Origin of the sequence: Hydrogenophaga sp., from assembly GCF_030373225.1 — a bacterium.
Classification (GTDB): Bacteria; Pseudomonadota; Gammaproteobacteria; order Burkholderiales; family Burkholderiaceae_C; genus Hydrogenophaga.
On sequence record NZ_JAUCZG010000033.1, the window covers coordinates 1 to 49,759 of the forward strand.

General features: G+C 69.2%; 51 protein-coding genes. 26 read left to right on the forward strand and 25 right to left on the reverse strand.

The genetic code is table 11. The features are described 5' to 3' along the window. Positions 1-115 precede the first annotated feature (115 nt). The 7 genes from QUV35_RS15785 to QUV35_RS15815 form a co-directional block, all read right to left on the reverse strand. Complete coding sequence (locus QUV35_RS15785; protein ID WP_300876170.1) at positions 116-712, reverse strand: AraC family transcriptional regulator; 597 nt, start codon at positions 710-712, stop codon at positions 116-118. Between the two features lie 80 nt (positions 713-792). After that, the gene (gene denD, locus QUV35_RS15790) at positions 793-1,839 is read right to left on the reverse strand and encodes a D-erythronate dehydrogenase (protein ID WP_300876172.1); all 1,047 of its coding nucleotides are present in this window, start codon (positions 1,837-1,839) and stop codon (positions 793-795) included. Further along, complete coding sequence (otnI, locus tag QUV35_RS15795) at positions 1,836-2,633, reverse strand: 2-oxo-tetronate isomerase (RefSeq protein ID WP_300876174.1); 798 nt, start codon at positions 2,631-2,633, stop codon at positions 1,836-1,838. Before otnI ends, denD begins: the two co-directional genes overlap by 4 nt. A 19-nt stretch (positions 2,634-2,652) precedes the next feature. Continuing rightward, positions 2,653-3,330, reverse strand: coding sequence for an aldolase (locus QUV35_RS15800; RefSeq protein ID WP_300876177.1), 678 nt, complete (start codon positions 3,328-3,330; stop codon positions 2,653-2,655). Continuing rightward, positions 3,327-4,604: a 3-oxo-tetronate kinase gene (otnK, locus tag QUV35_RS15805; RefSeq protein WP_300876180.1), complete on the reverse strand. Its 1,278-nt coding sequence runs from the start codon at positions 4,602-4,604 to the stop codon at positions 3,327-3,329. The genes QUV35_RS15800 and otnK overlap by 4 nt, the downstream gene beginning before the upstream one ends. Continuing rightward, on the reverse strand, positions 4,601-5,533 hold the full coding sequence (gene ltnD / locus QUV35_RS15810) for an L-threonate dehydrogenase (protein WP_300876182.1): 933 nt from the start codon (positions 5,531-5,533) through the stop codon (positions 4,601-4,603). The genes otnK and ltnD overlap by 4 nt, the downstream gene beginning before the upstream one ends. Continuing rightward, the gene (locus QUV35_RS15815; RefSeq protein ID WP_300876184.1) at positions 5,530-6,291 is read right to left on the reverse strand and encodes a FadR/GntR family transcriptional regulator; all 762 of its coding nucleotides are present in this window, start codon (positions 6,289-6,291) and stop codon (positions 5,530-5,532) included. Before QUV35_RS15815 ends, ltnD begins: the two co-directional genes overlap by 4 nt. Before the next feature lie 257 nt (positions 6,292-6,548). Between QUV35_RS15815 and QUV35_RS15820 the strand changes: the two genes are divergently transcribed. Continuing rightward, positions 6,549-7,058: a DUF1993 family protein gene (locus QUV35_RS15820; protein WP_300876187.1), complete on the forward strand. Its 510-nt coding sequence runs from the start codon at positions 6,549-6,551 to the stop codon at positions 7,056-7,058. Between the two features lie 399 nt (positions 7,059-7,457). Here the strand turns inward: QUV35_RS15820 and QUV35_RS15825 are convergent, their stop codons facing one another. Beyond that, positions 7,458-7,883: a c-type cytochrome gene (locus QUV35_RS15825; protein WP_300876190.1), complete on the reverse strand. Its 426-nt coding sequence runs from the start codon at positions 7,881-7,883 to the stop codon at positions 7,458-7,460. A gap of 246 nt (positions 7,884-8,129) precedes the next feature. On the opposite strand from QUV35_RS15825, the gene QUV35_RS15830 reads away from it, so the two are divergent. Beyond that, a complete protein-coding gene (locus QUV35_RS15830; protein ID WP_300876193.1) occupies positions 8,130-8,951 on the forward strand; it encodes a universal stress protein in 822 nt (273 codons plus the stop codon). A gap of 103 nt (positions 8,952-9,054) precedes the next feature. Further along, positions 9,055-10,056 (forward strand): hypothetical protein, encoded by a 1,002-nt coding sequence (locus QUV35_RS15835; RefSeq protein ID WP_300876195.1) that lies wholly within the window; start codon positions 9,055-9,057, stop codon positions 10,054-10,056. A 180-nt stretch (positions 10,057-10,236) separates the two neighbouring features. On the opposite strand, the gene QUV35_RS15840 is transcribed toward QUV35_RS15835, so the two are convergent. The 5 genes from QUV35_RS15840 to QUV35_RS15860 form a co-directional block, all read right to left on the reverse strand. After that, the gene (locus QUV35_RS15840) at positions 10,237-10,716 is read right to left on the reverse strand and encodes an Hsp20/alpha crystallin family protein (RefSeq protein WP_300876198.1); all 480 of its coding nucleotides are present in this window, start codon (positions 10,714-10,716) and stop codon (positions 10,237-10,239) included. Positions 10,717-10,720: 4 nt separating this feature from the next. Continuing rightward, on the reverse strand, positions 10,721-11,149 hold the full coding sequence (locus tag QUV35_RS15845) for an Hsp20/alpha crystallin family protein (RefSeq protein ID WP_300876201.1): 429 nt from the start codon (positions 11,147-11,149) through the stop codon (positions 10,721-10,723). 161 nt (positions 11,150-11,310) lie between these two features. Continuing rightward, complete coding sequence (locus tag QUV35_RS15850; RefSeq protein ID WP_300876204.1) at positions 11,311-11,964, reverse strand: BON domain-containing protein; 654 nt, start codon at positions 11,962-11,964, stop codon at positions 11,311-11,313. A gap of 317 nt (positions 11,965-12,281) precedes the next feature. After that, positions 12,282-12,518, reverse strand: a complete 237-nt coding sequence (locus tag QUV35_RS15855) for a hypothetical protein (protein ID WP_300876206.1) — start codon at positions 12,516-12,518, stop codon at positions 12,282-12,284. Positions 12,519-12,548: 30 nt separating this feature from the next. Next, entirely contained in the window at positions 12,549-12,812 is a 264-nt protein-coding gene (locus tag QUV35_RS15860) for a hypothetical protein (RefSeq protein WP_300876209.1), read from the reverse strand. Between the two features lie 238 nt (positions 12,813-13,050). Here QUV35_RS15860 and QUV35_RS15865 point away from each other — a divergent pair, with 238 nt between their 5' ends. Continuing rightward, positions 13,051-13,704, forward strand: coding sequence for a BON domain-containing protein (locus QUV35_RS15865; protein WP_300876212.1), 654 nt, complete (start codon positions 13,051-13,053; stop codon positions 13,702-13,704). A gap of 107 nt (positions 13,705-13,811) precedes the next feature. Then, the gene (locus tag QUV35_RS15870; protein WP_300876215.1) at positions 13,812-14,270 is read left to right on the forward strand and encodes a pyridoxamine 5'-phosphate oxidase family protein; all 459 of its coding nucleotides are present in this window, start codon (positions 13,812-13,814) and stop codon (positions 14,268-14,270) included. Positions 14,271-14,282: 12 nt separating this feature from the next. Here QUV35_RS15870 and QUV35_RS15875 read toward each other — a convergent pair whose 3' ends face one another. The 4 genes from QUV35_RS15875 to QUV35_RS15890 are packed head-to-tail and all read right to left on the reverse strand — an operon-like array spanning position 14,283 to position 17,361. Beyond that, positions 14,283-15,236, reverse strand: a complete 954-nt coding sequence (locus QUV35_RS15875; RefSeq protein ID WP_300876217.1) for an alpha/beta hydrolase — start codon at positions 15,234-15,236, stop codon at positions 14,283-14,285. Further along, positions 15,233-16,378 (reverse strand): polymer-forming cytoskeletal protein, encoded by a 1,146-nt coding sequence (locus QUV35_RS15880; protein ID WP_300876220.1) that lies wholly within the window; start codon positions 16,376-16,378, stop codon positions 15,233-15,235. The genes QUV35_RS15875 and QUV35_RS15880 overlap by 4 nt, the downstream gene beginning before the upstream one ends. A gap of 6 nt (positions 16,379-16,384) precedes the next feature. Beyond that, the gene (locus tag QUV35_RS15885; RefSeq protein WP_300876223.1) at positions 16,385-16,909 is read right to left on the reverse strand and encodes a flavodoxin; all 525 of its coding nucleotides are present in this window, start codon (positions 16,907-16,909) and stop codon (positions 16,385-16,387) included. 26 nt (positions 16,910-16,935) lie between these two features. After that, complete coding sequence (locus QUV35_RS15890) at positions 16,936-17,361, reverse strand: universal stress protein (RefSeq protein WP_300876226.1); 426 nt, start codon at positions 17,359-17,361, stop codon at positions 16,936-16,938. A 283-nt stretch (positions 17,362-17,644) separates the two neighbouring features. On the opposite strand from QUV35_RS15890, the gene QUV35_RS15895 reads away from it, so the two are divergent. Genes QUV35_RS15895 through QUV35_RS15920 form a run of 6 tightly spaced genes read left to right on the forward strand, consistent with a single transcriptional unit; the run spans position 17,645 to position 23,230 of the window. Beyond that, a complete protein-coding gene (locus QUV35_RS15895; RefSeq protein ID WP_300876229.1) occupies positions 17,645-18,112 on the forward strand; it encodes a host attachment protein in 468 nt (155 codons plus the stop codon). A 4-nt stretch (positions 18,113-18,116) separates the two neighbouring features. Beyond that, positions 18,117-19,880 (forward strand): acetate--CoA ligase, encoded by a 1,764-nt coding sequence (acsA, locus tag QUV35_RS15900; RefSeq protein WP_300876232.1) that lies wholly within the window; start codon positions 18,117-18,119, stop codon positions 19,878-19,880. Then, the gene (pdhA, locus tag QUV35_RS15905; protein ID WP_300876235.1) at positions 19,877-20,857 is read left to right on the forward strand and encodes a pyruvate dehydrogenase (acetyl-transferring) E1 component subunit alpha; all 981 of its coding nucleotides are present in this window, start codon (positions 19,877-19,879) and stop codon (positions 20,855-20,857) included. The genes acsA and pdhA overlap by 4 nt, the downstream gene beginning before the upstream one ends. Continuing rightward, positions 20,851-21,825 (forward strand): alpha-ketoacid dehydrogenase subunit beta, encoded by a 975-nt coding sequence (locus QUV35_RS15910; protein WP_300876238.1) that lies wholly within the window; start codon positions 20,851-20,853, stop codon positions 21,823-21,825. The genes pdhA and QUV35_RS15910 overlap by 7 nt, the downstream gene beginning before the upstream one ends. Before the next feature lie 11 nt (positions 21,826-21,836). Next, positions 21,837-22,991 (forward strand): dihydrolipoamide acetyltransferase family protein, encoded by a 1,155-nt coding sequence (locus tag QUV35_RS15915; RefSeq protein WP_300876240.1) that lies wholly within the window; start codon positions 21,837-21,839, stop codon positions 22,989-22,991. Next, a complete protein-coding gene (locus QUV35_RS15920) occupies positions 22,988-23,230 on the forward strand; it encodes an acyl carrier protein (RefSeq protein ID WP_300876242.1) in 243 nt (80 codons plus the stop codon). The genes QUV35_RS15915 and QUV35_RS15920 overlap by 4 nt, the downstream gene beginning before the upstream one ends. Before the next feature lie 35 nt (positions 23,231-23,265). On the opposite strand, the gene QUV35_RS15925 is transcribed toward QUV35_RS15920, so the two are convergent. Together QUV35_RS15925 and QUV35_RS15930 are read right to left on the reverse strand one after the other, a co-directional pair. Further along, positions 23,266-23,754 carry a hypothetical protein gene (locus QUV35_RS15925; protein WP_300876245.1) on the reverse strand — a complete coding sequence of 163 codons (489 nt, stop codon included), beginning with the start codon at positions 23,752-23,754 and terminating at the stop codon, positions 23,266-23,268. A gap of 10 nt (positions 23,755-23,764) precedes the next feature. After that, complete coding sequence (locus tag QUV35_RS15930) at positions 23,765-24,562, reverse strand: SDR family oxidoreductase (RefSeq protein WP_300876247.1); 798 nt, start codon at positions 24,560-24,562, stop codon at positions 23,765-23,767. Positions 24,563-24,747: 185 nt separating this feature from the next. Between QUV35_RS15930 and QUV35_RS15935 the strand changes: the two genes are divergently transcribed. From QUV35_RS15935 to QUV35_RS15945, 3 genes are all read left to right on the forward strand, one after another. After that, on the forward strand, positions 24,748-25,209 hold the full coding sequence (locus QUV35_RS15935; RefSeq protein ID WP_300876250.1) for a MerR family transcriptional regulator: 462 nt from the start codon (positions 24,748-24,750) through the stop codon (positions 25,207-25,209). A 174-nt stretch (positions 25,210-25,383) separates the two neighbouring features. Then, on the forward strand, positions 25,384-28,260 hold the full coding sequence (locus QUV35_RS15940) for a cation-translocating P-type ATPase (protein ID WP_300876253.1): 2,877 nt from the start codon (positions 25,384-25,386) through the stop codon (positions 28,258-28,260). Positions 28,261-28,286: 26 nt separating this feature from the next. Further along, the gene (locus QUV35_RS15945; protein WP_300876256.1) at positions 28,287-29,357 is read left to right on the forward strand and encodes an acyltransferase family protein; all 1,071 of its coding nucleotides are present in this window, start codon (positions 28,287-28,289) and stop codon (positions 29,355-29,357) included. A 10-nt stretch (positions 29,358-29,367) separates the two neighbouring features. Here QUV35_RS15945 and cphA read toward each other — a convergent pair whose 3' ends face one another. Both cphA and QUV35_RS15955 read right to left on the reverse strand, forming a co-directional pair. Beyond that, positions 29,368-31,968, reverse strand: coding sequence for a cyanophycin synthetase (cphA, locus tag QUV35_RS15950; RefSeq protein ID WP_300876259.1), 2,601 nt, complete (start codon positions 31,966-31,968; stop codon positions 29,368-29,370). Between the two features lie 53 nt (positions 31,969-32,021). Beyond that, positions 32,022-34,172, reverse strand: coding sequence for an ATP-grasp domain-containing protein (locus QUV35_RS15955; protein ID WP_300876262.1), 2,151 nt, complete (start codon positions 34,170-34,172; stop codon positions 32,022-32,024). A 296-nt stretch (positions 34,173-34,468) separates the two neighbouring features. On the opposite strand from QUV35_RS15955, the gene QUV35_RS15960 reads away from it, so the two are divergent. From QUV35_RS15960 to QUV35_RS16010, 11 genes are all read left to right on the forward strand, one after another. Then, positions 34,469-36,682 (forward strand): ABC transporter ATP-binding protein, encoded by a 2,214-nt coding sequence (locus QUV35_RS15960; RefSeq protein ID WP_300876305.1) that lies wholly within the window; start codon positions 34,469-34,471, stop codon positions 36,680-36,682. Then, positions 36,679-37,167 carry a DUF1854 domain-containing protein gene (locus QUV35_RS15965; protein WP_300876265.1) on the forward strand — a complete coding sequence of 163 codons (489 nt, stop codon included), beginning with the start codon at positions 36,679-36,681 and terminating at the stop codon, positions 37,165-37,167. The genes QUV35_RS15960 and QUV35_RS15965 overlap by 4 nt, the downstream gene beginning before the upstream one ends. Before the next feature lie 72 nt (positions 37,168-37,239). Beyond that, positions 37,240-37,824, forward strand: coding sequence for a TetR/AcrR family transcriptional regulator (locus tag QUV35_RS15970; protein WP_300876268.1), 585 nt, complete (start codon positions 37,240-37,242; stop codon positions 37,822-37,824). Further along, positions 37,821-39,179, forward strand: a complete 1,359-nt coding sequence (locus tag QUV35_RS15975) for an MATE family efflux transporter (protein ID WP_300876271.1) — start codon at positions 37,821-37,823, stop codon at positions 39,177-39,179. The genes QUV35_RS15970 and QUV35_RS15975 overlap by 4 nt, the downstream gene beginning before the upstream one ends. Positions 39,180-39,202: 23 nt before the next feature. Then, a complete protein-coding gene (locus QUV35_RS15980) occupies positions 39,203-39,619 on the forward strand; it encodes a PaaI family thioesterase (protein WP_300876274.1) in 417 nt (138 codons plus the stop codon). 3 nt (positions 39,620-39,622) lie between these two features. Next, positions 39,623-40,033: an HPF/RaiA family ribosome-associated protein gene (locus tag QUV35_RS15985; RefSeq protein ID WP_366945446.1), complete on the forward strand. Its 411-nt coding sequence runs from the start codon at positions 39,623-39,625 to the stop codon at positions 40,031-40,033. 125 nt (positions 40,034-40,158) lie between these two features. Next, positions 40,159-41,319, forward strand: a complete 1,161-nt coding sequence (locus tag QUV35_RS15990; protein ID WP_300876277.1) for an ABC transporter permease — start codon at positions 40,159-40,161, stop codon at positions 41,317-41,319. A gap of 4 nt (positions 41,320-41,323) precedes the next feature. Continuing rightward, positions 41,324-42,091, forward strand: a complete 768-nt coding sequence (locus tag QUV35_RS15995; protein WP_300876280.1) for an ATP-binding cassette domain-containing protein — start codon at positions 41,324-41,326, stop codon at positions 42,089-42,091. Beyond that, positions 42,088-43,095 carry an MlaD family protein gene (locus QUV35_RS16000; RefSeq protein ID WP_300876283.1) on the forward strand — a complete coding sequence of 336 codons (1,008 nt, stop codon included), beginning with the start codon at positions 42,088-42,090 and terminating at the stop codon, positions 43,093-43,095. Before QUV35_RS15995 ends, QUV35_RS16000 begins: the two co-directional genes overlap by 4 nt. Beyond that, positions 43,092-43,682 (forward strand): PqiC family protein, encoded by a 591-nt coding sequence (locus QUV35_RS16005; protein WP_300876285.1) that lies wholly within the window; start codon positions 43,092-43,094, stop codon positions 43,680-43,682. Before QUV35_RS16000 ends, QUV35_RS16005 begins: the two co-directional genes overlap by 4 nt. Positions 43,683-43,745: 63 nt before the next feature. Beyond that, positions 43,746-45,164 carry a phosphatidylserine/phosphatidylglycerophosphate/cardiolipin synthase family protein gene (locus QUV35_RS16010; protein WP_300876288.1) on the forward strand — a complete coding sequence of 473 codons (1,419 nt, stop codon included), beginning with the start codon at positions 43,746-43,748 and terminating at the stop codon, positions 45,162-45,164. A gap of 49 nt (positions 45,165-45,213) precedes the next feature. On the opposite strand, the gene QUV35_RS16015 is transcribed toward QUV35_RS16010, so the two are convergent. Beyond that, complete coding sequence (locus QUV35_RS16015) at positions 45,214-45,711, reverse strand: hypothetical protein (protein WP_300876291.1); 498 nt, start codon at positions 45,709-45,711, stop codon at positions 45,214-45,216. A gap of 155 nt (positions 45,712-45,866) precedes the next feature. On the opposite strand from QUV35_RS16015, the gene QUV35_RS16020 reads away from it, so the two are divergent. Then, the gene (locus QUV35_RS16020) at positions 45,867-46,970 is read left to right on the forward strand and encodes a 3-deoxy-7-phosphoheptulonate synthase (protein WP_300876294.1); all 1,104 of its coding nucleotides are present in this window, start codon (positions 45,867-45,869) and stop codon (positions 46,968-46,970) included. A 39-nt stretch (positions 46,971-47,009) separates the two neighbouring features. Here QUV35_RS16020 and infA read toward each other — a convergent pair whose 3' ends face one another. The 3 genes from infA to QUV35_RS16035 form a co-directional block, all read right to left on the reverse strand. After that, positions 47,010-47,264 (reverse strand): translation initiation factor IF-1, encoded by a 255-nt coding sequence (infA, locus tag QUV35_RS16025; RefSeq protein WP_300876297.1) that lies wholly within the window; start codon positions 47,262-47,264, stop codon positions 47,010-47,012. Between the two features lie 28 nt (positions 47,265-47,292). Further along, the gene (locus QUV35_RS16030; protein ID WP_300876299.1) at positions 47,293-47,562 is read right to left on the reverse strand and encodes a hypothetical protein; all 270 of its coding nucleotides are present in this window, start codon (positions 47,560-47,562) and stop codon (positions 47,293-47,295) included. A 353-nt stretch (positions 47,563-47,915) separates the two neighbouring features. After that, on the reverse strand, positions 47,916-49,619 hold the full coding sequence (locus tag QUV35_RS16035; RefSeq protein ID WP_300876302.1) for an AarF/UbiB family protein: 1,704 nt from the start codon (positions 49,617-49,619) through the stop codon (positions 47,916-47,918). Positions 49,620-49,759 lie beyond the last annotated feature (140 nt).

Below are 49,759 nucleotides of genomic sequence, written 5' to 3' on the forward strand. Positions count from 1 at the left end.
AAATTCATGCGCTCAGCAGGCTTCGCTGCGCCGGTTTTGAACACCATCCCTAGACCGCCTCAACTGCCGAGACAATGCAGGAATACTCAGCGATAGGTTTAGTTTTTCTATATTGTCAACTATCAAGGAACGCCGATTTCCCCCCCGAGGTCGCCGAGTGCGCCGCGGCCAGCCGCAAGGCCTCCGGCGTGGTGCCTGTCCAGTCGTGAAAAGCTCTGAAAAACGAGTTCGAATTTTCGATTCCGAGCAGAAACGAGATCTCGCTGTTTGAAAGTTTGGTTTGCGACAGGTAGTGGCGCGCCAATTCTTCGCGCGTCTGGTTGACCAGCGACTGGAACGTCAACCCTTCGTTGCCAAGCCGGCGCTGCAGGGTGCGCTTGCTCATTGCCAGCCTACCGACCATGGCGTTCATTGAAGCTTGGCCGCCGGGTAGCGACTCCAGCAGCAAGGCCCGCACCCGCTCGCTTACAGTGGCGGTTTCTTCCAGCTCGGCCAAGCGGCGGCGCAGGTCGCACGCGAAGACCTGCCAAATCGAGTCGTTGGCGGTCAGGAAGGGCAGCGCGGCGTTGGCGGCAGAGAACGTGATGCTGGGCGATTTTCCCTTCACCACTGACGCGCCGAAGAACTGCTCATAGGCGGGCAATGGATCTGGAAGGCCCGGCATGATCACCCGGGTCGCATGAACGATCTCACGGGTGCCCAGCTGAGCCAAGCGTACGAGGAATGAACCGCCCCGTATTTGAACTGACCCCCAGAAGTTGGACGAACTTCAAGGGGTTTCATGAAGAAGTATTAAACAGAATTCAAGCTGGAAGTCGTCAGGCCCAGCCGCTTGCGGGCCTGGGGGTGGCTCACCGCGTCGGGCTGATCGTGCGCGTACTGCCGCAGCACGTCGGTGAAGCTGGCGTCGGCGCTGAGCCCCAGGCGCGGGGCGCGGGCACTCTCGAAGTGCGAGGGCCAGGCCGAAACAATGCCGGCCACCGTGGCGTCGGGCTTGTGCGTGATCAGGGTCATCACCTCGGGTCCCGCCAGAGACTCGAACGCGGCCAGCATCTCGCGCACGCTCACGGTGAGCGCCGGCAGGTTGAGCGCCGTGCGGCCGCCGAAGGCCTCGCGGCTGGCTTCGGCCACGGCCACGATCCCGGCGACGGTGTTCGCAGGCGACGACAGCGCCACGCGTGTCTCCAGGTCCACCGGGCACGCGCTGGGTAGACCGGCCAGTGGTTCGCGAAAAAGGCCGGAGAGAAAGCCCGAGGCTGCGCCGTTGGGGCGTCCCGGACGCACCGAGACAGTCATGAGGCGTGCGGCGCGGCCATCGATGAAGCCCTTGCGGGTGTAGTCGGCCACCAGCTGCTCACACACGAACTTGTGGATGCCATAGCTCGACTGCGGCGTGGGCAAGGTGTCGTCGCGCACCACGGCCGGCAGGGGCACGTCGGCGTCGCCGCCAAACACCGCGACCGAGCTCGAGAAAAAGAACAAGGTCGGTGGATGACCCGCCAGCGTTTGCGCGCGGCAGGCGTCGAGCAGGCTGCGCGTGGTGTCAAGGTTGGCGTGCAGACCCAGGTCAAAGTTGGCTTCGCATTCGCCAGACACGGCGGACGCAAGGTGGAACACCGCGTCCCAACGCTGCGTCATGAGTGCAGGAATCTGCGCCAGCAAGTCACCCGTGGTGTGTCGCACCCGCGGGTCGGCCAGCAGGGTGGCGTCGCGCGGGGCCACCAGGTCGGCCAGCATCAGTTGTTCGATGGGCCGATGGCGCAGCGTGCCTTGCTTCAGCAGGGTGCGGGCAAGTCGGTCGCCGAGGAAGCCGGCACCGCCGGTGATGAGGATGTTCATGGTTGTGTTTTCCGGGCTGCCTTGTAGCTGCGCAGCCAGTCGAGGCCTTCGCTGGTGCCCGCCTTGGGGCGGTATTCGCAGCCCACGAACCCGCTGTAGCCGAGGGTGTCCAGCAGGTCGAGCAGGTGGGAAAAGTTCACTTCGCCCAGGTCGGGCTCGTGGCGGTCGGGCACACCCGCGATCTGGATGTGGCCCACGCCGGCAAAGTGCTTCTGCAAGCGCTTGCTGAGGTCCCCTTCCATGATCTGGCAGTGGTAGAAGTCCATCTGTACCTTGAGGTTGGGCGCGCCCACCTCGGCCAGCACGTCGTGGGCTTGCTGTTGCAGGTTCAGGAAATAGCCCGGCATGTCGCGGCTGTTGATCGGTTCGATCAGCAGGTTCACGCCCAGCGGTGCCAGGCGTGCGCCGGCCTGGCGCAGGTTGTTCACATACGCGTTCCGGCACGCAGAGGCTTCGCTGCCGGCCGGCACCAGGCCCGCCATCGCATGCACCCGCCGGCAACGGGTGGCTTCGATGTAGGGCAGGGCCTGCTCCAGTGCAGCAGCAAACTCGGCCTCTCGACCGGGGTGGCAGGCCATGCCGCGCTCACCGGCGGCCCAGTCCCCGGGTGGCAAGTTGAACAGGGCTTGTGTGAGGCCGTTGTCCTTCAGGCACGAGGCGATGTCGTGCGGTGAGTGGTCGTATGGAAAGAGGTACTCCACTGCATCGAAGCCATCGCGTGCAGCGGCGGCAAAGCGATCAAGGAACGGTACCTCGGTGTACATCATCGAAAGATTGGCGGCAAATCGGGGCATGTTGGAGGCGGTGGGTCGGTTACCAGGGTGCATCGAAGCGCGTGCGCAGGTCCTCTATCTGCGAGTCCTGCAGGGGTGCAGCGCGGCCATCGGTCAGGAGCCACACGCGTGCGGTTTCTTCCAGCTCTTCGAGCAGAGCCATGGCGCTAGCCAGGCTGTCGTGCCACACGGTGGGGCCGAGGCGTTCCAGCATCACCGCGCGCAAGGGGTGCCGGGCGCTGGCAATGAGGGCAGCCACGTCGTCGGCCACGCCCGCATCGCCCGGCGCCCGGTAGGGCACCAACGGCACATGGCCCACCTTCATCACCTGGTAAGGCGTGAGCGGCGGCAGGATGTCGTCGCTGCGCCAGACACCTTGCAGTGTGAGCGCGACGAGGTGGGTGGAATGCGTGTGCAGCACGCAACGGGCAGAGGGTGCGCCGGCATAGATGCGACGGTGCAGGGCGAGCGTCTTGCTGGCTCGGGCGCCGCCCAGTGCGCTCCCGTCTTCGCCCACCCAGGCCAGTTGTGCAGGGTCAAGAAACCCGAGGCAGGCGTCGGTGGGGGTGATGAGAAAACCGCCGCCCTGTTCCAGCGAGAGTCGCACGCTGATGTTGCCAGCGGTGGAGTGCACCAGACCCCGCTGGAACAGACTCGCACCCACCCGCACGATCTCGGCCCGCACGGCGTTCTGGGCGGCGTTTGCGTGCAGGCTCACAGCGCCACTACCGCTCGCTCGAGCGCTTGCGCGAAGAAATCCGCGCCGCCGAAGTTGCCCGACTTGAGGGCCAGCTGCACGGCCTCTCCACTGCCAGCCAGGGTGGACTGTGTCCAGGGAACACCCGGGCAGATGGCCGCGCCGATGCGCAGTTGCTGCACACCCAGGGCCTGCACCACCGCACCCGACGTTTCTCCACCGGCCACCACCAATCGGCGCACGCCGGCTTGCACCAGGCCCTGTGCGATGTGGGCCAGCGCGTGTTCCACCTGCTCGCCGGCGGCCTGCACGCCGATCGCCTGCTGCACGGCGCGCACGCTCATGGGCGTGGCGGTTGCGTAGACAAGAACGGGGCCTTGGGCCAGTGCCTGCGTCGCCTGAGCCAGCACCGTGTCAGCGGTTTGCTGGCCGGAGTGCAGCGCCAGCGGATCGACCTGCAGAGCCATGCGGCCGGCGGCCAGCCACTGCGCGACCTGCGCATTGGTGGCTTCGGAACAAGAGCCCGACACCACAGCGGCGGGGCCTTGCAGCGTGTCCAGATCGCAAGCGTTTGCGTTCGGGGTGAACCAACCTCGCCGGGCATAGGCGGACGGCAGGCCCAGGGCCACGCCCGATCCGGCGGTGAGCAGGGGCAACTCGGCGCAAGCTTCTGCCAGCGTCATCAGATGCTCGTTGCTCAAAGCGTCGGCCACGGCGATCTTCAAGCCTTCAGCGCGCAGTTGCGCCATGCGGGCCTGCGTGATGGTCGCGCCGCCATCGATCGTGTCGTGGCGCAGCAGGCCCACCGGGTGGCTTGTCTGCGCTTGCAGCACACGCACCAGGTTCGAATCGGTCATGGGCGTGAGCGGGTGGTGGCGCATGCCCGAATCGCTCAACAGCACATCGCCCACGAACAGGTGGCCGCGGAACACCGTACGGCCGTTCTCTGGAAATGCGGGGCAGGCGATCGTGAAGTCGGTGCCAAGCGCAGCCATGAGCGCATCGGTCACCGGGCCGATGTTTCCCTGCGCCGTGGAGTCGAAGGTGGAGCAGTACTTGAAGTAGATCTGCCGCGCACCCGCTGCTCGCAAGGAGGCCAGCGCCCTCAGGCTTTGCGCCACGGCGTCGCCCGGGGCTGAGGTGCGCGTCTTGAGCGCGATCACCACCGCATCGGCCTGCGGCAGGCCGCTTTCGGGCACGCCCAGCACCTGCACCGTGTGCATGCCCGCGCGCACCAGCATGCTGGCCACGTCGGTGGCGCCGGTGAAGTCGTCTGCAATGACGCCGAGGATCATGCTGGGGCCTGTGCTGCTGGTGTGGCGGAGGGCAGCTCGATGCCGGCCAGTTGTGCATAAAACTTCACCACCGCCGAGTCGTCTTCAGCGCCCAGCCCCATGGCGGCGGTGGCCAGGTACAGCTGGTGCGCCGCGGCGGCCAGGGGCAAGGGAAACTTGAGCTGGCGTGCAGCGTCGAGCACGATGCCGAGATCCTTGATGAAGATGTTCACCGCCGACAAAGGCGTGTAGTCGCCATCCAGGATGTGGGGAACGCGGTTCTCGAACATCCAGCTCATGCCGGCAGAATTGCAGATCACCTCGTAGAGCTGGCGCGGCTCGGCGCCGGCGCGCATGCCCAGGGCCATCGCCTCGCATGCGGTGGCAATGTGAACACCGGCCAGGTGCTGGTTGACCATTTTCACGGTGGATCCGATGCCAGCCCGGTCGCCCAGGTGGTAGACCTTGCCGGCAAAGGCTTCGAGCACACGGCCGGCTGCGGCGAAGGCCTCGGGTTGGCCCGAAGCCATCACCGTCATCTGCCCCGCCGCGGCCTTCTTCGCTCCGCCGGACACCGGGCCGTCGATCAGCCACAGGCCACTGGTGGCCAGTCGCTGCTCCCACACAGGGGGCAGGGCAGGGTCGACGGTGGCCGAGCACACCACCACGCTGCCGCGCTTCAAGCTGGATGCCAGACCCTCTGCGCCGAACAACACGTCCTCCGTTTGCTGGGCGTTGACCACCAGCACCAGCACCACATCGCAGTGGCGGGCCAGTTCGGCCACGCCGGCAGTCGCGCGACCACCCGCCTGCTCGAAGGCAGCGCGGGCTTCGGCCCGTGGATCGCAGCCCCAGGTGGTCACGCCCTGACGCAAGGCCGAGAGCGCAGCACCCATGCCCATGGAGCCCAGGCCGACGACGCCGAGTGTGTGAGGGGAATCGTTGTTCATGTGGAGGATCCGGGTGAGGTGGGGGAAAGCAGCGCCCCCAGGGCGCGGCGGATGGGGGGCGCAACATGGTGCAGGCGGTGGGCCGCGTTGTTCATGTGGCACATGGCTGCCTCGCGTGCGGCCGCGGCGTCTGCGCTCATCACGGCAGCAGCGATGGCGCGGTGTTCCTCGCGCACCTCCACCATGTAGCCGTTGTCGAGCGCTTCATTGGTGCGCGTCACGCTCATGGCCTCGCGTTGGTACTGCTCCAGGAAGCCCAGCAGACGCTCGTAGTGCGGGTTGTCGGTGGCGCGCGCGATGCTGCGGTGAAACGCGAGGTCGGCCTCCACCCCTTGTGCGCCCTGGGGCGGACAGGCCTCCAGCTGGGCCAGCGCCTGGGAAATGGTCCGCGCCTTTTCCGGGGTCATGCGCTGCGCGGCGAGTGCGGCCACGTCGGCTTCGAGCCCGCGGCGGACCTCCACCACCTGAAGCACGCTTTCCATCGAGGTGACCACCATGGGGTCGAAGGCCAGCGCGCGGGCCTGGTGGCGGGGCGCCACGAAGACGCCGGAGCCCTGACGCGAGGTGAGCAGGCCGATGGACTTGAGCCGGCTTACAGCCTCGCGCACCACCGTGCGCGACACCCCGAACAGCTCCGACAGGCGCTGTTCGGTGGGCAGGCGTTCGTCGGGCGCCAGCTCGCCCGATTCGATGCGCTGCAAGAGCAAGCCGGCGAGTTTGTCGGTGAGACGTTCGGGCGCTTGAAGGACGTCGCTCATGGTGGGGCGTTGATCCGGATGTGTCTGGTTATAAGGTCATCATACAAATCTCGAGGCCGCACTTCCCTCGTGGTTTTCCCTGCGTCGGCAAGGCGAATCGGGGCCGAACGCCTGCCGTTGGCCTTTCTGCACACGGGGTACAGTGCGGTGCAGTCACCCAAGCCATCTGAATGCCGTAAAGACGACGTCCGCCTGAACCATCCAGGCGCCGTGCGGTTTGCGCGTTCGGCCCCAACCCCACACCGACCCGGATCCAAATGACCAGTCCCATGTATAGCCACTCTGTTCCGGTCTTGAAGCAAATGCTGACCGCATTGCAGAGCATCCTTGCGCAGACCGCCGAGCATGCGTCAGCGAAAGCCATCGAACCCGACGCCTTCCTGCAGGCGCGCCTGTTCCCGGACATGTTTCCACTGATCAAGCAGGTACAAATTGCGGCTGACTTCTCGCGCGGCATTGCCGCCCGGCTCGCAGGTGTGGACATTCCAAGCATCGAAGGCAGCCAGACGACCTTTGCGGATCTTGATGCACTGCTGACGGAGACATTGGCTTTTCTGGACAGCCTGAACCCGGCGCAGTTTGAAGGCAAGGAGGGCAGCGAGATCGTCCTCCGTCCAGGGACGCCCAAGGAAAAGAAGCTGAGCGGCCAAGCCTATCTGGCCAACTATGGATTGCCTCAGTTCTTCTTTCACGTTGGCACCGCCTACGCGATCCTGCGCCACAACGGCATGCCCATCGGCAAACGCGACTACATGGGCGCGTACTGAGACCGTGAACATTGGCCTCGGCCGTGCCTTGTCGTCGGCTGTCGGCGGCCTTTGGTGAGACATGGTCCTTCGCCGGGGCGGATCTCCACCTGACCTGCCCCGGGTGTCGTGGATGCCGGTTGGTTTCGCCAGGCAGCGGTCGGGGTCAGTGGCCGAAGTCCCGCCGCAAGAAGGTTGACCCGAGCCAGGCCCGCCATCGGATCCTTGCCGTGGTCTGAAAGCCGCGCGTCGAACCACCGGTGCCCGGACAGGGTCTGCCGGGCTCGAACCCGTTCCGTCAAAAAACCAGACAGGCCCATCGGGCCTGTCTGGTTCGCGGTGCGGCTGAAGGCGAGGGTCAAGGCCCGCCGGTGGCGGCAGGGCTGCCGTCCGGTGCCCGGCACCAGGGCCTCGGCGCCTTCAAGGCGCTTGAATGCGGCTGATGTATTCGAGCAGGACCAGGATGCGCGCGCGCACCAGACCGGCCGAATCGTAGTGTCCTCGCGCCTCACGCATCTGCTGGGCATTGTCGAGCTGGTACTCGCGGCCCCACACCGGCATGTCGCGCGACCCATGGCTGGCGATGCCTGCGCCCTCGATCACGGCGTACAGGCGGTTGACCGGCAGCACGCCCTGATTCTTCTTCGCCAGCTGCGTCAGGTCGGGCGGGCTCTTGCGCAGCAATTCGCCCAGCGGTCCGTTGCCCTTGCCGTCGATGCCATGGCAACTGGCGCAGTTCTCTGAAAACTCCAGCTTGCCGGGATCGTAGACAGCAGGCTGGGCCATCGCGGCGCCACCGCCGCATGCAATGAGAAGGGCCAGAAGGCCGCTCTGGAAGGTGTTCATGGTGTGACTCCAATGGTGGTTTGGCGAGATGTTCGGTCTGCCCGGTCCGGGACCGCGCAACCGAAAGGTGATGCTAGGCAGCACGCCAGCCACACCGATTGAGGCTGCTCAATCGCCTTCTTGTTTGAACCGTTGCGCCCTGGCACGCCCCAGGCCGTTGGGTGCCGCATTGATCCCGCGCAACGCGGGACGTCGGGAGCGGGCGTAAGTTGTGTCGAGTGCGTTTTCACTTGCAAGGGAATGACCATGCAGACCCCCGGATCCATCCTGCTGCACCTCGACAGTTCTGCCCGCACGCCCGAGCGCATCAAGCTCGCGCGCCAGCTGGCCAGCGACTTCGGCGCCGAGGTGTTTGGTCAACCCTGCGTGCTGACCGCGCTGGTGCGCTACCCGTTTGCCATGGAGGGCGCTGCCGCTGCCGTCGCGATCCTGAAGGAGATGGACCAGGACTGTCGCGAGAAGATGCACACCACCTTCGTCGAGCTCGCTGGCAGCGATGGTCGACTGCATTGGTTGGAGCCGCTGGCCGACGGCCCCTGGGGCTTCGCGCGGCAGGCGCTGTATGCCGACCTGGTGATCCTGGGTCAGCACGATCCGGACGACCCTGCAGGCGGCGAATTGCCCGCAGATTTTGTGTCCAGCCTGTTGCTGGAGAGCGGGCGGCCGGCCCTGGTCCTGCCGCGCACCGGCGTGATCGGTCCCGTGGGTCGAACCGTGCTGGTGGCGTGGAAGGAAACCCGGGAAGCGGCGCGAGCCCTGTCGGCCGCGCTGCCCTGGCTGCAACGCTCGGACAGCGTGCATGCGGTGTGCTTCGGAGAGGACGTGCAAGCGCCCTTGAATTCGCTGCGAGCCTGTTTGAAGGTGCATGGTGTGGGCCTCACCATGCACGCAGGCGGTCCTGAAGACGCAGAGGTGGGCAACCGCCTGTTGTCGATGGCGACGGACGTCGGGGCGGACCTGCTCGTGATGGGCTGTTATGGCCATGGGCGCGCGCGCGAGTGGGTGCTCGGGGGCGCCACGCGCACGGTCCTGACAACGATGACGCTCCCCGTCCTGATGGCGCACTGAACGCCGTTGCACGGGCGCTTGCGCCTGCATTGAGCACGCTCAAGCGACTGGCCTGGTGGCTCCGTAGAGTGAGCTCCTTGCTGTCACGCTGCGGGAGAGTTTCATGCCCACTCATCAGCACGGCACCCAGGTTGAGGCTGCGGCCCGTTTCGACGTGTGCAACGGCGACGCCGACGGCCTGTGCGCGGTGCGGCAGTGGCGCCTTCACGACCCGTCGGCTGCGCGACTGATCACCGGGCTCAAGCGCGACATCGCCCTGCTGCAGCAGGTGCCCTGCGTGGCGGCCAGCGAAGTGCTGGTGTGCGACCTGTCGGTGCAGCGCAACCGCCCTGCGCTGGACCGGCTGCTCGACGCCGGCGCGCGGGTGCGCTGGTTCGATCACCACTGGAGTGCCGAGGTGCCGGTGCACGACCGGCTCGACGCCCACCTCGATTTCAGCCACGAGGTGTGCACCAGCCTGCTGGTGGACCGGTACCTGGGGGGGCGCTTCCGCGCCTGGGCCCTGGTGGGCGCCTACGGCGACGAGCTCACCGCCGTGGCCGACCGCCTGGGCGTGGCCTCGGGGCTCGGCCCGCTGCAGCGTGCGCTGCTGCGCCGCCTGGGCCTGGCCATCAACTACAACGCCTACGGCGAAGACGTCGCGGACGTGTGCATCACCCCGGCCGCGTTGTACGAGCGACTGGCGCGCCACACCTCGCCGTGGACCCTGCTGCGCGACGAGCCGGTGATCCACGACATCGAGGCCTGCCGGCGGCGCGACTTCCGCCTGGCGATGGGGATCCAGCCCCACTGGCAGAGTGCGCAGGCCCGTGTGGTGGTGCTGCCTTCGGCCGCCTGGAGCCGCCGCGTCTCGGGCTTCCTGGCCAATGCACTGGCGGCGGTGCACCCTGAACAGGCCCAGGCCGTGCTCACCGAGCGACCCGACGGCCACTACCGGGTCAGCGTGCGTGCGCCGCGCGCATCGCCCCTGGGCGCTCACCGCTTGTGCCAGGCCTTTGGTGGCAGCGGTCGGGCCGCTGCTGCCGGCATCGACGCGCTGCCGCCCGACGCGCTGGGCCCGTTCGTGAACGCCCTCTCACAGGCGCGCTGGGACGCCACAGGCTGATTGCAACCGTTCGAGGTGGTTCAGCAGATCCCGGATGCGCCGACGCGCTGCAACCTCTGCCGGCGGCGGGTGGCCCCAGGCCCGCCTTTCGCGCGAACCATGTGGCCCGATGTGGGTGGCGCAGCGGACGTCTCCCGCAGGATCCCGGCGCGTTCGCGCCGGTCTCCGGGTCCCACCCACTCAGGCGCCGTGCACGGGGATGCGCCGGCCGCGGTCGCGGTCCACACGCGGCATGTCGATGCGCAACACGCCGTTGCGGTAGCGGGCCTGGGTGCCTTGCGCGTCGACCGCGTGCGGCAGGCGCACATCGCGCCGGAAGCTGCCGTAGGCGCACTGCAGCAGGCGGTATCCACCGTCGCCACTCTCTTGCTCGATGTGCTTTTCGCCCGACACACTGAGCAGCTCACCGTCGATGTCGATTTGCAGGTCTTCGCGGTTCATGCCGGGCAGCTCCATGCGCACGATGATGCGGTCGTCCTCCACCCGCAGGTCGGCCGACACCAGCCCCCAGGTTGCGCCGGCCTCGCGGTCCGGCGCAGCGTCGTGGCGGAAACGCGTGAGCGCCCCGCCAGCGCGCCGACGCAGGTCACGCCAACCTTCTGCCAGCGAAGCCCAGGCGTGTTGCACGCCCTGCCGCCAGGGTGCTGTGAGCGTGTTCATGGCCTCACTGGACCGCAATGCGTTTGCTGGAGGTGTCGGCCTTCTTGGGCAGGGTCAACGCCAGGATGCCGTCCTGGTAGCTGGCCTGCACCTTGGCTTCATCCACCGGACAGGCCAGGGTGAAGCTGCGGCTGGCGTAGCCCTCCTGGCGTTCCTGGCGCAGCATGCGACCACCGTTGTCCTTTTCTTCCTTTTCCGTCTTCACCTCGGCGCTGATGGTGACCACGTTGCCGTCGACGCGCACATCGATGTCGTCCTTTTTCACGCCGGGAATCTCGGCCTTGACGGCGTAGCTGCCGTTCTGCTCGGAGAGATCGATCTTGATGCGCGGCGCGGCTTCCGGCATCTCGAAGCGCCATGGGCGCATGAGCGAACGGAAGGTGTCGTCGAAGGGGTCGAGGGCGAACGGGTCAATGGTGCGAAGTTCGTTCATCGTGATGCTCCTTGAGAACAGTGAATGAGGCCTGCCTGACAGGGCCTCGTGCACCCGGCGCAACGCGGGCGCGGGAGCCATGTTGCGCCGGTGACGCCCCTTCGCCATTGAGTCAACGCAATGCAGGGACACGCAACGATGGGGGCAGCATCAGACCCCTTTCAGGGGCTGATGCGAAGTTCGTTGTCGACCCGCGTGATGCCCGGCGCCGACCAGGCCGCGCCCTGGGCAGCCACCCGCTCGGCCAGCGAATGCACCGATCCCCGCAGCACCGCGGTGGAGCCGTTGACATGCACCTCGATGCCCTTGGCCTCGCGCTCGGCCTGGCGGGTGAGGGCGTCGCGGATGCGCTTGCCGATGTTGTCCGGCGTGGTGCGGGGTTTGAGCACGATGCCGTTGTTGACACCCACCACACCGACCAGCGGGCGCACCAGGTTGGCGGCGGCCGCGCGCTGGTATTCCCAGTCCACTTCACCGCTGAGCGTGACCCAGCCCTTCTCGACCTTCACCTGAATGCGCTCGGCCGGCACCGAGCTGTGCCAGGCGAACGCCGTCTCCACCGCATGGGCGATCTCGGAGTCGCTGCGCGCGCTGCCGGCGGTCAGCTTGACCTCGATCTCCACCGCCACGGCGCGCACGCCCGCCACGCGCTGCACCACTTTCTCCACCTCGTATTTCTCCACGAAGCTGTCCAGGTGGCCGGAGAGCGTCACCACACCGTCCTTGACCGCCACGCCCACCTCGGCCGCGTTGATCGAGGGATCCCATTCGAGTTCGGCTTCCACGTCCTTCTTGAGTTGTGCGTCGGTTTTCATGTTTGACCTTTCTGCTGGATCGTCAGAGGGGTTCCGGAAAAAAGATGGCCCGCCCTCCTTGCGGAGGGCGGGCCATGGTGAAGGTCCCCGGCGATGCCCTCTCGGGTGCAGCCGGTCTGAGCTTGCCTTCATCCCTCCATGGTGTGGGAAACACACCATGAAAACGCCCCCCTCAGGGGGAATCCTCACCTGGCCTTTGTGTTCCGGTTCTATCCGGACAAACAACGGCAATGCCAATGTGCGCGGGCCCCGTCGCGAGCCGATTGAGCAGGCTCAACCAAACCCCGGGTCGTGTGAAGCCCGATGCCCGGTCAGGGCTATGGTTTGCCGGCTTCGGGTGTTCCGGGTTCCAGGAAACCGGGCACACCCGGCTCGTCACGGGCACCGTGATCGCCGGTCTCCTCCGAGCTGGCCGGGTGCGGCAAGGCGCGTTCCATGTCGCTCGAACTGGTGCGCTGCGGTCGCAAAGTGGCTTCGGGTGCGCCGCTGCCCGGCGCACCGGAGCCGGGCACGGGGAGGTGCTGGCGCGACGGCTGTGGTTTGCGTCTGGGCATGAAGGTTTCCCGCGAGGGCAAGCGATGCGTTCAGAAGTTCGGCAGGGCCGCTTCGAACGGCAGGGCTTCCACCGCTTCGAGCTCGCTGCTCAGGCCGGCGCCGTCCTCCAGCTCGACCGATTTCGCCACGATGACGCCCGAGTTGACGATTGGCGGCGCGCCGAAGTCGCGCTCCAGGATGACGGTGCGCCCACGGGGCCCCAGCGTCACCCGAACGGCTTCGGCCAGGGCATCCACCCCACGGCGGACGCGGGCGCGGGCTTCGACGCGGAACAGCAGTTGTCGAGCGGTCATGGTCGTTGCGGCTCCTCGGCAATGTTGGTGAACCTGCACACACCCCGGCCGCGGGGCCGTGGAACGGCCCCGCGGCTGGCCCACCAGCGGACACAGCCTATCGCTCGCGTGTCCGGGCGTGTTGAGCACGCTCAACACCCAGGAAGCGCCGGAGGGCCACATCGGCCGCCGCATTGCGCAGACTCAATGCACCGGAAAACCGCGCCTCAACAATGGCTGGTCCGAGGAGATCCTTGTCATGAAAACCGATGCACAACTCAAGAAAGATGTCGAAGCCGAACTCGAGTGGGAGCCGGCGGTGGACGCCGCCCACATCGGCGTGGCGGTGAAGGACGGCGTGGTCACGCTCACCGGCCACCTGGAGACTTTTGCCGAAAAGTACGTGGCCGAGCGCGCCGTGCGGCGCGTGGCCGGCGTGCGCGCGATCGCCGAAGAGATCGACGTGAAGCTGGCCCGCGGCCATGTGCGCAGCGACACCGATATCGCACAGGCCATCGAAGGCGCGTTTTCGTGGCACACGCTGATACCGGCCGACCGCATCCAGCTGAAGGTCGAGCAGGGCTGGGTCACGCTCGGCGGCGAAGTCAACTGGGATTACCAGCGCCGCGTGGCCGAGCAAACCGTGCGGCCCATCACCGGCGTGCGCGGCGTCACCAACAGCATCACGCTCAAGACCACCTCCACGCCGTCGAACATCACCGAGCGCATCGAGCAGGCGCTGAGCCGCCAGGCCGAACGCGAGGCCCGGGCCATCGAGGTGACGGTCCGTGGCAGCACGGCCACGCTGCGCGGCCAGGTGCATTCCTGGGCCGAGCGCAATGCGGCGCAGGGCGCGGCGTTCTCGGCACCGGGCATCACCACGGTGTTCAACGAACTCAAGGTCAGTGGCTGACATGGGACAGTTCACACCCGACCTGTGCCTGCGCCCCACACAGCGCGGCGTGCTGGCCCGGACCGTGGGCTGGCCCGCCGACTGAACCCGCCGGGAGCAAGGCCGCCATGGACATCACGACCCGGGAAAAAATCCTGCTGTTGCTGGAGCAGCACCGGATCATGACGGTGGCGACACTGCGTCCGGACGGCTGGCCCCAGGCCACCACCGTGGGCTACGTGAACAAGGACCTCATCCTGTACTTCCTCTGCGGCCCGGACAGCCAGAAGGCCAGGAACCTGGCGCGGGACAATCGGCTTTCGCTCACCATCGACCACGACACACCGGAGCTGATGGCGATCACCGGGCTGTCCATGGCGGCGCGCGCCCGGGCGGTGCACGACCGGGCGGAAGCAGAAGAGGTCTTGCGCCTGATGCCACTGAAGTACCCGCAGGCCCAGGCACAGGCGCTTCCCCTGAAGATGCCGACGCCGGACGAGGTCCGCATCTTCCGTGTGACGCCTCTCGTCATCTCGGTGCTGGACTACAGCAAGGGATTCGGGCACACGGATCTGGTGGTCTGCTGAGGACGCCGCCGCTCAACGGGTCCACCCTGTCCTGGCCGCCACGAAGTCGGTGATTCTGTCGATCGCTCGCCCGGCCTCCGGCAAAAAGGCGGCGAGCTGGAAGGCATGGGGCACGCGGGGCCACAGCTCGACGTCCACCTCCACCCCGGCTGCGTGGGCCTTGTCGGCCACGCGCAGCGCTTCGTCGCGCAGCATTTCGGTGCTGCCGGCCTGGATGAAGAGCGGCGGGAAACCGGTGAAGTCGGCGAAGTAGGGCGAGACGTCGGGATGGCGGTAGAGCTCGGGGTTGGGCACATAGCCCTGCCTCAGGGCCATGAGACGGGGCAGGCTGATCACGGGATCGAAACCGTGGTAACTGGTGAGGCCGGGGCTGGTCAGGGTGCAGTCCACCGCGGGGGAGAGCAGCACCGCGCAGACCGGCAACGGCTCGCGGTGGCGCAGGGCCCGGTTGAGCGTGACCAGGCTCAGCGTTGCGCCGGCCGAGTCGCCCACGAAGACGGTCTGGGCAGGCGGGCAACCATGGGACTGCGCCCAGCGCCAGGCACTTTCGCAGTCGTCGGGCGCGGCCGGAAAGGGGTGCTCGGGCGCGAGCCGGTAGTCGGGAACCAGGGCACGGGCGCGCAACTGGCGGCACAGGCGCGCGGCGAACGCGGTGTGGGCATTGGGAAACCGGAAGGCAAACGAGCCACCGTGCAGATAGAACACGTGGCGCCCGGGCAGACTCTGCGGCACGCTCACCCAATGGGCAGGCACGCCGTCACAGTCCACCGGCTCGCGGTGCACGGAGGGATGCAGCGGGAAGCGCGCATCCAGGCGTTGGTATCGCTCGCGCAGCGCCGCCACGTCGGCAGGGTTGTTCAGGGCGCTGCCCGGGGTCAGGCGCAGGGCCAGGTTCAGGGCGTGAATGCGCCAACTGCCCGGGCCTTCCATGGTGGCGACCCGCAGCGCTGTTGGGCTGCCGTTCACGGTGCGCCTTCGGGCCGGCTGGCCAGTCGGCGGCGCCACTCCAGCACGCAGGCGCCCAGGCCGGCCGCCATGGTGGCCGTCACCAGCAGCGGCCCCACCACGGGCATGGCACCCAGCACCAGCAGCGCGATCACGGCCACGGCCATCCAGCCGTAAGGCACGACCGCGCCCTTGGCCTCGGACGGCCAGACATGCAAAGACAGCCAGCGCGCGGCGAACAAGGCCCCGATCAGCCAGCCCAGCAGCAGCAGCGGCGGGTACAGGGCCAGCACGAGCAGCCCCAGCGGAATGCCCAGCACGGTGAAGAAGAGCAGCAGCGCCAGCACCGGCAGCGCAAGCAGCAGCACGGCGCCCAGGCCCAGCGCGCGCCAGGGCTCGGTTTCGATGCGGTGCGCGGCCTGGCCGGCAAAACGGGAAAACACGAACAGCACCGCACCGGCCAGGGCCAGCACGCCGAGCAGACCCATGGACAGCGGCACCAGCAGCCACCACCCCGACAGGGCGGGCCAGCCGTCTTCGTGCATCGGGTGCCGCCCGCTGCGGCCCCGGCGGGTGTCCTCATCAAACAGGCTCTCGACACGCTGCAGCGGACCGGAGACCACGGCGGCCGGGTCCTGCGCGAGGGTGGAAGCGCTGTGGCGCACCCCACCCGCCACACGGGCCTGCGGTCCGAGCTCGAGCTGCCCGACGTCGGCCTGCACGCTGCCGCCCACCGGCCCGTTGAGCACCAGCCGGCGCGCGCGCACCTTGAGCGAACCGTTCACCCGGCCATCCACCCGCACATCGCCTGCGGCGAGCTCGGCGCGCCCGCCCACCTGTGCGGTGCCGGTGAGCCTGACATTCCCGCCCGCGGCCATCAGGTCGCCGCCGACCGAACTCTCCACCGAGATGTCGCCACCGGCCGCGCGCAGGTCATCGCCGACGGGGGCGCGCACGTCAACCGTGCCGCCCAGCAGCAGGGCGTCGTCGTTGACCGGGTGATCCACCACCACACGCCCTCCCGCCGCCGAGAAGTCGCCTTTCACGGTGGCGTCGGTCCGCACCGATGAGCCGAACGCCTGCACGTTGCGCTCGATCTCCACCGGCTGGGCGAAGGCTCCCGCCACGGACAGACCGAGAACCAGCAGCAGCGTGGCTTTCATGGGGTCTCAGGCGGGCGCCTGGTCCTGCATCGGTGGCAGCGAGACGGACACCGCCGGCACCCGCTTGAGTTCCAGCAGGAAGCGCCGCAGCGCCGGGTCGCGCTGGCATTGCGGCACCGCGCGCTCGGTCAGCGCCAGCCGCGCCAGCGCCGGGTGCCCGCACAGGCGCTCCAGGTCGTCCAGCACCTTGGCGTGGCCGGAGCCGCCGCAGGTGCAGAACAGCGCCACGTTGTTCAAGGCCGCGTGGTGTCGCTGCACCCAGGTTCGCACCGGGCTGGCCACGCTCCAGAACCACACGGGCGTGCCCACGATCACCAGGTCGTAGTCGCCGGGACGGTGGCGTGCGCGTTCGATGGGCGGGCGCCACCCCAGGATGGCCTCCAGGGCGCAGCGCAGATAGCCTGGCACCCCCTCGAGGTTGCGGCTGTCCTGGATGTGCTCAAGATCGGCGTGGCAGCGGGCTGCGATCTGTCGGGCGACAAATTCGGTGTGCCCGCTGCGGGAGTGATAAACCACCAGGATCCGGCTCACGACGATGTTCCTTTCAAACGGCGGGTTCACTTGACCAGCAGCACCGGCACAGGCGAGCGGTGCACCACGCCCAGGGCCACCGAGCCCAGGAACAGGCTGCCCACCGCCCCCATGCCGCGTGTGCCCAGGGCGATCTGGTCGGCACCGGTTTGACGCGCCAGTCCGACGATCTCCATGGCCACCGGGCCGCTGGTGCCGTGCACACCCACCACCGTGAGGCCCCGGGCCCGCGCCCGTTGCGCGGCCTCTTCCAGCAGCCGCTCCTGCAGCGTGCAACGGGCCAGCTCGACGTCCTGCAGCACCGAGGGCGGCAGTTCGCCGTAGTAGACCGGGTTGCTCACGTTCACCAGCACCACCTCCAGGGCACCCGCCTCGTGCGGGAGCCGGGCCACCGCTTCGATGGCGTGGTTGGCGTGTCCGGAGCCGTCAACCGCGATCAGGACCTTGAACATGGTGGTCACGCTGCCGTCAGGCAACGGTCGCGTCCGGGCATCAATCGGCCCACGGTGCCGCCCACGGGCAACCGACGTTTCAGGAAAGAAGTGTTCATGGCAGAGGGGTCCGGCAATGTCGCTGCGTGCAGCGGAGCCCCAGTCTGTGCGGTGCAGCCAACAGTCGGCTTGAGCGCGCTCAATGACGGCGCGGGTCGGCGTTCCCGCGCAGATTGAGCGAACTCAACGCCGGGTGTTCTCACGGGTCATAGATTGGATGCCCTCGAACACGGAAGGACCCGTCATGAAAAAGCAGTGGGTTGTGGTTGCCAACGGGTCCCTCGCCCGCTTCTTCGGCCGCACCGGTGCGGGCGAACCCCTGGTGGCTCTGGAGACCTTGCGTTTCCCCGAAGCCGGGTTCAATGGCCACGGGCCCGGGAGCGACTGTCCCGGCCCCGGGAGCCGCGACCACAGCGGCCAGGCCATGCATGTCGGGCCGCTGCCGGGCATGCGCAGCAAAGCGGTGCACCCGTTCGCCCTGGAACTGGCCCGGCGGCTGGAGGAAGGTGTGGTCGACGGCGAATACGAGTCGTTCTGGCTGATCGCCTGCAGCCCGCTGCTGAGCGACATCAAGCCCCATCTGAACCGGGGCGTGGCCTGCCGGCTGAAGTGGACGCACGACGCGGACCTGACCGGTCTGGACGCACCAACGCTCGATCGACGTCTGCGTGAGTTGCGCGAGCCGCGTGAGCTGGGCGTGCCTGCCCACTGAAGCCATGGCCACCACCGCTGAAACCATCCACAAGCCCCAGACGGTGCGCCCGCCCAATCTGGAGGACCACCGGCTGGCCTGCGCGGCCTTCAGCTGGGCGCAGGCGCGACGCGCGCTGGACGAGAGCCTGGAGGGCCGGCCCGGCTTCAACATGGCCACGCTGGCGGTCGACCGCCATGCCCGCAGCCCGCACGCGGCCAAGCTGGCGCTGCGCTGGCTGGGCAAGGCGGGCGCGCGGCGCGACCTGACCTATGCCGAGCTCTCGCGCCTGAGCAACCGCTTTGCCAACGTGCTCAAGGACCTGCAGGTGGACGCGGGTGACCACCTGTTCCTGCTGTGCCCCCGTCTGCCCGAGCTGTATGTGGCGATGCTCGGCGCGCTCAAGCACCAGTGCGTGGTGACGCCGCTGTTCCCGGCCTTCGGGCCCGAGCCGATCGCCACCCGCCTCACGCTGGGCCATGGCCGGGTGCTGGTCACCACCTCCTCGCTGTACCGCCGCAAGGTGCAGGCCCTGCGCGAAAGCCTGCCCGAGCTGCAGCATGTGCTGCTGATCACCGACGACGACGCGCCGCCACCGCCCGGCACGCAGGATCTGCGCGCCCTGCTGGATGCGGCCTCGCCCACCTACCAGACCCGCCCCACCGATGCGCAGAGCCCTGCGCTGCTGCACTTCACCAGCGGCACCACGGGAAAGCCCAAGGGCGCCGTGCATGTGCACGAAGCCATCGTGGCCCACGTGGCCACCGCCCGCATGGCGCTGGACCTGCAGGACGACGACGTGTACTGGTGCACCGCCGACCCGGGCTGGGTCACCGGCACGAGCTACGGCATCCTGGCGCCGCTGGCGCTGGGCGTGACGCTGATCGTGGACGAGGCCGAGTTCGACGCCGAGCGCTGGTACACCATCCTGGAGCAGCAGCGCGTGAGCGTCTGGTACACCGCGCCCACGGCGGTTCGCATGATGATGCGCAGCGGCAGTACCGCCGCGCGCTCGCACCGCTTCCCGTGCCTGCGTTTCATTGCCAGCGTGGGCGAGCCGCTCAACCCGCAAGCGGTGCGCTGGGGTCTGGAGGCTTTCGGTCTGCCGATCCACGACAACTGGTGGCAGACCGAAACCGGCGGCATCATGATCGCCAACTACCTGAGCATGGACATCAGGCCCGGCTCGATGGGCAAACCCCTGCCGGGCATCACCGCGGGCATCGTCGAGCGCAGCGACGACGGCAGCGTGCGCGAGATCACCGAGCCCGGCACCGAAGGAGAACTGGCGCTGCGCCGGGGTTGGCCCTCGATGTTCCGCGCCTACCTGGGCGAGGAGGAGCGCTACCGCCGGTGCTTTGCCGGCGACTGGTACCTCACGGGCGACCGTGCATGGCGCGACGCCGACGGCTACTACTGGTTCGTGGGCCGCAACGACGACATGATCAAGTCCGCCGGCCACCTCATCGGCCCGTTCGAGGTGGAGTCGGCCCTGATGGAGCACCCCGCCGTGCTGGAAGCCGGTGTGATCGGCAAGCCCGACCCGTTGCTGGGCGAACTCGTCAAGGCCTTCGTGGTGCTGCGCCCGGGTGCCAGGGCCAGCGACGAGGTCACGCGCGACCTGCTGGGCTTCGCGCGCGTGCGCCTGGGCGCGGCGGTGGCGCCGAAGGAGCTGGAGCTGGTGGACACGCTGCCCAAGACGCGCAGCGGCAAGATCGTGCGCCGCCTGCTGCGCGCTCGGGAACTGGGTTTGCCCGAGGGCGACACGTCCACGCTGGAGGCCGCATGACGCTGAGCGCCGACGACGCCGCCACCTGGCTGCACCAGATGCTGCGCATCCGGCGCTTCGAGGAGCGCTGCGCCGAGCTGTATGGCGCCGGCAAGATCCGGGGCTTCCTGCACCTCTACATCGGAGAGGAGGCGATCGCGGCGGCGGCCGTGCCCGAGTTGCGCGCCGACGACCACCTGCTGTGCACCTACCGTGAGCACGGCCATGCGCTGGCGCGCGGCGTGTCCATGCGATCGGTGATGGCCGAGATGTTCGGCCGGCAGGAAGGCTGCAGCCACGGACGCGGCGGCTCGATGCACCTGTTCGACGTCTCCAGGCGCTTCTTCGGCGGCAACGCCATCGTGGCCGGGGCGCTGCCGATGGCGGCAGGCTTTGCACTGGCCGACCAGCTGCTCGGCAACGACCGCGTCACGGCCTGTTTCTTTGGCGAGGGGGCCATGGCCGAGGGCGAGTTCCACGAGACCGCCAACCTCGCTGCGCTGTGGCACCTGCCGCTGCTGTTGATGTGCGAGAACAACCTCTACGCCATGGGCACGTCGCTGGCGCGCTCGGAGTCCAGCACCGACCTGTGTGCGAAGGCCCGCAGCTACAACATGGAGGCGATCGCCGTCAACGGCATGAACGTGTCCGCCGTGAGCGCGGCCGCGCGCCATGCGCTGGCCCATGCCCGGGCCCGCAAAGGCCCGGTGTTCCTGGAGTTGCGCACCTACCGCTTCCGGGCCCATTCGATGTTCGACCCCGAGCTCTACCGCAGCAAGGCCGAGGTGGACACCTGGAAGCAGCACGACCCGATCGACACGCTGATGGCGCACGCGACCTCGCTGGGCCTGAGGCTGGACCGTGCGGCGCTGGAGGCCCGCGTGCAGACCGAGATCGACGACGCGGTGGCGTTTGCCGAGGCGGGCACGCTGGAGCCGCTGCAGGACCTCACCCGGCACGTGCTGGCCGACGCCGGCGCGTCAGGCATGCCATGCTGACCAGCTACCGCGAAGCCCTGCGCCAGGGCCTGCGCCAGGCCCTGCAGGCCGACCCGCGCGTGTTCCTGATGGGCGAGGACGTGGGGCGCTACGGCGGCACCTACGCGGTGAGCAAAGGCCTGCTGGAGGAGTTCGGGGCACACCGGGTGCGCGACACGCCGCTGTCGGAGTCGGGGTTCGTGGGCTGCGGCATCGGTGCGGCCATCAACGGGATGCGCCCGATCGTGGAGGTGATGACGGTCAACTTCAGCCTGCTGGCGCTGGACCAGATCGTCAACAACGCGGCCACGCTGCGCCACATGTCGGGTGGGCAGGTGGGTGTGCCGGTGGTGCTGCGCATGACCAGTGGCGCCGGCCGGCAGCTCGCGGCCCAGCATTCCCACAGCCTGGAGGTGTGGTACGCCCATGTGCCCGGCCTGCGGGTGGTGGCACCGGCCACGGTGGAAGACGCACACGGCATGCTGCTGGCGGCCCTGCAGTGCCCGGACCCGGTGGTGATCTTCGAACACACGATGCTGCTCAACACCGAGGGCGAGCTGCCCGACCCGCGGCCCGCCGTGTCGCTGGAGGGCGCGGCGGTGCGCCGCAGCGGCACCGACCTGAGCCTCATCACCTACGGCGGCTCGCTGCCGCGCTGCCTGGTGGCGGCCTCGCAGCTGGCCAGCGAAGGCATCGAGGCCGAGGTGCTGGACCTGCGCTGCCTGCGACCGCTGGACGTGGCCGCCATCGCCGACAGCGTGCGCCGCACGCGCCGCGCGCTGGTGGTGGACGAAGGCTGGAAAACCTGCGGCCTGGCGGCCGAGATCATGGCGCTGCTGGTGGAACAGGTGTTCTATGAGCTCGACGCCCCGCCGGCGCGCGTGTGCAGCGCCGAGGTGCCCATGCCGTATGCCCGGCACCTGGAAGACGCGGCCCTGCCCAATGCCGCGCGCATCGTCGAGGCGGCGCGTGCGCTGATGGCACCGTGATCGAACTTCGCATGCCCTCCTTTGGCGCCGACATGGAAGCGGCGCGCTTCGTGCAATGGCATGTGCAGCCCGGCCAGGCGCTGCACCGGGGCGAGGTGGTGGCGGTGGTCGAGACCCAGAAGGGCGCGATCGACGTGGAGCTGTGGCACGACGGCACCATCGCCCGCCTGGTGGCAGAGCCGGGGCAGGAGATACCGGTGGGCGGGATGCTGGCCGTGCTCGCGGGTGAAGGCGAAGACTGGCAGACACTCGCCGCCGAACCGGTGACCGTGCCCACCGCGCCAACGGCAGAGGCACCACCCGCGCCGCCCGCGTCCAGCGCACCGCCAGCGCCGGCGCCCGCGGCCAGTCGGCACACCCGCGTGTCGCCGGCGGCGCGGCAGCGCGCGCAGGCGCTGGGGGTGGACATCGAGGCGCTGGCCGCACAGGCCGGCGAACGCGCGGTGACGCTGGCCGACGTGGAGCGCGCCGCAAGCAACCCCACCGCGGCACCGGCGCGCAGCACCGCCATGCGCGCGGCCATCGGCGCGGCGATGACGCGCTCGTGGCGCGAGATTCCGCACTACCACGTGGGCTGCGAGATCGTGGTGGAGGCGCCCCTGCGCGCGCTGGAGGACTTCAACCGCGAGCGCCCGGTGGCCGAGCGGGTGCTGTTCGCCGCGGTGCTGCTGCGTGCGGTGGCGCAGGCGGTGGCGCAGACACCCACGCTCAACGGCCGCTTCGAGAACGGCGGGTTCCAGCCCGCCGGGGCGGTGCACCTGGGCGTGGTCACCTCGCTGCGCGGCGGTGGCCTGGTGGTGCCCACGGTGCACGACGCCCACCGTCTTTCGCTCAGCGAGCTGATGGCCGCACTGCGTGCGGTGCTGGAGCGAGCCCGCAACGGTCAGCTGCGCAGCTCCGACCTGGCCGACTCCACGCTCAGCGTGAGCCACCTGGGCGATCTGGGCGCCGAGTCGGTTCAGGGCGTGATCTACCCGCCGCAGGTGGCACTGGTCGGCCTGGGGCGTGTGGCGCTGCGCCCGGCCGTGGTCGACGGTCAGGTGGTCGCGGCCCGCACCCTGCACGCTGTCCTGACGGGCGACCACCGGGTGAGCGACGGACTGGTGGGTTCGCGCTTTCTGGCCGCGCTGTCGGCCCGGCTGAGCACCCTGGAGACCGGATCATGAACACCCCCGAAACCCTGCGCCAGGCGGTGGCCGGCGCGTTGCGAGGCATCGCACCCGAAGCCGATATCGAGCGCATCAACCCCGAAGCCTCGCTCAGGGAGCAGCTCGACCTCGACTCGTTCGATTTCCTCAAGCTGCTCATCACGCTGCAGGAGACGGTGGGTGTGGACATTCCGGAAGCCGACTACGGTCGGGTGGACTCGCTGGATCTGCTGGTGGCGTATCTGCAGCGCGGCTGACGCCACCGCGCCGGTTCATCGCCCGGGTCCGCGCCTCACGCCGGAATCGATCGGAGGGCAGACAGATAATCCGCACCCCTGGCCTCGGCAAAGATGTCCAGCGTCAGGGTGAACGCCGCCTGCAGGACCAGGCCCACGCCGATGCCCGCTGCGAGGTCGTGGCGCTGCAGGAAGGCGATCATGCCCACGCCGACGATCAGCAGCACCATCTCGACCGCCTTGTAGATTGAAAAGTTGGCCAGCACCACCTGCATCCGGGTGGTTTCTTCCACCTTCAGCGCCGCAGGGTTCGCGGTGAGCTGTGCACTCAGGGCAGACAACTGCGTGTCGGTGCGCAGGTAGACCGAGGCGCCCACCACGATCTGCATCAGCGCGATGAGCACCAGCGGCCAGGCCATGGATTTCAGGCGGTGTCCGTTCATCCAGAGCCAGGCGCCCAGGCCGATGGCCAACAGGCCGACGGCCATGAAGATCAGGCTCTCCTGCTTCTCTGCACTGAAATAGCTGTTCATGTGGTTGATCATGTTGCGGTCCTCATGCGACGGGTTTCATCAGGGTCTTGACCACCCGGGTGGCCAGGTTGCGCGGTGTGAATCGCATGCTTTGCGCCATGGCCCAGTTCACGAAGCCGGGGATGTAGACCCGCTGCCCCCGTTGCATGGCGCGGTAGCCCAAGGCCGCCACCTGTTGCGACGTGGGCAGATGCCTGCCCTTGACCAGCGCCGATTGGCCCAGCTCGGCCTTGTCCTGAAAGCCCGAGGCGGTGGGTCCGGGACACAGCGCCGTCACGGTCACGCCGGTGCCTTCCAGTTCGCAGGCGATGGCCTCGGAGAAGCTCAGGACAAACGACTTGGTGGCGCAGTACACCGCCATGCAGGGGCCCGGCTGGAAGGCCGCCGTGGAGGCCGTGTTCAGGATCTTGCCGCGCGTGGCCAGCAGGTCGGGCAGGAAGAGCCGGGTCAGCACGACCACCGTGTTCATGTTGAGCTGCATCATGGCCAGCGCCGGCGCCAGCGCCGAGTCCTTGAACTCGCCATAGCTCCCGTAACCGGCGTTGTTGACCAGGGCGCTCAGCACGATGCCGCGCGCCTGGATGCCGGCGTGCAGCTTCGCTGCCCCATCGCTGGTCTCGAGGTCTGCGCCCATGACGATGACGGTCACCTTGAATTCCCTTTGCAGCTCATCGGCCAGGGCCTGCATCCTGGCCACGCTGCGGGCTGCGAGGATGAGCTGGTAGCCGTCCTGCGCAAAGTGACGGGCCAGCGCTTTGCCGATGCCGGACGACGCACCGGTGATGAGGGCTGTCTTGTGGGGTGCGGGATGGGTGGGCAAGTGCAATCTCCAGGAGGCTTGTGACGATGGAAGGATTGAAAGCCCGGCACCAAGGTGCCATGTCAAGCGGTTTGACGGCCGGAATGCGGGCCATGGAAAGGCCTTGACCTGGCACCGTGGTGCCGGGTTTAGGATGGAGCGGAGGTTTGTGAATCCACGCCACGTCCAACCGACACCCCCCAAGCATGAAAACCGTCATCACTGTCACGGCGTTCCCGTCTTCGCGGACCACCAGCGCCTTGTGCAAGGCGGCCAGGGTGACCCGCGGCCAGTTGCGCCTGTATGAAGAAGAGGGCCTGATCGCGCCGCAGAGCCGCACGCCAGCCGGCTACCGCCAATACGGCACCGACACGCTGGACCGGCTCAAGGCCATCCGGCACCTGAAGGAGCTCGGCTTCACGCTGGCCGACATCGCGCTGCTGCTGTCCGACCGTGATCACGGTCGGCTCGATGAACAGGCGATGGAGGGACTGGCCGCAGAGGTCCTGTCGAAGATCGACGAACGCATGGCCGGCCTGCAGGTCATTCGCAACTATGTGGCACCGGTGGCCGCGGGCGACATGAGCGTGCTGCGGGATGCAGACTGCCGCTTCGTCGTTGAATTCATGACCGCCCTGTCGGCCGGGAACACCCGGCGACGCGCCTGACACCGCGCGCGAGCACCGCGCCCGGCCAACGAACACAGGCGCATCCGTTCGGCAGCGCACGGTGCCCGGCGCCCTGGACACGACAATCGGCTGCATGACGCCCACGCTCACCCTCCCCCTGCCGCCTGCGCCGACCGACCGGCGTGCAGCCCGGGCACCAACGGGCCGGGGATCATGAAGGCGACCGGGGCACCGCCCGCGTCTGCCCCGCCTGAACCGTCGCTGATCGACATCGCCGACGTGATCGCGGCGCTGGGCACCGACGCCGACAGCGGCCTGGGCGCTGACGAGGCCGCCAGGCGCCTGCGCGCGAACGGCCCCAACGAACTGCGCGCCGTGCCGCCCGTGCCGGTCTGGCGCCGGGCTTTGGCGCAGTTGCAGGACCCCCTGGTGTACCTGCTTGGCGCAGCCGCAGCCGTGGCCCTGGCCGCCTGGTGGTTCGAGGGCCGCAGCTCGCCGGGTGTGGCGGGCTGGCCGCTCGATGCCATCGTCATCGCCTTCGTGGTCGTGCTCAACGCGGTGCTGGGCTGGTTGCAGGAGGTCAAGGCGGCGCAGGCGGTGGCGGCGCTGGCGAAGATGACCACGGCCACCTCGGCCGTGCTGCGCGACGGTGCCGTGACTCGTGTGCCCAGCGCCGAACTCGTGACGGGTGACGTGCTGGTGCTGGCCGAGGGCGATGCCGTGGGCGCCGATGCCCGCCTGAGCCAGGCCGCCGCCTTGATGCTGCTCGAAGCACCGCTGACCGGCGAGAGCGAACCGGTGCTGAAGGACACAGCCCCACTGCCCGCCGCGGTGACGCTGGGCGACCGGCTCAACATGGTGTTCAAGGGGACAGCGGTGGCGCAGGGCAGCGGGCGCGCCGTCGTCACCGCCACCGGCATGAAGACCGAGATGGGCGGGATCGCCACCTTGCTGGACACCACCCCGGACGCGCCCACGCCGCTGCAGATCGAGATCGCGCATCTGGGCAAGACGCTGGGCATCGCGGCGCTGGTGATCGCCGCGGTCGTGGTGGGCACCATCCTGCTCATCTCGGACCTCCACAGCCTGGCCGACGTCGTGACGGTGCTGCTGCTGGGCGTGTCGCTGGCGGTGGCCGCCGTGCCCGAGGGCCTGCCGGCCATCCTGTCGGTGGTGCTGGCCATGGGCGTGCGCCGCATGGCGCGCCGCCACGCCATCGTCAAGCAGCTGGCCTCGGTCGAGACGCTGGGGTCGGCGTCCGTGATCGCGTCGGACAAGACCGGCACGCTGACCCGTGGCGAGATGACGGTGCAGCGCGTGATGACCGCATCCGGGCGCAGCGACATCACCGGCGTGGGCTATGTCCCCGAGGGCCACGCCGAGACCGCGGGCGCCGAGCTGCCGGACGGCCCGCTGCGCTCCGAACTGCAGGCGGTGCTGCAGGGCGGCAGCCTGGCCGGCAATGCCCAGCTGCAGCAGGCCGAAGACGGCAGCTGGGGCATCCAGGGCGACCCGACCGAAGCGGCGTTTCTGGTCGCCGAGCGCAAGCTGGCCCCGGCGGACCCGGACACGCCCGCGCAGCCGCTGCGCCTGGAGCGCATCGGTGAAATCCCCTTCACCTCGCAGCGCAAGATGATGTCGGTGCTCGTGATCGACCCGGCCGACGGCAACGCGCATGTGCTGCTGACCAAGGGCGCGCCCGACGTGTTGCTGGCGCACTGCACCCACGCCCGCCGGGGCGAGGCCACGGTGGCGCTCGATGCCGACCTGCACGCGCAGGTGCTGGCCGATGTGGCGGCCATGACCGGTGACGCGCTGCGCACGCTGGGCGTGGCGCGACGCACGCTGGCACCCGACGCGCAGATCCCGGGCGATGCCGCCGAGGCCGCTGCGCTCGAGCAGCATCTGGAGTACCTCGGCACGGTGGGCATCATCGACCCGCCGCGCGAGGAAGCCAGCCAGGCCATTGCCCAGGCCCGCCAGGCCGGCATCCGCGTGATCATGATCACCGGCGACCACCCGCGCACGGCGGCGCGCATCGCGGCCGACCTCGGCATCGTCGATGCCGGCGCGCCGGTGCTCACCGGCATCGAGCTCGACCAGCTGGACAACGACGATGCCTTTGCCGCCGCCGCGTTGAAGACCTCGGTGTTCGCCCGCGTGGCGCCCCGGCACAAGCTGCGCATCGTGCAGGCGCTGCAAGGCAAGGGCCATGTGGTGGCCATGACGGGTGATGGCGTCAACGACGCACCGGCGCTCAAGGCCGCCGACCTCGGCGTGGCAATGGGCGTGGCGGGCACCGAGGTGAGCAAGGAAGCGGCCCGCATGATCCTGGCCGACGACCACTTCGCCACCATCGTGCTGGCCGTGCGCGAAGGCCGGGGCGTGCTCGACAACATCCGCAAGTTCCTGCGCTACCTGCTGTCGTCCAACCTGGGCGAGGTGCTCACCGTGTTTGTCGGCGTGGTCGGGGCCGGTGTCATCGGCCTGGAAGCCACGGCCACCGGATCCGGTGGTGCGGTGGTGCTGCCGCTGCTGGCCACGCAGATCCTGTGGATCAACCTGATCACCGACACCGGGCCCGCGCTGGCCATGGGCGTGGACCCGATTGCCGATGACGTCATGGACCGCAAGCCCCGTGCGCGCAACCAGCGCATCATCGACGCGCCCATGGCACTGAACGTGCTGGAGACCGGCGTCGTGATGGCAGCACTCACCCTGCTGACGCTGGACCTGTTCCTGCCCGGCGGGCTGATCGAGCCGCCGGGCAGCTGGCTGGGCACCGGTCCCCACAGCCTGGAGCTCGCGCGCACCGCCGCGTTCACCGTGCTGGTGCTCACGCAGCTGTTCAATGGTTTCAACGCACGCTCGGCGAGCCGCTCGGCGTTTCCGTCGATGTTCTCGAACCGCTGGCTGTGGGCCGCCGTGGTGGTGTCGGCGGCGCTGCAGGTGGCGGTCGTGCACCTGCCCTTCCTCAACCTGGCCTTCGGCACCGTGCCGCTCTCCGTCGGCCAGTGGGGCGTGTGTGTGGCCATGGCCAGCGGCGTGCTCTGGTTCGGCGAGGTGCGAAAGTTGCTTCGGCGGCGCTGACGGCCCAGGCCCTAGACTGCGTCACCGTGAACACCTCCGCCCAAGCCGCGTCGGCCGATGCGCGCCTGCCTTTCATTGACGCCCTCAAGGCGATCGGTTCGCAGCTCATCGTGCTGCACCACCTCGCGTTCTACGGGCCCATGTCGGACTGGACCCACCAGCTCGCCCCGGGCCTGGTGGGCTGGTTCAGCCAGCACGCGCGCATGGCGGTGCAGATCTTCCTGGTGGTCGCGGGTTTCCTGGCGGCGCGCAGCCTGGCGCCCGACGGCTCGCTGCGCACCGGGCGGCCGCTGGCCCTGCTCGGGCAGCGCTTCGTGCGCGTGAGCCTGCCGCTGATGGCCGCATTGTTGCTGGCCATGGTGTGCACCGAGGTCGCCCGCCAATGGATGACGCACGACTCGCTGCCGGCGCCACCGGGCCTGTGGCAGTTCGTGGCGCACGCCTTGCTGGTGCACAGCCTGCTGGGCGTGGATTCGCTCTCGGCCGGCGTCTGGTACGTGGCCATCGACGTGCAGCTGTTTGCGCTGCTGCTGGGCCTGCTGTGGCTGGGCCGGCGCTGGGGAGCGGCGGCGCCGCTGCTGGTGGCGGCGGTGGTGCTGGCCTCGCTGTTTCACTTCAACCGCGACAGCGCCTGGGACAACTGGGCGATCTACTTCTTTGGCGCCTACGGCCTGGGCGCGCTGGCCTTCTGGGTGAGCCGTGCGGACGCAGGCCACAGCGCGCCGGCCTGGCTGGCGGCCATGGCCCTGTTCACCGCGCTGGCGCTGGCACTCGACTGGCGCACCCGCATCGCGCTGGCGCTCGGCGTGGCGCTGGCGCTGGCCTGGGCGCACCGCAGTGGCTGGCTGTTTCGCTGGCCGCGCAGCCGCGCGCTGGCTTACCTGGGCCGCATCTCCTACGCGGTGTTCCTGCTGAATTTCCCGGTGGCGCTGGTGGTCAACGCCTGGTTCACGCGCTACGCCAGCCCCGATGCGGGTGTGCAGACACTCGGTGTGGCCGTGGCCTGGCTGGCGTGCAACCTGGCCGGCGCCGCCTTCCACCACGGGGTGGAGCAGCGGCTGCTGCGCCGGGACGGCGCAACGCCGACCAGCCGCTGAGCCTGCGGGCTCAGCCGGCGGCGACGGCGGCGGCGGCGGTGGAGCCGGCCGGGTCGCAGCGTTCGCGCAGGTAGGCCAGCGCGGCCTCCACCTGGTCGATCAGCACCAGGCACAGGTCGCCCGCCTGCAGTCGCGCCAGCGCGGTGTCGATGGCCTTGAACTCGCCCTGGATGGTGTCGACACGGCGGGTGCGGGCAGCGCCTTCGAGCCCCTGGCGCAGCAGCCCGGTCACCTCTCCCTCGGAACGGCCGCGCTGGCAGGCGTCCTCGAACAGCACGACGTCGTCGAAGGCCGCGCCCAGGATGCGGGTCTGTTCGCGGATGTCCTCGTCACGCCGGTCGCCCGCGCCGCTGATGACGACCACACGGCGGCGGGCCGGCAAGGCTTCGGCAGCGGCCACCAGGGCGCGCATGGCGTCCGGGTTGTGGCCGTAGTCGGCGATCACGGTCGCGCCGCGCAGGCTCATGAGGTTGAAGCGCCCGGGCACGCTGGCGGCATCGCTCTGGAAGCTGGCCAGGCCCTTGCGGATGCGCGCCCACGGCATGCCCAGGGCCCAGGCCGCGGCCAGGGCGGCCATGGCGTTTTCCACCTGGAAGCCGATGCGGCCTCCCATGGTCAGCGGTATGTCGGCCAGCGCCACCTCGTGCCGGCGTTCGCCCTGAATGGCCACGATGTGCGCGCCCTCCAGCCAGACCGCGCGGTGCCCCTGCGCCCGGTGCGTGGCCAGCACCGGGTGGTGGGCGTCGCTGGCGAAAAAGATCACCCGGCCGGTGCAGACCTCGGCCATGCGCACGCAGTGCGGGTCGGCTGCGTTGAGCACGCCGTAGCCGTCGGGCGCCACGTTCTGGATCACCACGCGCTTGAGCACCGCGATGTCTTCGACGGTGGTGATGTAGTTGAGGCCCAGGTGATCGCCCGAGCCGATGTTGGTGACCACCGCCACCTGGCAACGGTCGAAACCCAGGCCCTCGCGCAGCACACCGCCGCGCGCGGTCTCGAACACCGCCGCGTCCACGTCGGGATGCATGAGCACGTTGCGCGCGCTGCGCGGGCCTGCGCAGTCGCCGCTGTCGGTCTGGCGCCCGTTCACGTAAACGCCGTCGGTGTTGGTCAGGCCCACCCGCATGCCTTGTGTGTGCAGCAGGTGCGCGATCAGGCGCGCGGTGGTGGTCTTGCCATTGGTGCCGGTCACGGCCACCACCGGCACACGGCCGTTCTGGTTGGGCGGGAACAGGTGGTCGATGATGGCTTCACCCACCGCGCGGCCCTTGCCGTAGGACGGGCTCAGGTGCATGCGCAGGCCCGGCGCGGCGTTGACTTCCACGATGCCGCCACTTTGCTCCTCCAGCGGCGTCAGCACGGTCTCGCACACCACGTCCACGCCACACACGTCCAGCCCGACCATGCGGGCCGCGGCCACCGCGCGCGCGGCCACCTCGGGGTGCACGTCGTCGGTCACGTCGGTGGCGGTGCCGCCGGTGGAGAGGTTGGCGTTGTTGCGCAACACGACCCGCTCGCCCTTGTTCGGCACGGTGTCGGGCGTGTGCCCCTGGATCTGCAGGCGCGCCAGGGCGATGTCGTCGATGCGCATGCGGGTGAGCGCGGTGCCGTGGCCGTCGCCGCGCTGCGGGTCGGCGTTGACCGCGTCCACCAGCTGGGCCACGGTGTGCAGGCCGTCACCGATCACCTGCGGCGGGTCGCGCCGGGCCGCGGCCACCAGCCGGTCCCCGACGACGAGCAGGCGGTAGTCGCTGCCGGGCAGGTATTTCTCCACCATGGGCTGACCGTATTCGCTGGCCACGCGAAAGGCCATCTCGAGGTGATCGCGCGAGACGATGTTGACCGTGACGCCCTTGCCCTGGTTGCCGTCGCGCGGCTTGACCACCACCGGCAGGCCGATCTGTCCGGCCACCGCCCAGGCCTCGTCGGCGCTGTCCACCGGACGCCCCAGGGGTACCGGCACGCCGGCGGCACGCAGCAGGTTCTTGGTGAGGTCCTTGTCCTGCGCGATGCTCTCTGCCACCGCACTGGTGCTGTCCACTTCGGCGGCCCAGATGCGCCGTTGGCGTGCGCCCCAGCCGAACTGCACCAGCGAGCCCTGCGTGAGGCGGCGAAACGGAATGCCGCGGGCGACCGCTGCGCTGACGATGGCGCCGGTGGACGGACCCAGGCGCACGTCTTCGTCGATCTCGCGCAGTTGGGCGATCACCGCGTCCACGTCAAACGCCTCGTCGCGCTGACCCCGCACCAGTGCGATCAGCTGCTCGGCGGCCTTGAAGGCCGCTCGCCCCACGGGCTCCTCGGTGTACTCGACCACCACCTGAAAGGTGCCCGGCTCCACGGTTTCGGTGCAGCGCGAAAAACTCACCGGGCAGCCGGCCTGAGCCTGCAAGGCCAGCGCCACCAGTTTGAGCACATTGGCCAGTGACAGCTCGCTGGCCGGTCGGGGCCAGCGCCCGAGCTGGGGAAAGCGCTCGCGCAAGGCCGCCTCGAAACCGGGCAGGTCGCTCAGGGAGCGCTCGCCGCTTTCGCAGTGAACGATGGCTTCGATGGCGGTCTGGCGTGTCCAGAGGTTGGGACCACGCAGGGCACGGATGCGGGAGATGTCCATGGCAGGGGCGAATTCGGTTGGGGTTCGGTCGGGGACGGTTGCGGTTCGGGGGCTCAGGCGCTCGGCAGGGCGTCGAAGCGCTGCAGGCCGGCGGCCACCAGCGCCGGGCTCAGGCCGGCGGCCCAGGCGGCGGCGGCCGCGCCGCACAGGATGTGGGCCACCGCCGGGTCGGCCAGCCCCGCCAGCGGTGCGCGGGCCAGCACCTCGCCGCTGTCGATGAGGCAGACCGCCTCGTCCTGCCAGCGCACGGTGCGCGGCATCAACACACCGCCCGGCACCGGACCGCGGCCGTAGCCCAGGCACTGGCCGTCGCAATGCACGGCCAGCTCGGCCACGCCGGGTTCGTCGAGGTTGAGCACGCAGGCACCCGGCTCGAGCACCACGTCGACCTGGGTGCGCAGCACCCGCGGCATGCCCGACGCATCGAGGATGTCGTGCTGCGCCAGACCCTCCCAGCCGCCGAGGTCGGTGACCACGCCGACCAGGCAGCGGTCGTACGGCAGGCCGTGGTCCAGGATGAGCGCAGGCGTGGTCTCGACCACCAGGCCCGAAATCTCGCGGTTCATCAGCAGGCGCTGGCATTGCTCCCAGTAATCGGCGCCCGCGCGCTCGATGCGGCGGCGACCGATGTGGATGCCTTCGCTGGAGGCCAGGCCGGCCGGCGCACCGGCCAGGTCGAGCAGGAAAGCCGCGGCGCGGGCCAGCAGGGCGGTGCCCCGGGTGCCGCTCACGCCGATCAGGGGCACGCGCCCGGCCATGGGCGTGGCCGGGTCGAACAGCTGGGCCACGATGGCTTCACCCACCGGACGGGGCTGGCCGATGGCCGGGCGCAGGTGCATCAGCAGGCCGGGACCGGCATTGACCTCCACGATGGCGCCGCCCACCTCGTGCAGCGGGCGACCGATGTCCTGCGTGACCATGTCGATGCCGGCGATGTCCAGGCCCACGGCACGTGCCGCCAGGCTCGCCATGAAGGCCACCTCGGGGTGGACCTCGTCGGTGCAGTCGAAGGCCATGTTGCCGTTGCGCTGCACCAGCACCCGCTGGCCTTGTGCGGGCACGGCGTCGGCGCCGAGGCCCTGGCGCTCGAGCAGCAAGGCCATGGCCGGCTCGCGCTCCAGCCGGATGGTCTCGAGCGGAAATTCTTCTGCTTCGCCGCGCCGCGGATCGCTGTTGAGTTGCTGGTCGATCAGGGTTTTCACATCGGCCACGCCGTCACCCGTGACCCACAGGCTCTCGCCCCGGTTGGCCGCCACCACCCGCCCGCCCACCACCAGCACGCGGTGCTCGTTGCCCGCGATGTGGCGCTCGACGATGACGTCGCTGCCTTCGGCGTCGGCAATCGCGAAGGCGCGCTCGATGTCGGCCTGCGCGGCCAGTTCGAGCGAGACGCCGCGCCCGTGGTTGGCGTCGCTGGGCTTGACCACCACCGGCAAGCCGATGTCTTGCGCCACCTCCCAGGCTTCGGCCGCGCTGGCCACGACCTGGCCTTCGGGCACCGGCACGCCGCAGCCCTGCAGCAGCGACTTGGTGAGGTCCTTGTCGCTGGCGATGTTCTCGGCGATCGCGCTGGTGAGGTCGGTCTCGGCCGTCCAGATGCGCCGCTGGCGCGCACCCTGGCCGAGTTGCACCAGGTTGCCTTCGGTCAGCCTGATGTGCGGAATGCCGCGCTCGGTGGCCGCGCTCACGATCGCTGCGGTGGACGGACCGAGCCAGGTCGCATCGACCACCTGGTGCAGGGCCTTGACCGCGCCCGCCACGTCGAAGGGCTCGTTGTTCATCGCCGCTTCCAGCAGCGCGTGGCCGTGGCCCAGGGCCGCCTCGGCGGTGGCGCGGTTGCGGGCGCGAAACACCATGCGGTAGACGCCCGGCTGGCTGGTGCTGCGCGTCTGGCCAAAACCGGTGGGCATGCCCGCCAGGTTCAGCAGTTCGATCACGCAGTGCTCCAGCACATGGCCGGCCCAGGTGCCTTCGCGCAGCCGCTGCACAAAGCCGCCCACCTCGCCCACGCCGCAGTGGTGTGCATCCAGGCCCGGCAACAGGGCCAGCAGCCGGTCGGTCAGGCCTTCGATGGTGTGGGAAGGGCGCTGCTCCAGCGTCCCCAGATCCAGCCAGACCTCCATCGTCGAGCGGTAGGTCCAGATGTTGGGCCCTCCGAGGAAGCGGTGGCGAAGCACGGTCAGCGCAAAACGGTTTGAATCCATAAAACCCGGGGTTGAACGCACAAAAGCCGGGCACAGGGCCCGGCTGTCAACGGTGGACGCACGCGCTCGGGCGCCGTCCGGTGCGGGCACCTCAGGCACCCGCTCACCGCATTCTGCGCCGTCCCGGGGCCTTGCAACCGGGCCGGGCGCGACAATTTGTGGCCGGATGTCACGCCAGCAACACCGGCGACATGGCGCACAATTTCCGCTTCATGCAAACCTCCGCCGCCACCCCCCGTCCCGCCGCCAGCGGCCCCGCTTCTGCCGCCCCGGGCCCGTCGGACGTGCTGGCCCGCATGACGCTCGATCTGGACGCGCAGGGGCGCTTCGGCCGCGGCGAGCTGCTGCTCACCTCCGGCGAGCTGGTGGAGCTGCCCGCTGCCGGTGACACCCACACCTGGGCGCTGGGCAGTGCGCTGCGCCTGCAGCACACCGACCTGGCCGGCGTGGCCACGCTGGACCTGCTGGATGGCCACGGGCTGCGCCGGCGCTGGCGCTTCACGCTGGCGCAGAACCCGGCGGCGCTGCGGCTGGTGCGCCAGTTCGACCAGGCCGTGGCCCGCCTGCAGGGCGGGGCCGCACCGGTGCTGGACACCGGGCTGCGCTGCCCCTCCTGCCAGTCGCCGGTGAACCCCGACAGCGAGACCTGCGAGGTCTGCGCACGCCAGCTGGCAGAGATTCCCTCCACCTGGGTGCTGCTGCGCTTGTGGCGCTTCGCGCGGCCGTACCGCTGGCAGTTGCTGGCGGGTTTTCTGCTCACGCTGGCCTCCACCGCCGCCACGCTGGTGCCGCCCTACCTGACCATTCCGCTCATGGACGATGTGCTGATTCCGTTCCAGAACGGGCAGAGAATCGACACCGGCTACGTGGCGCTGCTGCTCTCGGGGCTGCTGGGTGCCGGGGTGGTGGCCTGGGGCCTGGGCTGGGCACGCACCTGGCTGCTGGCACTGGTGTCCGAGCGCATCGCGGCCGACCTGCGCACCAGCGCCTTCGACCACCTGCTGGGTCTCTCGCTCGACTACTTCGGCGCCAAGCGCACCGGCGACCTGATCGCGCGCATCGGCTCCGAGACCGACCGGCTTTCTGTGTTTCTCTCGCTGCACGCGCTCGATTTCGCCACCGACGTGCTGATGCTGCTCATGACCTCGGCCATCCTGTTTTCCATCAACCCCTGGCTGGCGCTGGTCACGCTGCTGCCGCTGCCTTTCATTGCCTGGATGATCCACCGCGTGCGCGACCGGCTGCGCACCGGCTTCGAGAAGATCGACCGCGTGTGGGGCGACGTGACCAACGTGCTGGCCGACACCATTCCGGGCATCCGCGTGGTCAAGGCGTTCGCCCAGGAGCGGCGCGAGTCCGGCCGTTTCCACGAGGCCAACCAGCAGAACCTGGTGGTCAACGACCGCATCAACAAGACCTGGAGCCTGTTCACCCCCACGGTGACGCTGCTCACCGACATCGGCCTGCTCGTGGTCTGGGCATTCGGCATCTGGCAGATCGCCAGGGGCGACATCACGGTCGGGGTACTCACCGCGTTCATCGCCTACATCGGTCGCTTCTACGGCCGGCTCGACTCGATGAGCCGCATCGTCTCGGTCACGCAAAAGGCCGCCGCCGGCGCCAAGCGCATCTTCGACATCCTGGACCATGTCTCCAACGTGCCGGAGCCGGCCGAGCCGGTGCAGGGCGTGCCGGTGCACGGTGGCCTGAGCATGCACGGCATCGCGTTTCGCTACGGCAACCGCTCCGTGATCCGCGACCTGAGCCTGAGCATCCGGCCCGGCGAGATGATCGGTCTGGTCGGGCACAGCGGCTCGGGCAAGAGCACGCTGGTCAACCTGATCTGCCGCTTCCACGACGTGAGCGAAGGCCGCATCGAGCTCGACGGCACCGACATCCGCAGCTTCCGCGTGGCCGACTACCGCCGCCACATCGGCCTGGTGCTGCAGGAGCCGTTCCTGTTCTTCGGCACCATCGCCGACAACATCGCCTATGGCAAGCCCGGCGCCACACGCGACGAGGTGGTGGCGGCCGCGCGCGCCGCCCATGCGCACGACTTCATCCTGCGGCTGACGCACGGCTACGACTCGCTGGTGGGCGAGCGCGGCCAGGGACTCTCGGGCGGCGAGCGCCAGCGCATCAGCATCGCGCGTGCGCTGCTGATCGACCCGCGCATCCTGATCCTCGACGAAGCCACCTCGGCGGTGGACACCGAGACCGAGAAGGAGATCCAGAAGGCGCTGGACAACCTGGTGCAGGGCCGCACGACGATCGCGATCGCGCACCGCCTGTCCACGCTGCGCAAGGCCGACCGGCTGGTGGTGATGGACCGGGGCGAGGTGGTGGAGGTCGGTCCGCACGACGAGTTGATGGCGCGCCAGGGCCACTACTGGCGCCTGCACGAAGCGCAGGCGCGCCAGGCCGCCGCCGAAGACCCCGACCACATCGACAACGCCCTGGCGCACCACCTGCCCCAGCCGTCGGCGCACACCGGCAACCTGCAGCCATGAACACCTCCACCCAGGCCGAAGCCGACTTCCACCTGCACTGCGACGACCAGGGACGCTGGGTGTGCCAGCGGGCCGATGGGGAGCCGCAGGTCGGCGTGCAGGTGGTGCGTGCCTTTCCGCTGAGCGCACCGCGGGAGGCGATTTCCATCATCGGACCGGACGGGCACGAGCTGGTGTTCGTGGGCCGGCTCGATGCGCTCGATGGGCGCCAGCGGACCGCACTCGAGCAGGCGCTCATGGAGCGCGAGTTCTCGCCCGTGGTCTTGCGCATCCGCGAGGTGAGCACCTTCGCCACACCGAGCACCTGGCAGGTCGACACCGACCGCGGACCCACCGAGCTGGTGCTCAAGGTGGAAGAAGACATCCGCCGCCTGCCGGGCCAGCGCCGCCTGCTGATCACCAGCGCCCACGGCGTGGTGTTCGACATCCCCGACCGCAACGCGCTGGACCGCGCCTCGCGCCGTTTCCTCGAACGTTTTCTCTGACCTCGGAACCGCACCGGTGCTGCACGGGTCGACAGATATGACGATCGTCATATCTGGCATTACACTGCCGGCATGGAAACCGGACCTGGCCGCAAAGCCCTGACCCACGAGCGCATTCTGGAGACGGCCGCGCGCGCGATCCGCCGCGCGGGTTTTCAGGGGGTCGGTGTGGCCGACATCATGAAAGAGGCGGGGCTGACGCACGGCGGCTTTTACGCCCACTTCGCCTCACGCGACGCCCTGCTGGTGGAAGCCCTGGAGCACGCCGGAAGGCAAAGCGCGCAGCGGCTGGACAAGGGCGGAATGCTGCGGCAGGCGCGCGGCGCCAGCGCGTTTCGCGCCCTGGTCGAGAGCTACCTGTCGGACCGCCACCTGGCCGATACCGAAGGCGGTTGTGCGGTGGCGGCACTGGTGTCGGAAGCGCCGCGCCAGGCGCCCGAGGTGAGGGCCGCAGCCGCGCTGCGAGTGCGCGGCCTGCTGGATCGGGTGCGCGACTCGCTGCCGGAACATGCCGCTGCAGACGCAGCCACCTCGATCGCCAGCCAGATGGTGGGCGCGCTGCAGCTCGCGCGCGTGCTGGGCAACAACACCGAAGGCCGCGCGCTGCTCGCCGCCAACCGCAACGCCCTGCTGGCGCAACACGAAGGTTTGGTTTGACCGCTTCCCACGCGCAGGTCCGCCTGCAACAGATGCTGCATGCGCCACTGCTGCCCACCCTCGTGCGCCTGGCCACGCCCAACGTCATGGGCCTGTTCGCCATGACCATCGTGATCGGCTACGACGGCTACATCCTCGGGCGGCTCGGCGCGGACGCACTGGCCGGCATCGCGCTGGTGTTTCCGCTGTCCATGCTGATGGTGCAGATGTCGGCCGGTGGCATCGGTGGGGCCACCACCGCCGCCGTGGCGCGCGCGCTGGGCGCTGGCCGCGCCGGGGACGCCAGCCGCCTGGCGCAACAGGCCCTGCTGATTGCCCTGCTGATGGCCGCGCTGTTCATGCTGGCGTTGCTGGGTGTCGGGCGCGGCATCTTCAGCAGCATGGGCGGCCGGGGCGCGGCGCTGGAGGCGGCACTGGCGTATTCGAACGTGCTGTTCAGCGGCGCGGTGGTCATCTGGTTCACCAACGTGCTGGCCGCCGTGGTGCGCGGCGCGGGCAACATGCTGCTGCCCTCGGTGCTGATGCTGGGCACGGCGGTGCTGCACCTGGTGTTGTGTCCGCTGCTGGTGTTCGGCTGGGGACCGGTGCCCGCGCTGGGCGTGGCCGGCGCGGCGGTGAGCACGCTGGTGGTCAACGGCGCCTCTGCCCTGGTGATGCTGGCCCACCTGCTGCGCCGCGACGGCGCCGTGCAGCTGCAGCACTCACCCTGGCGGCTGCACGGGCCCTCGCTGCGCGACATCCTGCGCGTGGGCCTGCCGGCATCGTTGAGCCCGGTGATCAGCAATGCGTCCATCGCGGTGGCCACCGCGTTCGTCGGCAGCTTCGGCACCGCTGCCCTGGCGGGCTACGGTGTGGCCGCGCGGCTCGAGTACATCCTGGTGCCGATCGCTTTCGGTTTCGGCACGGCGCTGACCGCGATGGTGGCGACCAACATGGGTGCCGGGCAATCGGCGCGTGCGGTGCGCGTGGCCTGGGTGGGTGGTGCGGTGGTGGCAGCCATCACCGGTGCCATCGGCGTGGTCACAGCGATGGCACCGGCGCTGTGGATGAACCTCTTCACCACCGATGCCGAGGTGCTGGGCTTCGGCGGACGCTACCTCAACATCGTGGGTGGCTGCTACGCCTTCTTCGGTCTCGGCCTGGCGCTGTTTTTTGCGTCGCAGGGCGCGGGCCGCATGTTCTGGCCCCTGGCCGGCAGCATGGCGCGGCTGGTGATCCTGGTGTTGGGTGGCTGGTTGTGCGTTCACGTGTTCCAGACCTCGGCCACAGGCCTCTTTGCCGTCGTCGCACTCAGCCTGGTGGTGTACGGCTCCACCATCGCCATCGCCATCCGGCTGGGCAGCTGGACCCGATGAAAACCCCCTCAAACGGAGACAACATGAAAACACTCGCCGATGATTTCAACGCCCGCGGCGCGGGCGCGCTGCCCGGCCACCTGGGCCTGGTCATCACCCACGTGAGCACAACGGAGGTGCGCTCCGAGCTCGCGGTGAAACCCACCACCATGGCGCCCAACGGTTTCCTGCACGCCGGCAGCGTGGTCACGCTGGCCGACACCAGTTGCGGCTACGGCTGCATGGCCAACCTGCCCAAAGAGGCCACCGGCTTCACCACCATCGAACTCAAGAGCAACCACCTGGGCACGGCGCTCGAAGGCACCATCGACTGCGTGGCACGGCCGGCCCACATCGGGCGCACCACGCAGGTGTGGGACGCCACCGTGACGCACCGCGAGACCGGCAAGACGATCGCGCTGTTTCGCTGCACGCAGATGGTGCTGTACCCCAAGGTCTGACCAATGAAACTGAACTTCACGCGCTCGGCGTTCTCCGACTGGGACACACCACCGAACGAGGACAGCACCATGAAGATTCAGGTCAACACCGACGCCCACATCGACGGACACGCACTGCTGAGCGAGGGTGTCACCCGCACCGTGAGCCATGTGCTCAAACGCTTTCAGGACCACGTCACCCGCGTGGAGGTGCACCTGAGCGACCTGAACGGCGACAAGGGTGGGCAAGCCGACAAGCGTTGCGTGATGGAAGCCCGCCTCGAGGGACGCCAACCCGTGGCCGCCACCGAAATCGCCGGCTCGCAGGACCAGGCGGTGCGGGGTGCGGTGGAAAAACTGGCCCGGCTGATCGACAGCCAGCTCGGTCGCGCGTCCAGCTCGGAACGCTCGCCCGTCAAGCCCACGGCGGACTGACGCTCAGGGCTTGCGGGCCGCGGCCGGGGCTTTCGCCTCTGCGCAGGGGTTCTGGTCGGCGGGCCGCCGGCCGTATGTGTGGCAACGAACTGACCGGCCCATGTCGGCCCCGCTAGTCTGTGGCAATGACCGAACCGCCGACCGCCACCGCGCCGCACGACCGGCTGCCTGCGGGCGGCCCGGGCGCCGCCAGTGCGCAATGGCTGCCGCAGGACAACGCCTGGGTGCTGGGCCTGGGCGGCGAATGGCGCGGACACCAGGGTGTGCTGCCCGACCTGCCCGGCGCGCTGGTGCGCGGCGAGGTGCGTTTCGACACCACGGCACTGCGTTCATGGGACGTGGCGTTCGCATCGATCCTCTGGCAACGCCTGAGCGCGCTGACCCGGCCGCCGGTGCGCATCGATCTGCAGGGCCTGCCCGAGGGCCTGCGCGACATCCTGTCGATGGCGCTGACCGAGGAATCTCCCGCGCCCACTGCGCCCCGGGCCCAGGCCGGGCGCATCCAGACCCTGGGTGTCGGCACCCAGGCCTGGTGGGACGACGGGCGCCGCTCGCTCACCTTCATCGGCGAGGTGTTGCTGTCGGTGGCTCGGCTGCTGCGCGGCAGGAGCGGCATGCGATGGGGCGACCTGGCCTGGCAGATCGAACAGACCGGCCCGCGCAGCCTGCCCATCGTGGCGCTGGTGAGTTTTCTCGTGGGCCTGATCGTGGCCTACATGGGCGCGGCGCAGTTGCAGCGTTTCGGCGCGCAGAACTTCATTGCCGACCTGGTGACGGTGGGCGTGGTGCGCGAAGTGGCAGCGCTGCTGGTGGGCATCGTGCTGGCCGGCCGCGTGGGCGCGGCGTTCGCGGCCCAGATCGGCAGCATGCGGGCCAACGAAGAGGTCGATGCGCTGGCCACGCTCGGCGTGAACCCGGTGGACTTTCTCGTTTTGCCGCGCGTGCTCGCGCTGCTGGTCGTGGGGCCGCTGCTCACCGCCTTCGCAGCACTTGTGGGCATGGCGGTGGGCTGGCTGGTGGCGGTGGGCATCTACGGCGTGACACCGCTGGAATATGTGGTCGCCAGCGCCCAGGCGCTGACCCTGCCGCATGTGCTGGTGGGCCTGCTCAAAGGCACGGTGTACGCCGTGCTGGTGGCCCTGGCGGGTTGCCTGCAGGGCATGTCGGCCGGGCGCAGTGCGCAGGCCGTGGGCGATGCCACCACCGCTGCGGTGGTGCAGGCCATCGTGTGGATGGTGGTGGTGGCCTCGGTGCTCACCGTGCTGTTCCAGCAGCTGGACTGGTGACGCGATGACGTCTCCCCTGATCCGCGTGCAGGCCATGACCATGGCCTTCGGCGACCACGTCGTGCAGCGCGACCTCGACTTCGACGTCTTGCCTGGCGAGGTGCTGGCGATCGCGGGTGGCAGCGGCTGCGGCAAGAGCACCTTGCTGCGCCACCTGATCGGCCTGCAGGCGCCGGCCGCCGGCCGGGTGTTGCACGGCACACAGGACCTGTACACGGCCGACGCGAAGACCCTGGGCGTGCTGCGCCAGGGCTTTGGCGTCGCGTTCCAGGCCGGCGCCCTGTGGAGCAGCATGACGGTGGGTGAAAACGTGATGCTGCCGATGCAGCTGTTCACCGGGCGCGATGCAGCCACCTGCGCGCGGGACGCGCGCTTCAAGCTGGCACTGGTCGGTCTGGCCGACAGCTTCGAGGCCGAGCCTTCACAACTCAGCGGCGGCATGCGCAAGCGCGCGGCCATCGCGCGGGCGCTGGCGCTGGACCCGCCACTGCTGTTCCTGGACGAACCCTCGGCCGGGCTGGACCCCTTGTCGTCGGCCCAGCTCGACGAACTCATTCGCCACCTGCGCGACGACCTGGGCACCGCCGTGGTGATGGTCAGCCACGAGCTGGGCAGCATCTTCGCGCTGGCCGACCGCCTGCTGTTCCTCGACGCGCAGAGCAAGACCATGACGGCACTCGGCCCACCCGACGACCTGTTGCACCACGGCCCGCCGGGGGTGCAGACCTTCCTGCGCCGCGGCGCAGGACAGCCCGAGACCCACACCCCATGAAGCGCCAGCTCAGCCCCACCCTGATCGGCACCTTCGTGGTGGTCGGCCTGTCCCTGATCGCAGCCACCGTGATCGCGCTGGCGGGCAACAGCCTGTTCACACGCAAGGAGAAAGCCGTCATGTTTTTCAGCGGTTCGGTCTACGGCCTGCAGGAGGGCGCACCGGTGGTGTTTCGCGGTGTGCGCGTGGGCAGCGTGGAGTCGATCGCCGTCTTCTACGACAGCCGCACCGATGACTTCTCGATCCCGGTGCTGGTGGCGCTCGACGGTGACGCGGTGAGCGGGCTCGATGGCCGCAGAACCAAGGGCGTGGGTCTGGCGCTGCCGGCGCTGGTGCAGCGCGGGCTCAGTGCCCAGCTCGCCATGCAGAGCCTGCTGACCGGCCTGCTCTATGTCGACCTCGACCTGCGCCCCGCCCGCCCGGGCCAGCTGCGCGGCACCTACCGCGACGTGCCCGAGATCCCGACCACGGCCACCGCCATCCAGGCCCTGAAGAACCAGCTGGAAGGCATGGACTTCCGCAAGATCGCCGAAGACCTCTCCGCCATCGCGGCCTCGGCCCGCGCCGTGGTCTCCGGCCCCGAACTCCGGCAGGCGCTGACCGACCTGGCCGAGATCACCGCCACCTTCAAGCGCGTCTCGACCCGGCTGGACCAGCGCATCGATCCGCTGGCCAACGAGTTGCAGCGCTCGTTGTCGTCGGCGCGCAGCGCGATGGACAGCCTGGGCCGCGCGGCGGGCTCGGTGAACAGCACTTCCGAACAGGTGTCGGGCCTGTTGGCGCCCGACGCGCCGCTGGTGCAGAACCTGCAGCGCGCCGCCGACGAGGTGGGCCGCAGCGCGGCCTCGCTGCGCGAGGCCACCGCCGACGACTCCAGCCTGCGCCTGGGCGCGGACCGGGCACTGCAGGACCTCTCGCGGGCAGCACGCGCCTTGCGCGACCTGGCCGAGACGCTGGAACAACAACCCGATGCCGTGCTGCGCGGGCGCAAGGTGACGCCATGAAGCGGCGCAACGCGCTGGCCTGCGTGGGCCTGCTGCCGCTGCTGCTGACGGGCTGTGCGTCGACGCCGACCGCCACGCACTGGTACGAACTCAAGAGCGCACCACCCGAAGCCGTGCCCGCGCCCGGCGCGGACGACGGCTCGGTGTGGGAACTGTCGGCGCTCGTGCGGCTGCCGGGCGCACTCGACCGGGACACGCTGGTGGTGGCCAGCGGCGCGGCCGGCGTCACGCCGCTGAGCGGTCACCGCTGGGTCGAGCCACTGCGCGCCAGCATCCCGGCCCGGCTCGCGGACGATCTGGCCCGGCTGCGCGGCGCAGGACGCGCGTGGCTGTCGCCGGCGCCGGCCGGGGTGCGCGTGACACAGCGCCTGCGGGTGGAGATCGACACACTGGTGGCCGACGAGGCGCGCACGGTGCTGAGGCTGCGGGCGCGCTGGTGGCTGAGCGAGGTCGCCCCCACCGGGTCGCCCGCGAGCGGCACCGCGGTGATCGACATCAGGCTGCCCGACCCCTCGGTGGACACATTGGCCGCTGCCCACCGCCTGGCCATCTGGCGGCTGGCCCGGCAGATCGAGGCACCGCCCTGAACGTGCACACTGCGGCACTCCCGTTGCCGCGGCACCGGCCGTCTTCTCCTTCGTCGAACCCCCATGCAAACGACACGCCCTCCGACAGCCCCCAGCCCGCGCCGGCTTTGTGGCCCGATCCTCGCCGCCATGCTGCTCACGGTGGCGGGCTGTTCCAGCCTGCCCCCCCGCACCGCGGACCTGCCCGCTGAACAAGCCGGCATGGTGAGCGTGAGCGGGGCGGGCGGCCAGGTGTCGGAGCGCGCCGAGCGCCAGGCGCTGCGCGGGCTGGCGGGCGAGGGGAAAAAGGACCTGCTGATCCACCACCTGAAGACCCTCACCGACAGCGGCGACGCCGACCTGTACCGGGGCAACCGCACCCGCCTGCTGGTCGACGGGCCGGCCACCTTCGGCGCCATGAAGGCCGCCATTGCGCAGGCGCGCGGACGGGTGCTGCTGCAGAGCTACATCGTGGAAGACGAGGGTGTGGCGGCCGAGGTCGCCGAGCTGTTGCTGGCCCGCGCAGCCCAGGGTGTGAGCGTGGCCCTGATCTACGACGCGGTGGGATCGATCCGCACGCCCGAGGCCTTCTTCCAGCGGCTGGTGGCCGGTGGCGTGTCGGTCTGCGCCTTCAACCCGGTCAACCCGACCCGGCGCCCCGGCCACTGGGGCCTGACCCACCGCGACCACCGCAAGCTGCTGGTGGTGGACGAGGACGTGGCGTTCACTGGCGGCATCAACATCAGCCGCGTCTACGGCTCCAGCTCGTTCGGTCGAAGCGGCCAGATCACGGGCGAAGGTGTGCTCGATGATGGCTGGCGCGACACGCAGATCGAGCTGCGCGGCCCCGTGGTGCCGGTGATCGGCCGGGTGTTCGAGGCCACGTGGCAGGAACAGGGCTGCAAGGGAGCGCTGGGCCAGCCGGCCGCGCAACGCGCCGACAGCGAGCCCGGGGATCGCGTGGTGAAGGTGATCGCCAGCGACCCGCGCGACAAGGACAACCGGATCTACAGCACCCTGCTCTCGGCGGTGGACGCCGCACGGGTCAGCGTGCGTTTCACCATGGCGTATTTCGCCCCCGGTGCCGACTTCGTCTCTGCACTGCGCAACGCGGCAGGACGCGGGGTGCTGGTGGAGATGGTGCTGCCCGGACGCAGCGACTCCAGCCTGGCGTTTCACGCCGGGCGCTGGTATTACGACGATCTGCTGAGCTCGGGCGTGCGCATCTACCAGATGGAGCACGCCCTGATGCACGCCAAGACCGCGGTGATCGACGGTGTGTTCTCCACCGTGGGTTCGAGCAACCTGGACTGGTTGAGCTTCGTGTCCAACAGCGAGCTCAACGTGATCGTGCTGGGCGACGACTTCGGCGACGAGATGAACGCGCTGTTCGAGCGCGACCGTGCATCGTCGCGGGCGATCACGCTGGAAGAATGGCGCCGGCGCGGCCTGAACGACCGCGCGAGGGAAGTGCTGGGCCGGATGATGGAACGCCTGCTCTGAACCACGGCCGTCATCGGCCTGGAAACCACCGGCGCGTTGGCCCGGTTGATCAGTTCACGCGCACCTTGAACTGCACGATCACCGCGCCATCGACATCCTTCAGCGATGGAATGAGGCCGACGTTCAGGCCAAAGCGGCGACCCTCGTAGGTGACCATGGGCAAGGCCGCGAAGAAGTTGCCGCCCCGGTTCATGGCCGGGTAGCCGTTCATGATCCCCACCGCTGCGCCGAGCTTGAACGCCCCGATCGACCAGGGCTGCCAGTTGGCCGCCGCATAGGTGGTGTTTTTGCGAACGCTGTTGTAGTAGTTGCCCGCCATGAACGAGAGTTCGTTGCTGGTGCGGTACTCGATACCCACACCGAGGTTGTTTTCGTTGTGACCCGCCTGCCGGTCGAAATGCCGCGAGAACCCGCCCACGTTGAGCCACAGCGAGGCTTTTGATTCGGTCTGGAGGTCGAGCACGACCGGCCCGGACTGCGCGGCGGCGGCCGAGCAGGCACCCAGCATGACCAGCATCAGGGCACAGGAAGAAGACATTTTGTTCATGGGGGCCTCGCGGAAAAGGTCCGCCAGACACAGCGGGTTCACTGTGGTTTCGGCCCGCGCAGACGATTTCTTGAGGTCGGGTGGCCTCAGAATCGGCGGGGAAGCGCCAAAGCGTGCGTTTTTCCTCACCTTTCCCGGCCGCTGCCACCCACCCCATGAAAACCCACCCCACCCCGCCCACCACGCTGGACACCACCCGCATCGACGACCTGCGCATCGGTGCCGTTCGTCCGCTGATCACGCCCGCGCTGCTGCAGGAATGGCAGCCCGCCCATGCGTCGGCCCAAACCACCGTTCAGGACAGCCGGGCCGCCATTTCGCGGGTTCTGCACGGGCAGGACGACCGACTGGTGGTCGTCGTCGGGCCGTGTTCGATCCACCACCACGACCAGGCCATGGCCTACGCGCGCCTGCTCAAGGCAGAGGCCGACGCGCTGCAACAGGACCTGCTGGTGGTGATGCGCGTGTACTTCGAGAAGCCACGCACCACCGTGGGCTGGAAGGGCTACATCAACGACCCGCACCTCGACGGCAGCTTTGCGATCAACGAGGGGCTGGAGATGGCGCGCGCACTGCTGCTGGACATCCTGACGCTGGGGCTGCCGGTGGGCACGGAGTTTCTGGATCTGCTCAGCCCTCAGTTCATCAGCGACCTGGTGAGCTGGGGTGCGATCGGCGCGCGCACCACCGAGAGCCAGAGCCATCGGCAACTGGCCAGCGGTCTGAGTTGTCCGGTGGGCTTCAAGAACGGCACCGACGGCGGCGTGAAGGTCGCCTCGGACGCGATCCAGGCGGCGCAGGCCTCACACGCCTTCATGGGCATGACCAAGATGGGGCAGGCGGCGATCTTCGAGACCCGCGGCAACGATGACTGCCATGTGATCCTGCGCGGCGGCGCGCAGCCCAACTACGGCGCAGGCGACGTGGCTGCGGCCTGTGCCCTGCTGCAAAAGGCGGGTTTGCGCGAACAGGTCATGGTGGATGTGTCGCACGCCAACAGCAGCAAGCAGCACCGACGCCAGATCGAGGTGGCGGCCGATGTGGCGGCTCAGGTGGCAGCGGGAGACGGCCGCATCATGGGTGTGATGATCGAGAGCCACCTGCGTGAGGGGCGCCAGGACATCGTGCCCGGTCAGGCCCTGCAGGTCGGTGTGAGCGTGACCGATGCCTGCATCTCGTTCGAACAGACCGTGCCTGTGCTGCAGCAGCTGGCGGGCGCGGTGCGCGCACGCAGGGCGAGGTGCACAGCCCGGGCTTGACGACGGCGGCGGGCTTGGGCGCCCGGCGCGGGCGGGAGGTCAGCGCGGCTTGCGCGGCACCATCGGGCCGCGGCCTTCGATGTGGCGGAAGTTGATGCGGCCCTTGCTCAGGTCGTAGGGCGAGAGCTCGAGCGAAACACGGTCACCCGCCAGGATGCGGATGTGGTTCTTCTTCATCTTGCCGGCGGAATACGCGATCAGCTGGTGACCGTTGTCCAGCGTCACACGAAAGCGCGTGTCGGGCAGCACCTCGTTGACGATGCCCATCATGTCGATCAGTTCTTCTTTGGCCATGGTGTTTCCTTTGCTTGAAGTGTACGGTTCAGTTCGGGCGCGCCGCCAGGCGGGTGGTGTCGTGCACCCAATCGATGCCCTGCGCCAGGCCGTAGTCGGCGGCGGCGGCATGGGTGGGAAAGGCGCTGTCAAAGCGCATCACGCGGGCGGTCGACGCGCTGCCGACGCCGCTGGCAATGGACACCTGGGCGGCAAACTGGCCGCACGGCAAGGGGCGTGGCAATGCCGCAATGCGGTACTTGCCCAGGGTGAGGGGAGAGGGATTCGTGGAGGGAATCGTGGAAATCGTGTGAATCATCAAAAAACGTCGGTGGGTCTGGGCGCGCGGCATTCGCCGCTGCGTCGGAAAACCCGAATCAAAAATCAAAAGACCGTTGGCAGCCCCAGCGCCGGGGGGTCTCACCGCTGGGTCCGGGCCCGGGGCCGCCGCGCTGGGCGAACGATCGGGACCGGCACGCGAACCACGGCAGGGATTCGGGCAAGGCAGTGAGGGGAAGGCCACGGTGCTGTGAGAAAGCGGGGTGGCGCGCCCTGGAGGGACTGGACCAGCAGCCCCTCTGCCGGGGGCGGTGCGTATGGGCCTGTGGGCTTGGACGCGGCTGGTCGCTCAGGGCGACCGCGCATGATAGCACGCCGAGGGCATCGGCGCGTTCAGGAGACGTCGCCGCCGTCGCCCCCATGGCTGCTGCGCCGGATGGCGCGCACCAGCCAGAGCCCCCCGAGCACGGCACCCACGAAGCCCAGGAAGCCGAACAAGGGCAGACCCATCAGCGTGGGACCACCCTGGACGGTCATGACGATGGAAGACCCGATGATCAGCGCCGAGATCACCAGCGCCATGGCCAGCCGGTTGGCGGCGCGGTCGATCTGGTCACCGACGCGCTTGAGATGGGCGAGTTCGATGCCCACCTGCAACCGACCCCGCCGTGCGTTGCGCAGCAGGCGCGACACATCGTGCGGCAACTGCTCGGCCAGGCTCAGCGTGCGGCGCAGCGTCTGCCAGACACGCTTGCCCACCGCCTTGGGCCGGTACCGCGCGCGCACCGCTTCATGCAACAGCGGCAGCGCCTCGGTGGCCATGTGAAAGTCGGGGTCGAGGCCGCGGCCCATGCCCTCCAGCGTGATGAAGGCCTTGATCAGCAAGGCCAGATCAGCGGGCAGTGCCAGATGGTGGTCGCGCAGGATGGCGGTCACATCCGCCAGCATCTGACCCAGGCTGAGCCGGGCCAGGGGCACGCCCTGGTACTGGTCCACAAAAGCCTCGATCTCGGTTTCGAGCAGCGCCAGCTGGACACCGTGTTCGTCGCCGGTCCAGTCGATCAGCACATCGGCCACCGCTTGTGGGTGGTGCTCCACCAGACCCAGCAGCAGCTGAAGCAGCTCTTCGCGGCGGCGCTGCGACAGGCGACCGACCATGCCGAAGTCGATGAAGGCGATGCGGTTCCCGCTCAGGTAGAACACGTTGCCGGGATGCGGGTCGGCGTGGAACAGACCGTCCTGCACGATCATCTTGAGCACCGCCTGGGCGCCGCGGCGCGCGAGCAGCTGGCGGTCCATGTCTTCCGTGTCGAGACGCTCAAGCGCATCGCCTGGCACACCATCCACACGGTCCTGCACATTGACGCGCTCGTTGGTGTAGGCCCAGTGCACGCGCGGCACCACGATCCACGGCAGACCCGACATGTTGGCGGCGATGCGTTCTGCGCTGCGGCATTCGGACGCCAGGTCGAGTTCCCGCTTGAGCGAGCGGGCGAGTTCACGCACCAGCTGCTGCGGCCGGTAGGGTTTGAGCGCGGGCAGCCTTTCCTCGGCCAGGGCCGCGAGGCGGGCCAGCAGGCGCAGGTCGGCGGCGATGGTCTCGGTGATGCCCGGCCGGCGGATCTTGACGACCACCTCGGTGCCGTCGAGCAACCGCGCGCCGTGCACCTGCGCGATCGAGGCGGCGGCGAGCGGCTCCTGGTCGAAACGGGCGAAAACCGCCTCGGGCTCGGCGCCAAGGTCTTCGCGCAGCTGGGGCCGCAGCAATTCCAGCGGCACCGAGGGCACCCGGCTGTGCAGCTTCTCGAATTCGGTGATCCATTCGGGCCCGAACAGATCGGCCCGCCCCGCGAGGATCTGTCCCAGCTTCACGAACGCCGGACCGAGTTCTTCGAGCGCCAGCCGCACCTGCACCGGTGGTGCCAGGCGGGCGAGGTCGGCGGCATGTTCCCATCGCAGGGCATGCCCGGCCCGCTCGAGCGAGTCGGCCAACCCGAGCCGGCGCACGCTGTCGCTGAAGCCATGGCGGATCAAAACACCCAGGATGGTATTGAGTCGGCCCATGTCACGGGCGGCGCCCAGCGTTTCGGCAAGCATGCAGGGATGATAAGACCCGGACCCCGCGAAGCGGGGGAGCGTGGGGGCACACAGATCCGGCGCCGGGCCGCCCCAAGCCGGATCAGCCCCCTCGGGGGGCAGCGGACCTCGCGCAGCGGGGGAGCGTGGGGGCAAAAGAC

What these genes read in the sequence shown, in the direction of transcription:
- QUV35_RS16020 (WP_300876294.1), top strand. Translation starts at nt 45,867, where the DNA reads ATGAAAACCCACCCCACCCCGCCCACCACGCTGGACACCACCCGCATC.
- QUV35_RS16005 (WP_300876285.1), top strand. Translation starts at nt 43,092, where the DNA reads ATGAAGCGGCGCAACGCGCTGGCCTGCGTGGGCCTGCTGCCGCTGCTG.
- QUV35_RS15845 (WP_300876201.1), bottom strand. Translation starts at nt 11,149, where the DNA reads ATGAACGAACTTCGCACCATTGACCCGTTCGCCCTCGACCCCTTCGAC.
- QUV35_RS15870 (WP_300876215.1), top strand. Translation starts at nt 13,812, where the DNA reads ATGGACATCACGACCCGGGAAAAAATCCTGCTGTTGCTGGAGCAGCAC.
- QUV35_RS15880 (WP_300876220.1), bottom strand. Translation starts at nt 16,378, where the DNA reads ATGAAAGCCACGCTGCTGCTGGTTCTCGGTCTGTCCGTGGCGGGAGCC.
- QUV35_RS15915 (WP_300876240.1), top strand. Translation starts at nt 21,837, where the DNA reads ATGCCCTCCTTTGGCGCCGACATGGAAGCGGCGCGCTTCGTGCAATGG.
- QUV35_RS15860 (WP_300876209.1), bottom strand. Translation starts at nt 12,812, where the DNA reads ATGACCGCTCGACAACTGCTGTTCCGCGTCGAAGCCCGCGCCCGCGTC.
- acsA (WP_300876232.1), top strand. Translation starts at nt 18,117, where the DNA reads ATGGCCACCACCGCTGAAACCATCCACAAGCCCCAGACGGTGCGCCCG.
- QUV35_RS15920 (WP_300876242.1), top strand. Translation starts at nt 22,988, where the DNA reads ATGAACACCCCCGAAACCCTGCGCCAGGCGGTGGCCGGCGCGTTGCGA.
- QUV35_RS15980 (WP_300876274.1), top strand. Translation starts at nt 39,203, where the DNA reads ATGAAAACACTCGCCGATGATTTCAACGCCCGCGGCGCGGGCGCGCTG.
- QUV35_RS15935 (WP_300876250.1), top strand. Translation starts at nt 24,748, where the DNA reads ATGAAAACCGTCATCACTGTCACGGCGTTCCCGTCTTCGCGGACCACC.
- QUV35_RS15840 (WP_300876198.1), bottom strand. Translation starts at nt 10,716, where the DNA reads ATGAACACGCTCACAGCACCCTGGCGGCAGGGCGTGCAACACGCCTGG.
- QUV35_RS15855 (WP_300876206.1), bottom strand. Translation starts at nt 12,518, where the DNA reads ATGCCCAGACGCAAACCACAGCCGTCGCGCCAGCACCTCCCCGTGCCC.
- QUV35_RS15890 (WP_300876226.1), bottom strand. Translation starts at nt 17,361, where the DNA reads ATGTTCAAGGTCCTGATCGCGGTTGACGGCTCCGGACACGCCAACCAC.
- QUV35_RS15995 (WP_300876280.1), top strand. Translation starts at nt 41,324, where the DNA reads ATGACGTCTCCCCTGATCCGCGTGCAGGCCATGACCATGGCCTTCGGC.
- QUV35_RS15815 (WP_300876184.1), bottom strand. Translation starts at nt 6,291, where the DNA reads ATGAGCGACGTCCTTCAAGCGCCCGAACGTCTCACCGACAAACTCGCC.
- pdhA (WP_300876235.1), top strand. Translation starts at nt 19,877, where the DNA reads ATGACGCTGAGCGCCGACGACGCCGCCACCTGGCTGCACCAGATGCTG.
- QUV35_RS16015 (WP_300876291.1), bottom strand. Translation starts at nt 45,711, where the DNA reads ATGAACAAAATGTCTTCTTCCTGTGCCCTGATGCTGGTCATGCTGGGT.
- QUV35_RS16030 (WP_300876299.1), bottom strand. Translation starts at nt 47,562, where the DNA reads ATGATTCACACGATTTCCACGATTCCCTCCACGAATCCCTCTCCCCTC.
- denD (WP_300876172.1), bottom strand. Translation starts at nt 1,839, where the DNA reads ATGAACATCCTCATCACCGGCGGTGCCGGCTTCCTCGGCGACCGACTT.
- QUV35_RS15925 (WP_300876245.1), bottom strand. Translation starts at nt 23,754, where the DNA reads ATGATCAACCACATGAACAGCTATTTCAGTGCAGAGAAGCAGGAGAGC.
- QUV35_RS15940 (WP_300876253.1), top strand. Translation starts at nt 25,384, where the DNA reads ATGAAGGCGACCGGGGCACCGCCCGCGTCTGCCCCGCCTGAACCGTCG.
- QUV35_RS15830 (WP_300876193.1), top strand. Translation starts at nt 8,130, where the DNA reads ATGCAGACCCCCGGATCCATCCTGCTGCACCTCGACAGTTCTGCCCGC.
- QUV35_RS15985 (WP_366945446.1), top strand. Translation starts at nt 39,623, where the DNA reads ATGAAACTGAACTTCACGCGCTCGGCGTTCTCCGACTGGGACACACCA.
- QUV35_RS15865 (WP_300876212.1), top strand. Translation starts at nt 13,051, where the DNA reads ATGAAAACCGATGCACAACTCAAGAAAGATGTCGAAGCCGAACTCGAG.
- QUV35_RS15955 (WP_300876262.1), bottom strand. Translation starts at nt 34,172, where the DNA reads ATGGATTCAAACCGTTTTGCGCTGACCGTGCTTCGCCACCGCTTCCTC.
- QUV35_RS15820 (WP_300876187.1), top strand. Translation starts at nt 6,549, where the DNA reads ATGACCAGTCCCATGTATAGCCACTCTGTTCCGGTCTTGAAGCAAATG.
- QUV35_RS16035 (WP_300876302.1), bottom strand. Translation starts at nt 49,619, where the DNA reads ATGCTTGCCGAAACGCTGGGCGCCGCCCGTGACATGGGCCGACTCAAT.
- ltnD (WP_300876182.1), bottom strand. Translation starts at nt 5,533, where the DNA reads ATGAACAACGATTCCCCTCACACACTCGGCGTCGTCGGCCTGGGCTCC.
- cphA (WP_300876259.1), bottom strand. Translation starts at nt 31,968, where the DNA reads ATGGACATCTCCCGCATCCGTGCCCTGCGTGGTCCCAACCTCTGGACA.
- otnK (WP_300876180.1), bottom strand. Translation starts at nt 4,604, where the DNA reads ATGATCCTCGGCGTCATTGCAGACGACTTCACCGGCGCCACCGACGTG.
- QUV35_RS15970 (WP_300876268.1), top strand. Translation starts at nt 37,240, where the DNA reads ATGGAAACCGGACCTGGCCGCAAAGCCCTGACCCACGAGCGCATTCTG.
- QUV35_RS16010 (WP_300876288.1), top strand. Translation starts at nt 43,746, where the DNA reads ATGCAAACGACACGCCCTCCGACAGCCCCCAGCCCGCGCCGGCTTTGT.
- QUV35_RS15910 (WP_300876238.1), top strand. Translation starts at nt 20,851, where the DNA reads ATGCTGACCAGCTACCGCGAAGCCCTGCGCCAGGGCCTGCGCCAGGCC.
- QUV35_RS15895 (WP_300876229.1), top strand. Translation starts at nt 17,645, where the DNA reads ATGAAAAAGCAGTGGGTTGTGGTTGCCAACGGGTCCCTCGCCCGCTTC.
- QUV35_RS15965 (WP_300876265.1), top strand. Translation starts at nt 36,679, where the DNA reads ATGAACACCTCCACCCAGGCCGAAGCCGACTTCCACCTGCACTGCGAC.
- QUV35_RS16000 (WP_300876283.1), top strand. Translation starts at nt 42,088, where the DNA reads ATGAAGCGCCAGCTCAGCCCCACCCTGATCGGCACCTTCGTGGTGGTC.
- otnI (WP_300876174.1), bottom strand. Translation starts at nt 2,633, where the DNA reads ATGCCCCGATTTGCCGCCAATCTTTCGATGATGTACACCGAGGTACCG.
- QUV35_RS15990 (WP_300876277.1), top strand. Translation starts at nt 40,159, where the DNA reads ATGACCGAACCGCCGACCGCCACCGCGCCGCACGACCGGCTGCCTGCG.
- infA (WP_300876297.1), bottom strand. Translation starts at nt 47,264, where the DNA reads ATGGCCAAAGAAGAACTGATCGACATGATGGGCATCGTCAACGAGGTG.
- QUV35_RS15960 (WP_300876305.1), top strand. Translation starts at nt 34,469, where the DNA reads ATGACGCTCGATCTGGACGCGCAGGGGCGCTTCGGCCGCGGCGAGCTG.
- QUV35_RS15850 (WP_300876204.1), bottom strand. Translation starts at nt 11,964, where the DNA reads ATGAAAACCGACGCACAACTCAAGAAGGACGTGGAAGCCGAACTCGAA.
- QUV35_RS15825 (WP_300876190.1), bottom strand. Translation starts at nt 7,883, where the DNA reads ATGAACACCTTCCAGAGCGGCCTTCTGGCCCTTCTCATTGCATGCGGC.
- QUV35_RS15835 (WP_300876195.1), top strand. Translation starts at nt 9,055, where the DNA reads ATGCCCACTCATCAGCACGGCACCCAGGTTGAGGCTGCGGCCCGTTTC.